Annotated in this window: 44 protein-coding genes, 3 tRNA genes, 1 other RNA gene and 9 pseudogenes (1 of these 57 only partly in view); 31 read left to right on the top strand and 26 right to left on the bottom strand. The window is 50.1% G+C overall.

The features are described from left to right. The first annotated feature begins 648 nt into the window (after positions 1–648). From LU633_RS14300 to LU633_RS25955, 7 genes are all read left to right on the top strand, one after another. Positions 649–1,194: a glutathione peroxidase gene (locus LU633_RS14300; RefSeq protein WP_016169850.1), complete on the top strand. Its 546-nt coding sequence runs from the start codon at positions 649–651 to the stop codon at positions 1,192–1,194. A 100-nt stretch (positions 1,195–1,294) separates the two neighbouring features. Then, positions 1,295–1,669 (top strand): hypothetical protein, encoded by a 375-nt coding sequence (locus LU633_RS14295; RefSeq protein WP_152664165.1) that lies wholly within the window; start codon positions 1,295–1,297, stop codon positions 1,667–1,669. A 223-nt stretch (positions 1,670–1,892) separates the two neighbouring features. Next, entirely contained in the window at positions 1,893–2,351 is a 459-nt protein-coding gene (locus LU633_RS14290) for an NlpC/P60 family protein (RefSeq protein ID WP_016169848.1), read from the top strand. Positions 2,352–2,882: 531 nt separating this feature from the next. Next, complete coding sequence (locus tag LU633_RS14285) at positions 2,883–3,626, top strand: EAL domain-containing protein (protein WP_016169847.1); 744 nt, start codon at positions 2,883–2,885, stop codon at positions 3,624–3,626. 91 nt (positions 3,627–3,717) lie between these two features. Continuing rightward, a complete protein-coding gene (locus tag LU633_RS14280) occupies positions 3,718–5,157 on the top strand; it encodes a protein adenylyltransferase SelO (protein WP_016169846.1) in 1,440 nt (479 codons plus the stop codon). 71 nt (positions 5,158–5,228) lie between these two features. Continuing rightward, positions 5,229–5,474, top strand: a complete 246-nt coding sequence (locus LU633_RS25960; protein ID WP_325175725.1) for a hypothetical protein — start codon at positions 5,229–5,231, stop codon at positions 5,472–5,474. Next, positions 5,468–5,665 (top strand): diguanylate cyclase domain-containing protein, encoded by a 198-nt coding sequence (locus LU633_RS25955; RefSeq protein ID WP_016169844.1) that lies wholly within the window; start codon positions 5,468–5,470, stop codon positions 5,663–5,665. The genes LU633_RS25960 and LU633_RS25955 overlap by 7 nt, the downstream gene beginning before the upstream one ends. 14 nt (positions 5,666–5,679) lie before the next feature. Here LU633_RS25955 and LU633_RS14270 read toward each other — a convergent pair whose 3' ends face one another. Then, the gene (locus LU633_RS14270; RefSeq protein WP_016169843.1) at positions 5,680–7,461 is read right to left on the bottom strand and encodes a bifunctional diguanylate cyclase/phosphodiesterase; all 1,782 of its coding nucleotides are present in this window, start codon (positions 7,459–7,461) and stop codon (positions 5,680–5,682) included. 340 nt (positions 7,462–7,801) lie between these two features. Here LU633_RS14270 and LU633_RS14265 point away from each other — a divergent pair. The 3 genes and pseudogenes from LU633_RS14265 (at position 7,802) to LU633_RS14255 (ending at position 12,970) form a co-directional block, all read left to right on the top strand. Continuing rightward, a pseudogene (locus LU633_RS14265) lies at positions 7,802–9,189 on the top strand (methyl-accepting chemotaxis protein). A gap of 807 nt (positions 9,190–9,996) precedes the next feature. After that, a complete protein-coding gene (locus tag LU633_RS14260) occupies positions 9,997–11,202 on the top strand; it encodes an MFS transporter (RefSeq protein ID WP_016169842.1) in 1,206 nt (401 codons plus the stop codon). A gap of 223 nt (positions 11,203–11,425) precedes the next feature. Beyond that, on the top strand, positions 11,426–12,970 hold the full coding sequence (locus LU633_RS14255; protein ID WP_016169841.1) for a methyl-accepting chemotaxis protein: 1,545 nt from the start codon (positions 11,426–11,428) through the stop codon (positions 12,968–12,970). Positions 12,971–13,033: 63 nt separating this feature from the next. Here the strand turns inward: LU633_RS14255 and LU633_RS14250 are convergent, their stop codons facing one another. From LU633_RS14250 to LU633_RS14240, 3 genes are all read right to left on the bottom strand, one after another. Next, positions 13,034–14,080: a 3-deoxy-7-phosphoheptulonate synthase gene (locus LU633_RS14250; RefSeq protein ID WP_016169840.1), complete on the bottom strand. Its 1,047-nt coding sequence runs from the start codon at positions 14,078–14,080 to the stop codon at positions 13,034–13,036. 152 nt (positions 14,081–14,232) lie between these two features. Next, on the bottom strand, positions 14,233–15,060 hold the full coding sequence (gene ppsR, locus LU633_RS14245) for a posphoenolpyruvate synthetase regulatory kinase/phosphorylase PpsR (protein WP_016169839.1): 828 nt from the start codon (positions 15,058–15,060) through the stop codon (positions 14,233–14,235). A gap of 93 nt (positions 15,061–15,153) precedes the next feature. After that, a protein-coding gene (locus LU633_RS14240) for an IS1 family transposase (protein WP_233481922.1) occupies positions 15,154–15,851 on the bottom strand; the annotation gives its coding sequence in 2 pieces (ribosomal slippage) (positions 15,154–15,602 and positions 15,602–15,851; 699 coding nt in all). A 416-nt stretch (positions 15,852–16,267) separates the two neighbouring features. On the opposite strand from LU633_RS14240, the gene ppsA reads away from it, so the two are divergent. Then, a complete protein-coding gene (gene ppsA / locus LU633_RS14235; RefSeq protein WP_016169838.1) occupies positions 16,268–18,652 on the top strand; it encodes a phosphoenolpyruvate synthase in 2,385 nt (794 codons plus the stop codon). 54 nt (positions 18,653–18,706) lie between these two features. Here ppsA and rprA read toward each other — a convergent pair. Both rprA and ydiK read right to left on the bottom strand, forming a co-directional pair. Further along, an RNA gene (gene rprA / locus LU633_RS14230) (antisense sRNA RprA) lies at positions 18,707–18,815 on the bottom strand. 250 nt (positions 18,816–19,065) lie between these two features. Continuing rightward, positions 19,066–20,181 carry an AI-2E family transporter YdiK gene (gene ydiK / locus LU633_RS14225; RefSeq protein WP_016169837.1) on the bottom strand — a complete coding sequence of 372 codons (1,116 nt, stop codon included), beginning with the start codon at positions 20,179–20,181 and terminating at the stop codon, positions 19,066–19,068. A 220-nt stretch (positions 20,182–20,401) separates the two neighbouring features. On the opposite strand from ydiK, the gene ydiJ reads away from it, so the two are divergent. Together ydiJ and LU633_RS14215 are read left to right on the top strand one after the other, a co-directional pair. Next, on the top strand, positions 20,402–23,461 hold the full coding sequence (gene ydiJ / locus LU633_RS14220) for a D-2-hydroxyglutarate dehydrogenase YdiJ (RefSeq protein WP_016169836.1): 3,060 nt from the start codon (positions 20,402–20,404) through the stop codon (positions 23,459–23,461). Continuing rightward, complete coding sequence (locus LU633_RS14215; RefSeq protein ID WP_016169835.1) at positions 23,461–23,898, top strand: hotdog fold thioesterase; 438 nt, start codon at positions 23,461–23,463, stop codon at positions 23,896–23,898. The genes ydiJ and LU633_RS14215 overlap by 1 nt, the downstream gene beginning before the upstream one ends. Before the next feature lie 27 nt (positions 23,899–23,925). Here LU633_RS14215 and LU633_RS14210 read toward each other — a convergent pair whose 3' ends face one another. Continuing rightward, positions 23,926–24,318, bottom strand: coding sequence for a hypothetical protein (locus LU633_RS14210; RefSeq protein WP_016169834.1), 393 nt, complete (start codon positions 24,316–24,318; stop codon positions 23,926–23,928). A gap of 391 nt (positions 24,319–24,709) precedes the next feature. On the opposite strand from LU633_RS14210, the gene sufA reads away from it, so the two are divergent. The 8 genes and pseudogenes from sufA to tnpC all read left to right on the top strand — a co-directional run bounded on the left by sufA (position 24,710) and on the right by tnpC (position 32,561). Next, positions 24,710–25,084 carry a Fe-S cluster assembly scaffold SufA gene (sufA, locus tag LU633_RS14205; RefSeq protein ID WP_016169833.1) on the top strand — a complete coding sequence of 125 codons (375 nt, stop codon included), beginning with the start codon at positions 24,710–24,712 and terminating at the stop codon, positions 25,082–25,084. A 5-nt stretch (positions 25,085–25,089) separates the two neighbouring features. Continuing rightward, the gene (gene sufB, locus LU633_RS14200; RefSeq protein WP_016169832.1) at positions 25,090–26,583 is read left to right on the top strand and encodes a Fe-S cluster assembly protein SufB; all 1,494 of its coding nucleotides are present in this window, start codon (positions 25,090–25,092) and stop codon (positions 26,581–26,583) included. Between the two features lie 56 nt (positions 26,584–26,639). Continuing rightward, positions 26,640–27,386 carry a Fe-S cluster assembly ATPase SufC gene (gene sufC, locus LU633_RS14195; RefSeq protein ID WP_016169831.1) on the top strand — a complete coding sequence of 249 codons (747 nt, stop codon included), beginning with the start codon at positions 26,640–26,642 and terminating at the stop codon, positions 27,384–27,386. Beyond that, complete coding sequence (gene sufD, locus LU633_RS14190) at positions 27,361–28,644, top strand: Fe-S cluster assembly protein SufD (protein WP_016169830.1); 1,284 nt, start codon at positions 27,361–27,363, stop codon at positions 28,642–28,644. The genes sufC and sufD overlap by 26 nt, the downstream gene beginning before the upstream one ends. Further along, the gene (sufS, locus tag LU633_RS14185) at positions 28,641–29,861 is read left to right on the top strand and encodes a cysteine desulfurase SufS (protein WP_016169829.1); all 1,221 of its coding nucleotides are present in this window, start codon (positions 28,641–28,643) and stop codon (positions 29,859–29,861) included. The genes sufD and sufS overlap by 4 nt, the downstream gene beginning before the upstream one ends. Positions 29,862–29,883: 22 nt before the next feature. Continuing rightward, positions 29,884–30,306 (top strand): cysteine desulfuration protein SufE, encoded by a 423-nt coding sequence (gene sufE / locus LU633_RS14180; RefSeq protein ID WP_016169828.1) that lies wholly within the window; start codon positions 29,884–29,886, stop codon positions 30,304–30,306. Between the two features lie 368 nt (positions 30,307–30,674). Continuing rightward, a complete protein-coding gene (gene tnpB / locus LU633_RS14175) occupies positions 30,675–31,007 on the top strand; it encodes an IS66 family insertion sequence element accessory protein TnpB (protein WP_016169827.1) in 333 nt (110 codons plus the stop codon). A 28-nt stretch (positions 31,008–31,035) separates the two neighbouring features. Next, positions 31,036–32,561: pseudogene (gene tnpC, locus LU633_RS14170) on the top strand (IS66 family transposase). 526 nt (positions 32,562–33,087) lie between these two features. Here tnpC and LU633_RS14165 read toward each other — a convergent pair. From LU633_RS14165 to LU633_RS14150, 4 genes and pseudogenes are all read right to left on the bottom strand, one after another. Next, positions 33,088–33,324 carry a major outer membrane lipoprotein gene (locus LU633_RS14165; protein ID WP_016169824.1) on the bottom strand — a complete coding sequence of 79 codons (237 nt, stop codon included), beginning with the start codon at positions 33,322–33,324 and terminating at the stop codon, positions 33,088–33,090. Between the two features lie 301 nt (positions 33,325–33,625). After that, positions 33,626–34,054 (bottom strand): annotated as a pseudogene (locus LU633_RS14160) (IS481 family transposase); the annotation flags it as partial. Positions 34,055–34,207: 153 nt separating this feature from the next. Next, a complete protein-coding gene (locus LU633_RS14155) occupies positions 34,208–35,422 on the bottom strand; it encodes an IS91 family transposase (RefSeq protein WP_046371879.1) in 1,215 nt (404 codons plus the stop codon). Between the two features lie 8 nt (positions 35,423–35,430). After that, complete coding sequence (locus LU633_RS14150) at positions 35,431–35,766, bottom strand: hypothetical protein (protein WP_052734695.1); 336 nt, start codon at positions 35,764–35,766, stop codon at positions 35,431–35,433. A gap of 211 nt (positions 35,767–35,977) precedes the next feature. On the opposite strand from LU633_RS14150, the gene LU633_RS14145 reads away from it, so the two are divergent. Next, positions 35,978–37,018 (top strand): IS481 family transposase, encoded by a 1,041-nt coding sequence (locus LU633_RS14145; RefSeq protein ID WP_046371791.1) that lies wholly within the window; start codon positions 35,978–35,980, stop codon positions 37,016–37,018. Between the two features lie 147 nt (positions 37,019–37,165). Here the strand turns inward: LU633_RS14145 and LU633_RS14140 are convergent. Further along, positions 37,166–38,303, bottom strand: a pseudogene (locus LU633_RS14140) (IS3 family transposase); the annotation flags it as partial. 366 nt (positions 38,304–38,669) lie between these two features. Here LU633_RS14140 and LU633_RS14135 point away from each other — a divergent pair. Continuing rightward, a pseudogene (locus tag LU633_RS14135) lies at positions 38,670–39,871 on the top strand (IS256 family transposase). Between the two features lie 271 nt (positions 39,872–40,142). Here LU633_RS14135 and tnpA read toward each other — a convergent pair. The 6 genes and pseudogenes from tnpA to LU633_RS14105 all read right to left on the bottom strand — a co-directional run bounded on the left by tnpA (position 40,143) and on the right by LU633_RS14105 (position 44,268). Then, positions 40,143–40,573, bottom strand: a pseudogene (gene tnpA / locus LU633_RS14130) (IS200/IS605 family transposase). Between the two features lie 163 nt (positions 40,574–40,736). Further along, positions 40,737–42,149, bottom strand: coding sequence for a pyruvate kinase PykF (gene pykF, locus LU633_RS14125; protein ID WP_016169818.1), 1,413 nt, complete (start codon positions 42,147–42,149; stop codon positions 40,737–40,739). A 355-nt stretch (positions 42,150–42,504) separates the two neighbouring features. Continuing rightward, a tRNA-Val gene (locus tag LU633_RS14120) sits at positions 42,505–42,581 on the bottom strand. 7 nt (positions 42,582–42,588) lie between these two features. Beyond that, a tRNA-Val gene (locus LU633_RS14115) sits at positions 42,589–42,665 on the bottom strand. A gap of 4 nt (positions 42,666–42,669) precedes the next feature. Continuing rightward, a tRNA-Val gene (locus LU633_RS14110) sits at positions 42,670–42,746 on the bottom strand. Positions 42,747–42,894: 148 nt separating this feature from the next. Continuing rightward, positions 42,895–44,268: an MATE family efflux transporter gene (locus LU633_RS14105; RefSeq protein ID WP_016169817.1), complete on the bottom strand. Its 1,374-nt coding sequence runs from the start codon at positions 44,266–44,268 to the stop codon at positions 42,895–42,897. A gap of 278 nt (positions 44,269–44,546) precedes the next feature. On the opposite strand from LU633_RS14105, the gene LU633_RS14100 reads away from it, so the two are divergent. Then, the gene (locus LU633_RS14100) at positions 44,547–45,200 is read left to right on the top strand and encodes a riboflavin synthase (protein WP_016169816.1); all 654 of its coding nucleotides are present in this window, start codon (positions 44,547–44,549) and stop codon (positions 45,198–45,200) included. A 216-nt stretch (positions 45,201–45,416) separates the two neighbouring features. On the opposite strand, the gene punC is transcribed toward LU633_RS14100, so the two are convergent. After that, entirely contained in the window at positions 45,417–46,598 is a 1,182-nt protein-coding gene (gene punC / locus LU633_RS14095) for a purine nucleoside transporter PunC (RefSeq protein ID WP_016169815.1), read from the bottom strand. Positions 46,599–46,711: 113 nt separating this feature from the next. Between punC and punR the strand changes: the two genes are divergently transcribed. Both punR and LU633_RS14085 read left to right on the top strand, forming a co-directional pair. Beyond that, positions 46,712–47,617, top strand: coding sequence for a DNA-binding transcriptional activator PunR (gene punR / locus LU633_RS14090; RefSeq protein ID WP_016169814.1), 906 nt, complete (start codon positions 46,712–46,714; stop codon positions 47,615–47,617). Positions 47,618–47,851: 234 nt separating this feature from the next. Then, the gene (locus LU633_RS14085) at positions 47,852–48,892 is read left to right on the top strand and encodes an IS481 family transposase (RefSeq protein ID WP_046371813.1); all 1,041 of its coding nucleotides are present in this window, start codon (positions 47,852–47,854) and stop codon (positions 48,890–48,892) included. Positions 48,893–48,952: 60 nt separating this feature from the next. On the opposite strand, the gene purR is transcribed toward LU633_RS14085, so the two are convergent. Beyond that, positions 48,953–49,972 (bottom strand): HTH-type transcriptional repressor PurR, encoded by a 1,020-nt coding sequence (purR, locus tag LU633_RS14080; protein WP_016169813.1) that lies wholly within the window; start codon positions 49,970–49,972, stop codon positions 48,953–48,955. A 271-nt stretch (positions 49,973–50,243) separates the two neighbouring features. On the opposite strand from purR, the gene cydH reads away from it, so the two are divergent. Further along, a complete protein-coding gene (gene cydH, locus LU633_RS26235) occupies positions 50,244–50,333 on the top strand; it encodes a cytochrome bd-I oxidase subunit CydH (protein WP_152664164.1) in 90 nt (29 codons plus the stop codon). Between the two features lie 44 nt (positions 50,334–50,377). Here the strand turns inward: cydH and LU633_RS14075 are convergent, their stop codons facing one another. Then, positions 50,378–51,184 (bottom strand): C40 family peptidase, encoded by an 807-nt coding sequence (locus tag LU633_RS14075; protein WP_040465347.1) that lies wholly within the window; start codon positions 51,182–51,184, stop codon positions 50,378–50,380. A 368-nt stretch (positions 51,185–51,552) separates the two neighbouring features. On the opposite strand from LU633_RS14075, the pseudogene LU633_RS25950 reads away from it, so the two are divergent. Together LU633_RS25950 and LU633_RS14070 are read left to right on the top strand one after the other, a co-directional pair. Further along, positions 51,553–52,147, top strand: a pseudogene (locus LU633_RS25950) (Arm DNA-binding domain-containing protein); the annotation flags it as partial. A 174-nt stretch (positions 52,148–52,321) separates the two neighbouring features. Then, entirely contained in the window at positions 52,322–52,708 is a 387-nt protein-coding gene (locus LU633_RS14070) for a CCDC90 family protein (RefSeq protein WP_233485065.1), read from the top strand. A gap of 34 nt (positions 52,709–52,742) precedes the next feature. On the opposite strand, the gene LU633_RS14065 is transcribed toward LU633_RS14070, so the two are convergent. The 5 genes and pseudogenes from LU633_RS14065 to LU633_RS14045 form a co-directional block, all read right to left on the bottom strand. Beyond that, positions 52,743–53,783: an IS481 family transposase gene (locus LU633_RS14065; protein ID WP_046371797.1), complete on the bottom strand. Its 1,041-nt coding sequence runs from the start codon at positions 53,781–53,783 to the stop codon at positions 52,743–52,745. Positions 53,784–54,245: 462 nt separating this feature from the next. Beyond that, complete coding sequence (locus tag LU633_RS14060) at positions 54,246–54,395, bottom strand: hypothetical protein (RefSeq protein WP_016169809.1); 150 nt, start codon at positions 54,393–54,395, stop codon at positions 54,246–54,248. A 69-nt stretch (positions 54,396–54,464) separates the two neighbouring features. Then, positions 54,465–54,869, bottom strand: a pseudogene (locus LU633_RS14055) (IS4 family transposase); the annotation flags it as partial. Between the two features lie 359 nt (positions 54,870–55,228). Then, positions 55,229–55,411: pseudogene (locus LU633_RS14050) on the bottom strand (DinI-like family protein); the annotation flags it as partial. A 15-nt stretch (positions 55,412–55,426) separates the two neighbouring features. Further along, positions 55,427–56,124, bottom strand: a protein-coding gene (locus tag LU633_RS14045; protein WP_233481921.1) for an IS1 family transposase whose coding sequence is annotated in 2 segments (ribosomal slippage) — positions 55,427–55,875 and positions 55,875–56,124 — 699 coding nt in all. Because the reading frame shifts where the segments join, the coding sequence is not laid out codon by codon here. Between the two features lie 496 nt (positions 56,125–56,620). Here LU633_RS14045 and LU633_RS14040 point away from each other — a divergent pair. After that, on the top strand, positions 56,621–56,962 hold the full coding sequence (locus LU633_RS14040; protein WP_161796966.1) for a Grx4 family monothiol glutaredoxin: 342 nt from the start codon (positions 56,621–56,623) through the stop codon (positions 56,960–56,962). Positions 56,963–57,224: 262 nt separating this feature from the next. Then, positions 57,225–57,671, top strand: the start of a protein-coding gene (locus tag LU633_RS14035) for an IS4 family transposase (RefSeq protein ID WP_046371900.1). The gene runs 876 nt beyond the window's last position; 447 of the gene's 1,323 nt are visible here — the first part of the coding sequence; the start codon lies at positions 57,225–57,227; its stop codon lies beyond the right edge, outside the window.

Here is a 57,671-nt window from a genome sequence, read left to right as displayed (position 1 = left end):
ATGAAAGCCCCGGCGAAAGGGCTTTGTTTCGAAGTGTGGTCATTGAGTGGGTGTAATTAGTAAAATACTTATTACTATCATGGTGTTGTCTGCATCAACTCAGGTGCCTTGCGGCCTTTTTTATGCCTGCTGTGGCAGCTTGCCGCCAGCCTGTTCCCAGCGGAGCGGGGTTTATCAGCCACAGGCGGTTTATGTGTGGACATTATGTGGATGCACAAATTGTATTCATTCCTCCTTTAAGGGGAGCGGTGGAATCAGCACCGTGCGTGTAGCGATCGTTCATACTAAAACCCTGGCATCCTTAGTCTCTTAAGGCTTACCGGCCAGGATTACCCTGTTGGTATGTCACAATCCCCCTGAATGACCGGTTCAATATTAGCAGCGTGCCAGCCGCAATGAGCGCTTTTGGGTGACTCTCCAGCATGTTCTGCGCCTGGATGTCATATGCGCTCACCGCCTGATTTTAAGCGCAGGTGCTTCGGGCGAAGGCTGAGGACAGATAGCCTTGCCAGCGAGTAATGTCTTTAGGGGGCGGCCTATTTGCCAGATGACTGTAACGGTGGGCGTGTCGGTTTGTATCTGATACTCCCGCGCAACCGATCTTAATTGTATAGTGATTTGTCATTCCCAACTTAACAGGAAAAAGTGATGAATATTTTTGATACAAAGCTGGTCACATTGGATGGTGAAGATACCACGCTGGCGAGGTGGCAGGGTGAGGTATTACTGGTCGTTAATGTGGCCTCAAAGTGCGGACTCACGCCGCAATACCAACAGCTGGAAGAACTGCATCGCAGCCTGAATAATCAGGGCTTTTCGGTACTTGGATTTCCTTGTAATGCCTTCCTTGGGCAGGAACCGGGTACTGCTGAAGAAATAAAAACGTTTTGTAGCACTACGTACGGCGTGACATTCCCTATGTTCACCAAAACAGAGGTTAATGGTCCTCACCGTCACCCGCTTTACCAGCAACTGGTGGCTGCGCAGCCGGTCGCAACTGCACCGTTGGCGAGCGGTTTTCTCGCCCGGATGGAAAGCAAAGGGCGGGCACCGAAAGAGTATGGTGATATTTTGTGGAACTTTGAAAAGTTTCTGATTGGCCGGGATGGCCGAGTACTGGCGCGTTTCTCGCCGGATATGAAACCGGAAGATCCGTTGCTGACCAATGCCCTGAACAAGGCGCTGACCCAATAAATATCTGTCAGTTTTGCAACGCTGTTGTGATGCTGGTGCCTTTTACCTGTCAATGCTGAAATGATGTAAGGAAAACTAATTCATCTGCCGGGGCTGAACGTTGCGGGGGAAAAGCATATTGCGGGCCTCGCAACATATCTCCAGTGGTTGGTCTTATCGAGCACAGCTTCAGCGCTGGCGTAGCCTGCTGCTCCGGCAGACGATACCGACGGTGGCATTATCTGAAAGTGTAACGGTGGAGGGAAAGCATCGATGGATGAAAATGGCCATGAGTATTTGCGACGTTTTCAGGCTGCCAGATAAGCCTTTCCGTGAGCGGGAAACCCTTTTAGCAGGTATAGACCGTCGTCATTTTATATCGGCAGCAAAGCCTGATGGCCAACAATTATTGTCGGTTACATCACCAGACAGGATGATTCTGGCATTTGCCTGCTGGCTTAAAATGCTTCATGACGTGGGCTGGAGGCAACGCTGAGTTGCCACGTCCATGATATCCCTGCTTAATAAAGCACTCTCTGCATCACGGGTAAGCTGATGACATTTATAATCGGACAGCCTTGCTGCTTAATGATGCTTCCTTTGGCAAATTGGCGTCAGATGTCCATTTATTCCTGAAAATAATGTCTGATTTTTCCGATAACATTGCCCCTTAACCAGCTTTTTGAGTAAAGTAGTCGCATCTTATATGGGAATATTGTATGCGTTGCTGGCTACTGCTGATCATTATCATTCTCTCAGGTTGCAGCAGCCATGCACCTCCGCCTGATGCGCGCCTGGCCGATTCCATTACTGTTATCGCTCAACTTAAGGATCAGTTAAGTCAATGGCGGGGAACGCCCTATCGCTATGGTGGCATGGGAAGAGGGGGCATAGATTGCTCCGGCTTTGTGTATATTACCTTTCGCGATCGTTTTCAGCTGCTGCTACCGCGAACCACCGTTGCGCAAACCGATGTTGGCACACGTATTTCCCGTAGCGATTTACTTCCTGGCGATCTGGTTTTTTTTAAAACAGGACGAGGGGAAAATGGTTTGCATGTGGGAATTTATGATACCGACAGCCAGTTTATCCATGCTTCAACCAGTCAGGGGGTGATTCGGTCTTCTTTAAATAATGTTTACTGGAAAAAAGTGTTCTGGCAGGCTCGTCGCCTTTAAATATCGGTGCCGGGCGCTGTCTGCCTTTTCTCATCCTGCGGGGTAAAAGAGTGACAGTCGCTCTTTGCGGTATGGAACGATGATCAGGTGTGACAGCGCGAAGTGTTCAACAATGCCAGCTGAGACGGCATTATGGAAGGCTATTTAACGCTTGCATATATTTAGCGAATTAATTATTAGTCAGTGTACATTTGTCGCTCATTTGATTTATGGTTAAATAGTAAATGAAAAATCCTTTTTTGAAGGGTAAAGAGTTATAAAGCTGCCTTTATGCACTCATATGCGAATTTATGACATGGTTTTGTAAGGGGTAATTGAAGTAACGCGATCAGGCAGAATAAATGGCATTATTTTACTTTAACTGTTAAACATATATTATTTCTGAATTGTGATAGCTTAAAGCGTTAATTGGGGCAGTTTCCTGCCTGTTAACGCCTGCTGACAATACAGTTAAAACATTAGACGGTGCTGAAGTTGATTATTCGATCAGCCAGGACTGCATAAAATGCCACTTCAACACGGCGTAATGAAATGAATATCCATCTGGCAGCGGATTATAAAATCCACATCACATTCAACCCGGTCTACAGTTTTGGCGGTAAGCTGATGTCGGTTGGGCTGACGACACATTTTTTGCATGGCAGCGCCAATGTCGCGGCCCCACTGGATTTGCTGTTGCCGCAGTTAGATCAAACGCAACGTATTATCGTTTTACAAGCCCAGATCAATATTGTGGAAAAACATAACGGTTTCTTTCGTTCTAACTGCGTAAAAGTTTCACTAAAAATGGATGAAATGTTGGCGATGGCCGTGATGACAAATGAATTTATCGCGCGAAAACTCGATGCCCTTGAGTTTCTGGAACTGGAAATTAACGAAGTATTTCCTGGTATAAAACACGGGGCAAATGATCCTGCCCTGTTGGCGTTAAGTGAGCGATTTGACCTGAGCCTGGAAAATTATGGATCGGGAAAAGTTTCGTCTAAAGCGGTTTACGACAATATGTTTGCCTCGGTAAAACTGGATAAAGGCTTTGTTCAACACAATATAAAACGGCTGTCATTCAAACCTTTTATCACTGCATTGCTTGAAAACATTAAACCACACTGCCAAAGCATTATTGTACAGGGCGTGGATGATGTATCTGCGCTGAAGAGAGTAAGGTATTTTGATTTTGACGGCGTTCAGAGCCTACTTTTTTCATCGGTGAATGAAGATGCACTCCATTCTCTCATTGAATCCCCTGCAATCCTGCCCGCGATTCATCAACAATAACCCTTCACTAAGTCTGTGTTTTCCTTCTCTGCGGCGGTTTACACTGATTGCCCTGCCAGCCCAGCCTGCACGGTCATTTTGAGGGTTACCTATGCAATTCAACAATACCTGGCATAACGAACTGCCGGGATTCTACACTGCCTTACCGCCAGTTCCGCTCAAAAATCCCCGGTTGCTCTATCACAGCGTCGGGCTGGCAGAAGAGCTATATCTTGAAGAAAGCCTGTTTCGCGAACCGCACTGCGCAATATGGAGTGGTGAAACACTGCTGTCTGGCATGCAGCCGCTTGCTCAGGCCTACAGCGGTCATCAATTTGGCGTCTGGGCGGGGCAACTGGGTGACGGGCGAGGTCTTCTGCTGGGTGAGCAACAGCTGCCTGACGGACGTAAAGTTGACTGGCATTTGAAAGGAGCAGGTCCCACGCCTTATTCGCGCATGGGCGATGGACGTGCAGTACTGCGATCAACCGTACGTGAGTTTCTTGCCTGTGAAGCGATGCATGCATTGGGTATACCCACTTCGCGTGCACTGACTATCGTGACCAGCGATGAGCCGATTAGACGGGAAACGACAGAAAAAGGTGCAATGCTGCTGAGAGTGGCAGAAAGTCATGTTCGCTTTGGGCATTTTGAGCACTATTTTTATGCCCGTCAGCCAGAGAAAGTCCGTGAGCTGGCCGAATATGTTATTCGCCATCACTGGTCGCATTTGCAACAAAATCCGCAGCGCTATCTGCTGTGGTTTAGCGACGTTGTCAGACGCACTGCACGTTTGATCGCTTACTGGCAAAGCATTGGTTTTGCGCACGGTGTGATGAACACCGACAATATGTCAATTTTAGGGCTGACGCTGGATTATGGGCCTTACGGTTTTCTCGATAATTACCAGCCGGACTTTATCTGCAATCATTCTGACTATCAGGGACGCCACAGTTTTGCTAACCAACCTGCAGTCGGGCTGTGGAACCTTAATTGTCTGGCGCACGCGCTTTCTGGTTTGCTTGACAGCAGAGAACTCAGCCAGGCCCTGGCCGAATATGAGGTTGAACTGATGCGTGCCTGGGGGGAGCGAATGAGGGCAAAACTTGGGTTGCTCACTGCAGATGCGCACGATAATGACATTCTGACCGGGTTGTTGACGCTGATGAGCAATGAGAAAAGCGACTATACCCTGACGTTTCGCCAGCTCAGTAATACTGAACAGCATCAATCGTGTTCTCCCCTGCGGGATGAATTTATTGATCGTGATGCTTTTGACGGCTGGTACAAGGTTTATCGCCAGCGCCTGCTGCGGGAGCAAACCAGCGATACGGAGCGTCAGCAGAAAATGAAGCAGGTCAATCCCGCTATTGTACTGCGGAATTATCTGGCGCAGATAGCCATTGAGCATGCTGAACAGGGAGATATTACGTTTTTGCAACGGCTGCATCATGCCCTGAGTAAGCCCTTTGCCGATAAGCCTGAGTACGCTGATTTAATGCGGCGTCCTCCGGACTGGGCAAAAACGCTGGAAATTAGTTGCTCCAGCTGAGGTTCAGGAAGTATCCACAGGGAATGTTCTGTGGTTCATTGTCGCCATTATCACCGTTACGGGCAGTCATTATGGCTTTTCTGACCATCCGTATTGCGTCGCCATTAGAAAAGCTTGCAGGTATGGTCCGCGAAGACGGAAGCGATGTGACGCCGGAATCCCTTGCCTCGTTCAATGCATGGTATTACGAAGCGTATTGGCTGAAAGATGCGGTGCAGGAAAAGCGGCGAGCCGTGGCCAGGGTAGCCGCCCTTAATGATGAAGCGATGACCGTCCTTTCACTGGATTACACAACCGCTGCGGGTTTAACATGCTGACTGCAGATCTTAATGATGATCCTGCACAATCTGTCATCGCCATTGACCATTTTAAAAAGATTAACGACTGGTACGGTCATGAAGGGGGTGACGAGGCGCTTTATGTTGCCAAAGAGGTCGGCCGCAATCGTGTCGTCGTTTATCATTCTGGCCGCCTCGAACCGCACATCGTCAGTGAAAGCCACCTTTGAAAGGTGGCACACAATCAACAGATGCTGCGAAATTTCCATTGAAGCCAGCTGTCCAGTTCTTCCTCGGGCAGCGGCTTTGAATAAAAGAACCCCTGTGCCTGATCGCAGCCATACTCTGTCATCACCGTGACGGCTTCTTCATTTTCCATCCCTTCAGCCAGTATCGTATAGTCGAGCTGTTTCAGCATTGTAATAATACTGCGGGCAATAATGCGCGATGCAACATTCGATGAGAGGCCGCTTATCAGTGAACGGTCCAGCTTGATGATATCCAGTGGCATATGCCGGAGGTAGCTGAAGTTGCTGTATCCGGTGCCAAAGTCATCCAGCGAGATCCCAAAACCCCGCACTTTCAGCTTCTCCATACCGCGCAGGGCGGCAGGGCTTTCAATCAGTCGCTCAGTCTCCAGACATTCGATGCTCAACAGTGAGGTGGGCAGGTGGGCTTTTGTCATTTTTTCTGCCAGCAGCTCGGCAAAATGCTCACGGGCGAAGTCACTACCGCTGACGTTTATGGTTACCGGCAGCTGGATGCAATGGTTGCGCAGGCGTGAAAGACGTTTAATTACGCGGTCGGTTACCCATGATGTTATCGCACCGAGCAGATCGGTCTGTTCTGCCAAAGGGATAAACATTGTGGGTGACAGCTCGCCTCTCTGCGGATGCCGCCAGCGTATCAGTGCTTCAAGGCCAACGGGTCTGCCGTTACCCAGGCAAATTTTGGGTTGATAAGCGAGATAAAGCCCGGTGTCGTCGCGTAACGCCCTGGCAAGATCGTTCATTAACACAAAGCCCAGGGTGCTGTTGGTATCGCTGGCCTGATTAAATTGCCTTGATGGGACGCCAAGCCGGATAGCCTCATGCAGTGCGCTGCCCGCGCGACGCAGTACTTCTTGTGGCGAGGTCTCGCCGGTAATGAAGTTCTCCTCACCGGCATAGGTGGTGAGGGCGACGGTCAGACCATCGCCGAGGTCGGCACTGATTCCTTCCAGCCGGCCCGCCACCCATTCGGCATTGTGCAGGCTTTGCTGACGTGTCAGCAGTGCAAAGCGCCCGGTAGCAACGGTATAGAGAGAATCTTCAGCGGAGGGTTTCAGCCGTAAAGGCAGCATAATAGCCATATCTTTTAGCAGGCTTTCGACCGGCGCAATGCCCATTGCGCGAGCCAGCTCATAAGCGCGTGGCATATCAATACAGTCAATGAGCACCAGACGGCGTGGCGAAGTATCGCTGCTGGCCGCCAGATAGTTTAAGTCGTGGATCAGCCGCTGGTGGTCTGGCAGGCCGGTCACCGGGTCGATAAACCCCGCTGAATACCATGCCTGAAGGAAGGACATCACCAGAGAGGCAAGCAGGTTGAGCGTGGTAAGCTGCCCGGCAGAAAAAGTGTGCGGCAGGGTGTCGATAACGCAAAGCGTGCCAAGGATAATGTTTTCAGCGTTTTTTAGCGGAACGCCAGCGTAAAAGCGAATAAAAGGTTCCCCTATGATAAAGGGGTGAGTGGCAAACCGACTATCCTGTAACGTATCTGGAACCACAACGGCATTTTCGCTGTCAACCACGTAGCGGCAGAGTGAATCGCTGCGGGAAGATTTCTCAAGCGCAAAATTATAACCAGCATGGACATATTGGTATTCATCATCCAGCACGGAAATAAAACTGGCAGGAATACCCAGCGCATGGCTGGCCAGCAGAGTAAATTTCCTGAGTACGTCATCCCTGCTTTCGTCGGAATTGCGCAATATTTGAAGCGCTTGTAAGCGGCGGGCAACATCGCCGGCGAGATGGGTTAGCATGTGTGTCCTCCGCACCAGATTGCGTCCGGGGCGAAACTAAAAAAAATAATATACTGTGGAAGGCCAGGGTAAAAGACGATTTCTAAAACAGGTAAAAACGATTAATGTATTAGTATACCGAACACAGTAGGCTTTTTTGACCTTGTTGTCATATTTATTTCACATCGACCAATTCCTTACGTTCTGTCGATATATTTATTTAATCGTTCTGCGGTTTCTTTTTTTTAATTGCCTGCCAAAATAGTAATCAGAAAATATCGGTTATCTGAAAAAGACTATAAATAGGGAAATGATAATCCGGTTTATTATTTTTCGAAATAACATTCACCAGGAACATATAATGCAATTACTTCGACATTTTACTATTCGCCGGGTTGTACTCTGGATAATGATCATTTCTTTTACCATAGTCGCACTTGCCGGTGGATACAGCTCACTTGTGCTACGCAATATGTATAATCATATTGACCAGACTCAGAAAATTACCCAACAGCTGGCTTTTCTGGCACAGGCCAGCACGATAAAAGGCAATGGCAACCAGGCTGAAATTGCTGCTTTGCAGGCAGCCGTTCCCGCTGATGCGGCGTGGGACAATTATCGTATTGCTCTTACCGCACCGCAAATCATCTATATAAACGCCGTGAAAGAGCGACTGAATTCGTTACAGGAACAGACTGGCCGTGATAATGCCAGCGTAAATGTTGAACGGCATCGTCTTTATTTCATTTTTATTTCAGCGCTGATTGCGGCCGCTATTCTCTTAATTTTCTGCGATCACTATCTGGTTGTGCATCTTGTCAGGCCGGTTGGCAAGATCCGCGCCCATCTTCGCGTTATCACCAGCGGTGATTTGACAAAGGAGCCGGAGGATCTGGGGCGTAACTGCGTGGGGCGACTGGTTCCACTGGTCAGGGAAATGCAGCACAGCCTGCTCGATATCGTTCAGGCGATACGCGATAACGCTACATTACTGAACCGCGAGGCCGGAGGCATCGCTGCAGGTAACGCCGATTTGTCTGAACGCACGGCAACACAGGCTGCAGCACTGGAACAAAGGGCTGCCAGCATGGAAGAACTCACCGTCACCGTGAGCCATAATGCAGGTAATGCGCGCGATGCCCGACAACTTGCCGAGCAAACGGCAGACAGTACCCATAAGGGAGAGCAGCTGGTCAAAACCGTTGGCGATGCAATAGCCGGTATTGCTGAAGGTTCAGAAAAAATCCGTCAGTTCACCTCCACGATTAACGGCATTGCATTCCAAACCAATATTCTGGCGCTGAATGCGGCGGTGGAAGCCGCTCGTGCTGGCGATCAGGGCCGCGGGTTTGCCGTTGTCGCCAGTGAGATTCGTTCACTGGCGCAGCGGCGGCAAAAGAAATTGAGCAACTGATTGCTGATACGGTATCCCGGGTTGATCATGGGCGAAACGCTGCCGGGAACGCCGGGGCGATTATGGATGACGTGCTGCGCGGTGTAAGCGGGGTGAAGGAGCTGATTGGGCAGATAGCGATGGCGTCAGAGGAGCAAAGCAATGGAATTTCCATAGTCACACTGGCCGTGGCAGAACTTGACCGTGTTACCCAGCAAAATGCCGCGCTAGTTCAGGAAGTTTCTGTTTCAGCAGGTAGCCTGAGTGGGCAAACCGAATCACTTGGTAGCGTCATCCGCCGTTTCACTTTACCTGAGAATCATCTGCTGCCGCACAGACCTGCAATGGCCTGCTGATGGCCATTTGTATGGACACGCTGGTGTATTTTAATCGTTTAAAAGCGTCTCTGGCGGACAGAATTGGCCGTGATTAAAAAACAATGATATTCGTTTAAAACGGATATCATTATTTAACTCAAATATTCCTTCTATCGGGCAGTTCAATCTGAATCCTCGACATGACATTGTTCTGATTAAATTAGAATGCTTATCAGTTAAATAAATCCCTGACAATCACACTACGTCTGGAACAGGGGAAAATAATAATTTACCAATAGAAAATCATCGAATATATAAAATAGAAGGTGAGTAATCTGAAAAACAAGACAAATAACCATTTAGCAGACGATACGCAGCGTTGGGGTAATGATGCTATTTCATTGCCATTGAAAGGTGACTGAAGTGATTCAACCGTCAACTTTTTTTTCGATCGGCAATCGCTTTCACATAAATTACCATCGCTGGAAGAAAGGGTTAACTTTATTTAAAGCAATGACAATCAATACTTAAATCAGATTAGTTGATCGGGTAAATTTACCGCCTGATTAAAACCCCGGAAGCATAGCGTTTCTCCCGCGCAGCACACTTAAAACAGAACGCCAGAAATGCCGTTTCTGAATATGGGTACAGAGGCGGGATAAGCCGTGCCAAAGCGTGACAGGCTGCTTGCAGCGAAATGAAAGGGTCTGTATGTGGCATTTCCCTCTTCGTTTATTGCGATGAGGATGAAAGTCCACTCCCGCAGTGGATTTTTACACTACAGGCTCCATAGCCAACGACCGGACGACCACCAGCTATCATAAACTTTACTGCTGAGGAGATAACATGCCGATTCGCTCACTTCAGGCTCTGTGCCTGGTCAACTTTTTTCTGGCTGATGTAAGAGATGGACTGGGGCCGTTTCTGGGAATTTTTCTGACTGAGCATCACTGGAAAGCCGATGATATTGGTTTTGTTATGACGGCTGGTGGATTAGCAGGACTGGCTGCCACGTTGCCTGCCGGGATGCTGACCGATGCAACATCGCGCAAACGTCTGTGGCTGTTTAGTGGATGTATGATGATAACAGGTGCCACACTCCTGCTCTGGTTTTATCCGCAAACGATAACGACAACCCTGTCACAGATTGTCACCGGGATCTCTGCTGCTTGCATTGCGCCTGTTGTTGCGGGGATAACGCTGGGTCTGACCGGGCGGTCGGGGTTTAACCGACAGATGGGCAAAAATGAAGCGTTTAACCATGCAGGAAATCTTAGTGCTGCGGTGATTGCGGGAGTGGCTACCTGGTACTGGGGAACGGGTTCGGTTTTTGTTTTGATGACCTGCATGGCACTTCTGACGGCGTTTAGCGTGTTGTTGGTTCGGCATGATGACATCGACAATCACGCAGCCAGAGGGCTGGATAGCGCAGCGCCTTCTGCACCGATTCTGCCATTAGGGGCGCTGCGGCGTAATACCGCGTTGGTGGTGGTGGGTATCACCCTGTTGCTGTTTCATCTGGCGAATGCGGCTTTACTGCCGTTATTAAGCATGCGTGCAGCAGCACTTGCGCCACTCCAGGGTATTCCCCCCGGCGTTTATGCGGCCGCAACAGTTGTGATTTCACAATGTGTGATGATCCCGGTTGCCTTGTTGACTGCGTCCAACGCCGGTAAATTCGGTTACCGTCGGCTGATTATGCTGGCCTTGATGGTGTTACCGTTACGAGCCGTACTGGCCTCTGGCTCGGCGGCACCGCTGATCCTTCTGCCTGTGCAGGTGCTGGACGGTGTCGCTGCCGGTATTCTGGGCGTGGCTATTCCCGGCTATATCGTCCAGCTCTTAAGTGGGAGCGGGCATACCAATGCTGGACAGGCCTTTGTCATGCTATTACAAGGTGTGGGTGCGGCATTCAGCCCGGCGCTGGCGGGCGTTATCGCCACCCATTATGGCTGGAGCAGGGCATTTATGGTGATGGGTGCGATTGCGCTTGCGGCATTAGTTTTATGGTGGTGTGCCAGTAAAAAACAGGTTCCGGCATCCAGCGGCTGACCGATGCGGTACGTCAAGCCGTGCGTATCTGCGACAGGGTGTTTCATTGCCGGAGGGTATCTTAAGGATGTCGGCACGGCATGTTACTCTCTCAAATTGTTGCGAACAATTGGGTGAGCAAACTCACCGTTTTGCAAATCGCTCACTGCACGCCAATTATTCCTTATCTGTTTTCATCTTCTGCCGATAACTTCTCATTCACACACATTTACAGGGACCACCAATGAAAATATCAACACGTCTGACGATCGGTTTCGGCCTGCTTATTATGCTGTTTATTATCTGCACTCTGGTTGCACTAACAGCATTCACCGATGCCCGCAAGGGAATGGATGATGCGCTGAACGTAAAAATGAGGAAATACCAGCTGGTACTGAACATGCGAGGCGGACTGAGAGATATGTCCGTTGTGGTGAGAAACATTATACTGATTACCGATCCGCACAGAATGCAGCAGGAATGGCAGCGTCTGACCGCAATGAAAGCACAGTATATCAGCAACCGTGAATCACTGGCTGAAATGGTGCAGAAAGAGCCGGATGGCGCTGGTCGTGTAACTTTTGCTAAAGTCATTGAAAACGAGTCAAAAGTGTTGGGCGTGATGGAGCAGGCTGGCCAGCTAGGCTTACAAAATCGCCAGAAAGAGGCGACGGACTTTTTATTGACGACGGTCCGAACGGTACAATTTGCCCTGCTGGACGCAATTGATGAGATGACCAATATGCTGATGCAAAACAGTCAGGAGGCCCTGGAAAACAACAGTCGCTCAATTGGCCGTTCTTCGATCATTCTGATTATTCTGGCTGCCACGTCGATACTACTTTCCGTGGCAACCGGTGTGCTGATTGTGCGGTTGCTGATGCGTCAGCTTGGTGGGGAGCCTGCTCAGGCGCAGGCACTGGCGGCGGCTATTGCAGAGGGTGATCTGAACTCGCCATTAACACTGCGAAAAAATGACCGGGACAGCCTGTTGGCGTCGCTGGGGGTTATGCAGTCCAGACTGCGTGAACTGGTTTCCCAGATTAAAGATACTTCATCTAACGTAGCGTTGGCCGCGGACGAAATTGCGCAGGGTAATACCGAATTATCGTCGCGTACCGAACAGCAGGCTGCAGCGCTGCAGGAAACCGCTGCCAGCATGGAGCAGCTTACTGCAACCGTGAAAAGTAATACTGCGGGTGCCCATGAGACAGCCAGAACGGCGCGTGAGACGGCGGCGTTGGCACAGGCGGGCGAGGCTGACGTGCACCGGATGTCAGACACCATGCATGATATTTCGCACAGTGCTAAAAAAATCCGCGATATTACTGGTGTGATTGAAAGCATTGCCTTTCAGACGAATATCCTGGCCCTCAATGCGGCGGTGGAAGCCGCGCGTGCGGGTGAGGGCGGTCGTGGCTTCGCGGTCGTTGCTGGCGAGGTCAGAACGCTGGCCCAGCGTAGCGCCACGGCGGCAAAAGAAATCAAGGCATTGATTGAACAGACGGTCGACCAGGTGGGTAATGGCGTGACGGTGGCGAGTGGAACCTGTCAAAGTATTCTCACCGTGGTAGGTATGGTTGGGGAGCTGGCGGACGCCATGGATAATATTTCACTGGCTTCTTCCGAGCAGATGCAGGGTATTTCCCAGGTCAGTATTGCGGTCAGTCAGATGGATGGTGTGACACAAAACAACGCTGCACTGGTTGAAGAATCGTCTTCCGCATCACAATCGCTATCGGAACAGGCACATGCGCTTCGCAGCGTGGTAGCAACATTCAGGGTTTGATCACCCTGTCACCTGACCGGTCTGGCTATAGCGGCCTGACCGGTAAATGCATGAACGCAGTCGTCAGCCCCTGACTTTCACTGAGTCAGCCAGCAGCGAGATAACTTCTTCACTATCTTCCCAGCCCAGACAGGGATCGGTGATTGACTGACCATAAACCAGTGGCTTGCCCGCTTCAACTTTCTGCGTTCCTTCCTGCAAAAAGCTTTCAATCATTACGCCTGCAATAGCCTGAGAACCGCCGCGAATTTGTGCCGCAACGGATTGCGCCACGTCCTTTTGCCGGTGATACTGTTTTAGACAGTTACCATGACTGAAGTCGATCACCAGTCTTTCCGGTAGTCTGAACTGCCGCAGGCATGCGGCGGCGGCGGCAATATCATCGGGGTGATAATTAGGCTGTTTGCCTCCACGCATAATCACATGGCCTGATGGATTGCCGCTGGTCTGATAAATGGTCATCTGCCCGTGCTTATCCGGCGAGAGAAACAGATGGCTGGCGCGGGCAGCACGTATGGCATCAACGGCGATCTGCACATTACCATCCGTGCCGTTCTTGAAGCCCACCGGACAGGAAAGTGCGGAAGCCATTTCCCGGTGGATCTGACTTTCAGTAGTGCGCGCGCCAATCGCCCCCCAGCCGATCAGGTCGGCAATAAACTGTCCAACTACCATGTCGAGAAACTCTGTCGCGGTGGGCATACCGAGCGCATTGATATCCAACAGCAGTTTACGGGCAGTGGCCAGTCCCTGGTTTATCCGACAGGTGCCGTTCAGATCCGGATCGGAGATAAGCCCCTTCCAGCCGACAACAGTGCGGGGTTTCTCAAAGTAGGCACGCATTACAATTTCCAGCTGCGCCCGATGTTTTTGCCGCAGGTGGCTTAGTTTACGTGCATATTCAATGGCTGCCTGTGGACAGTGCAGTGAGCACGGACCTGCAATAACCAGCAGGCGGCGATCTTCACCCGAAAGAATACGGGCAATTCTCTGACGGGATTCGGTCACGCCTGAGGCGATTTCCGGGGTAATGGGGTAGCGCTGTGCCAGCTCATCGGGCGTAATCAGGCTGGCGATGCGCGCGGTCCGCAGTTCATCTGTTTTATGCATGGTTCACTCTGAAAGGGTTTCTTCCAAGCGGCAGGAGTGCCGGGAAGTGATGGCGACAACAATAAACCAATCAGCACTGATTTCAAACGTAAAGCACCTTCACCCAGTCGCAGGAAAAAAGCGACCGGCTCTGAAGCACTGTGCGCCTCTGTTTAGTACATCCGGCGGCTCAGGTTCATGATGTCGAGAATTTTAGTGGCAATTTCTTCCACTGAGTAATTGGTGCTGTTCAGATAACGGATCTGGTGGGTGCGAAACAGGGCTTCCACTTCACCCACTTCAAGGCGACACTGGCGGAGCGAGGCATAGCGGGTGTTTTCTGCGCGTTCCTGTCTGATCGCTGCCAGACGTTCCGGGTCGATGGTCAGCCCGAACAATTTGTGCTGGAAGGGTTTCAGAGCTGGCGGCAATTTCAGGTTATCCATGTCATCGGCAATGAAAGGATAGTTTGCCGTGCGGATGCCAAACTGCATGGCCAGGTAAAGGCTGGTGGGGGTTTTTCCACAGCGGGATACGCCAAGAAGAATGACCTGCGACTCTTCCAGTCCGCGTAATGAAATACCATCGTCGTGGGCCAGCGTATAATCGATCGCGGCAATACGCGCATCGTATTTGCCGAGATTACCGGCGGTCAGTCCGTGGGTGCGATTAGCGACCGGCGCGGGTTCGATGCCCAGCTCCTGCTGCAGGGGAGCCACCAGTGACTGCACGATATCCTGACAAAAGCCCTCGCTTTGCAGGATGATGTCGCGTATTTCCGGCACGACAATAGAGAAAAACACCAGCGGGCGTACCCTACTTTGTTGATACAGGGTGTTAATTTGGGCTTTGACACCCTGTGCCCGCGGGATATTTTCCACAAAAGGGAGTGTGACGCTGTTCACGTTGACCGGAAACTGTGAGAGAACGGCATGCCCCAGCACTTCTGCAGTGATTGCAGTACCGTCTGAAATATAAAAAACGCTTCTTTCGCTGTTCACGGATAAGGTTCTCCAGACAAGAGATGACAGCAGACTAAATGACTTTGTGCTGACAAAGCAAATATTCAGCCAGTAGTTGGTCGTGACGCAGATTTATTGATAATGATGAAGAGTAAGATACCAACCGATGATCTTATCGTGCATTTCCTCTGACTTAGAAAAGCAAATTGTTCTGCGGGTCAGTCGTTTGATATGTGTGCGAAGATTAAGATTATGTCGTTCTGTCCGTTGGGTATATTTCTTGCTCACCACGTGGCCTGTTGCATTTAACCGAACTTTATAAACCGGCCAGGCATCTGTCATATAAAAGGCAATGTTAAATTTGCTTAACAGAGCCAGCAATCGTCGCAGGGTCGGGGCATTTCTCGGGCCGAAGACGTGGGCCAGAGCACGTTTGCGGATACGGTCATAAGCATAGAACAACCACCGGGGATTGCTTTTACACCGCACGTAAGACCATTGTTCACCGGCTTTACAGCAGATAACAACCTCCGTTTCGGGGTCGATATTCTCAGCTACCTGCTTTGGCGAAATTTTTTTACGTGCCGCAGAACCGTATTGAGGCTGATACCGAGAACCCGTGCGGTATCGCGACATCCGTAACCATTCATGGCCATATTAACAATGGTCTGGTGTGTGTCTGGTTTGGCACCGGAGTAGCTAAAGTTGAGCAGAAAGGTCTTTGAACAATGCTTGCAGATGTAACGTTGGGCACCGGATGCTGAATGTCCGTTACATCGTACAGCATGAGTTTCATTGCACTGAGGGCAGACGACATCAACTTTAGCCATATATTACATCCAAAGCGCAAAGCATACGTTATCAGCAAGTCTGCGTCACGACCCAGTAGTTCAGGAATAATAACGCTGTCGCTGTAATTAATTTTTTAAACATGCAGACAAATGTCTTCGGGAAAGAAATGAAATAATGTTTTTATTATTTATTCATAAAAACATCCCTAATTAAGAATACCATTCTGATAATGCATTTTACGGAAAGGTTGTCGAAATTTAAATTATTATATAAAACAATAATTTATATATTTAATTTATTGTAATGTAAACTTTGAGGGCGCGAAGTTTTCTTAAAATGTTTTTTTGCCGTGCTTGAACGATTCAACAGTTTCTGTCATTCACCGGATGTGCCAGGCTCAGTGAGCGTTACTCTGTCCTCATCTTGTTAATTACATCTTAAAAGGATTGAATCAATGTCCAGTAAAGGCGACCTGCCGCTTGTGCTCTGGTATAACCAGCTTGGCATGAATGATGTTGATCGGGTGGGAGGTAAAAATGCTTCTCTTGGTGAAATGATCACAAATATGTCTTCGTTGGGGGTGACTGTACCTAACGGCTTCGCCACCACGTCAGAGGCATTTAACCAGTTTCTCGATCAAAGCGGTGTAAATCGGCGCATTCATGCGCTGCTTGATACCACCAATATTGATGATGTTGATCAGCTGGCAAAAGCCGGTAAACAGATTCGCCAGTGGATTGTGGATACACCATTTCAGCCTGAGCTGGAGCGGGCAATTCGTGATGCCTGTCAACAGCTTTCGGCCGATGATGCAGAAGCATCCTTTGCCGTACGTTCCTCCGCTACTGCGGAAGATATGCCTGATGCTTCTTTTGCCGGACAGCAGGAAACCTTTTTGAACGTGCAGGGCTTTGAAGCCGTGCTGGTGGCGGTTAAACATGTTTTTGCCTCTTTGTTTAATGACCGGGCAATTTCGTACCGCGTGCATCAGGGCTATGACCACCGCGGCGTGGCGTTATCAGCCGGCGTTCAGCGTATGGTGCGTTCGGACGTGGGGGCAGCCGGGGTAATGTTCACCATTGATACCGAATCGGGTTTTGATCAGGTGGTGTTTATTACAGCGGCTTATGGCCTGGGTGAAATGGTGGTACAGGGGGCGGTTAACCCGGACGAGTTCTATGTGCACAAACCTACCCTCGCGGCGAGCAGACCGGCCATCGTCCGGCGTAACATGGGATCGAAAAAAATCCGCATGGTTTATGGCGATTCACAGCAGCATGGTGAGCAGGTAAGAACAGAAGAGGTGCCGGATGCCGATCGTGATCACTTCTGTTTGAGCGATAAAGAAGTGGAAGCGCTGGCGGCACAGGCTATACAGATTGAAAAACATTACCAGCGCCCGATGGATATTGAATGGGCAAAAGACGGGCACACCGGAAAATTGTTTATCGTGCAGGCCCGCCCGGAAACGGTGCGGTCCAATGGCCAGGTGATGGAGCGTTATACATTACAGGGACAGGGAAAAGTGGTGGTGGAAGGTCGTGCTATCGGCCATCGCATCGGCTCTGGCACAGTCAAAGTCATTCACGATATCAGCGAAATGAATCGCATTGAAAAAGGGGATGTGCTGGTCACCGATATGACCGACCCTGACTGGGAGCCGATCATGAAGAAGGCGGCGGCTATCGTAACCAACCGTGGGGGACGAACCTGCCATGCAGCGATTATCGCTCGCGAACTGGGCATACCTGCGGTCGTTGGCTGTGGTGATGCTATCGCGAAGATTCGGGAAGGACATAAAGTGACTGTTTCTTGTGCGGAGGGGGATACCGGCTATGTGTATGACGATTTGCTGGATTTTGAGGTGAAAAGTTCACAGGTCGATGAGATGCCGTCCCTGCCGCTCAAAATCATGATGAACGTCGGTAATCCTGATCGGGCATTTGATTTCGCCTGTTTGCCTAACGAGGGCGTGGGGCTGGCGCGTCTGGAGTTTATCATTAACCGAATGATAGGTGTTCATCCTAAAGCCCTTCTTGAATTTAACAGCCAGACACCGGAATTACAGCAGACCATCCGTTCAATGATGAAAGGGTTTGACGACCCGGTCGAATTCTATGTCGCCCGTCTGACCGAAGGGATTGCGACGTTAGGGGCGGCATTTGCACCGAAGCGAGTGATTGTCCGTCTCTCCGATTTCAAAACGAATGAGTATGCCAATCTGGTTGGGGGCGATCGTTACGAACCGGAAGAAGAAAACCCCATGCTGGGCTTTCGTGGTGCCGGGCGCTACGTTGCGGAAAGCTTCCGTGATTGCTTTGCGCTGGAGTGCGCTGCAGTAAAGCGCGTGCGTAATGAGATGGGGCTGACTAACGTTGAAATCATGGTGCCATTTGTACGTACGGTGGCACAGGCTAAAGCCGTAGTGGATGAACTGGCGCAACAAGGATTGAGGCGCGGTGAGAACGATCTGAAGTTAATTATGATGTGTGAAATCCCCTCGAATGCGCTGCTGGCTGAACAGTTCCTGCAGTACTTTGACGGCTTCTCAATTGGTTCAAATGACATGACCCAGCTGACACTGGGGTTGGATCGCGATTCTGGTGTGGTTTCCGAGCTGTTTGATGAGCGTAACGATGCGGTCAAAGCTCTGTTATCTATGGCGATCAAGGCAGCGAAAAAACAGGGTAAATATGTCGGCATTTGTGGTCAGGGACCGTCAGATCACGAGGACTTTGCCGCATGGTTAATGGAAGAGGGTATTGACAGCCTTTCGCTCAATCCGGATACCGTTGTGCAAACTTGGCTCAGTCTTGCGCAGCTACTCGCGAACGGATGATTGAGTAATTATCGAAAAGGTCAGCAGTACTGCTGACCTTTTTACTGTTTTTCAGCAAAAAAAAGCCCATCACATGGGATGGGCAAAGACTACACACAGCAATTCTTTACTTTGACCAAGGAAATCAGTGTTTGCTTTGCAAACAATCTGAATATAAAACAGTGGGTTCATACTATTCGGGGAGAGAGAGGGAGTCTTTAAGAATCCTCTCATTAGTTCAATCTGGATAATATTTTGTGATGTAAACATCGCTTTGTATGCATTATTTTTGTGCAATAAGCAGTCATTTTTTGCGTTAAAAACTAACTTAATGCAAATATTTCCTATCTTCATATAAAAAAACTTAACAAAAACAGGAAAAACCTCACGCAGACTGGTGCGGCCAGTATACTGACCGCATTCTCAGCGGGTGATTATCTCTGGTTTTCTCGTTCAAGTTCTGCCAGTTCTTCGACCACCTCATGAGGGTCTTCATCGGGCGGGGGGGTCTCGTGGATCCAGACGGCAATAAGCCGGTAAGAAACTGCCAGCACCACCGGTCCAATAAACAGCCCGATCATGCCGAAAGCGACAAGGCCACCAATTACTCCGGAAAGGATCAGAATTAATGGCAGGTCCGCTCCCATACGAATCAGCATCGGACGCAGCACATTATCCAACGTGCCCACCACGCAACTCCATACCACCAGTACTGTTCCCCAGGTAGTGTCTCCGCTCCAGTACAGCCAGATAATTGCCGGAATCAGTACAACCAGAGGGCCAAGCTGAACCAGACAGGAAAATATCATTACCACCGTCAGTACCGCCGCGTAAGGAATGCCACAAATAGCAAGTCCGATGCCACCCAGAACCCCCTGTACCAGCGCTGTCACTACCACCCCTAATGCCACTGCGCGAATGGCCTGTCCAGCCAGCAGAACCGCCGCATCACCCCGGCGTGAAGCCAGACGGTAGGCGAAGTGACGGATGCCCTGTCCTACCTGTTCGCCGCGCCAGAAAAGCAGCACGCTGAACAATAACATCAAAGCCAGATGCATCATGAAGCGCCCGAAGTGCCCTGCCTGAGCGAAAAGAAAGCCGCTGGTTCTGCCAAGATAGGGCTGGATGCTGGTCAGCAGTGCACTGCCACCACCCTGAACCAGCTTATGATAGCCAGAAGACAACTTTTTACCGATAAGCGGAATGCTTCTCAGCCATTCCAACTCGGGCAGCTGCAGATGTTTGGATGTCAGCCATGCCACCACGGGCCCACTGTTTTCAATGAGGCTTTTTACCAGGATAGAAATGGGAATAATAAATAGCAGTAGCAGGATCAGTGTCATGGCAATCACGGCCAGTGAACGCTTTCCCCACAGCCATTCCTGAATTTTTAGCATCAGTGGCCATGTGGCGATCACCACCATACAGGCCCAGGCAAAGCCCAGCACAAAAGGCTGGACGACCCAGAAACTGGCGACGATCAGCAGTGTGATAAAAAGCAGGGAAAAGACAATTTGTAGCAGGTCCCATCCGTTGTGAACATTTTTCATGTATCGATAATTACCTCAGATAAACACGTTATGCGGGGTGATGCCCGAAAACAGCCGTTTGTTACCCGGCCATCAGACAGGCCTCATTAGACGCATTTTCCATAAAAACGGCACGCGATTCTTTTTGCATAATTCTTGAAATCGCGACAGCGCATAAAAAAATATGATAAAACTTTTTCCAGACAGTCATCGTTATACACAACATTTTGGTCACCCGAAAATGATCCCACAGATTTCTCAGACACCAGGACTTGTTCAACTGGTGTTGGATTTTTTGCAGGCGCTGCAGCAGCAAGGTTTTACCGGCGATACCGCCACCAGCTATGCTGACCGTCTCACCATGTCCACCGACAACAGTATTTATCAGCTTCTGCCGGATGCCGTACTGTTTCCCCGCTCCTCCGCCGATGTAATGTTGATTGCCCGACTGGCTGGAGAAGGACGCTTTCAGACTCTGGTCTTCACACCGCGTGGCGGTGGTACGGGCACGAACGGGCAGTCTTTGAATCAGGGCATCGTGGTGGATATGTCGCGCCACATGAAACGCATTATTGATATTAACGTCGAGCAGGGATGGGTAAAGGTTGAGGCCGGGGTAATCAAGGATCAGCTCAACGCATTTCTTAAACCATACGGCTTTTTTTTCTCACCGGAGTTGTCCACCAGTAACCGTGCCACGCTCGGTGGCATGATCAACACTGATGCGTCAGGGCAGGGTTCGCTGTTCTATGGTAAAACCTCCGATCATGTCCTTGGACTGCGAGCGGTACTGCCCGGTGGCGATATGCTGGATACGCGGCCTGTACCCATGATGCTGGCAGAGCAGCTGGCTAATGAGCAGAATCAGGAAGGCCATATTTATCGCACCGTTCTTGAACGTTGCCGCGATCGTCGCCAGCTGATAATGGATAAATTCCCCAAACTCAATCGTTTTCTGACAGGTTACGATTTGCGCCATGTCATCAGTGATGATTTACAGCAGGTGGATCTGAGTCGTCTGCTGTGCGGCTCGGAAGGAACACTGGCCTTTATCACCGAAGCGAAGCTTAATATCACGCCAATTCCCAGGGTACGTCGACTGGTTAACATCAAATACGATTCATTTGATTCAGCGCTGCGTAGCGCGCCGTTTCTGGTTGAAGCAAGGGCGCTGTCGGTTGAAACGGTAGATTCTAAGGTGCTCAATCTCGCGCGGGAAGATATTGTCTGGCACTCGGTGAGTGAACTGATTGTTGATGTGCCCGGTCAGGACATGCTGGGACTGAATATCGTTGAATTTGCCGGAGATGACCGAGCGCTGATCGACAGTCAGGTAGCCTCACTGTGTGGACAAATTGATGCGCTGATGGCGTCAAAAGCAGCGGGGATGATTGGCTATCAGCTTTGTGATGACGTAAGCGGAATTGAACGGATTTACACCATGCGTAAGAAAGCGGTTGGCCTGCTCGGTAATGCAAAGGGGCGAGCCAAACCAATCCCGTTTGTTGAGGATACCTGCGTTCCGCCTGAACATCTGGCCGATTACATTGTTGAGTTCCGTGCGCTACTCGACAGACATAACCTGAGTTACGGAATGTTTGGTCACGTTGATGCCGGTGTATTACATGTGCGTCCGGCGCTGGATATGTGTGATCCCCAGCAGGAGATTTTGGTGAAACGAATTTCCGATGAGGTGGTGGCATTGACCGAGCGCTATGGGGGATTGTTGTGGGGCGAACATGGTAAAGGCTTTCGTGCGGAATACAGCCCGTCTTTTTTCGGTGAAGAATTGTACAACGACCTTCGCCTGATTAAAGCGGCGTTCGATCCGCAAAATCGACTGAATCCCGGAAAGATTTGTGCACCATTTGGGCTTGATGCGCCGGTGATGCGCGTAGATGCTCCCAGGCGCAGCAGCTGGGATCGCCAGATTCCGGTTAATGTTCGGACCAACTGGCGCGGTGCGATGGAATGTAATGGTAACGGCTTATGTTTCAATTTTGATGTGCGCAGCCCGATGTGTCCTTCAATGAAAATTAGCGGTAATCGCATTCATTCACCAAAAGGCCGCGCAACCCTGACCCGGGAATGGCTGCGGCTGCTGGCAGAGCAGGGCGTTGACCCACTTGAACTGGAAAAACGGCTACCGGAAAAAAAACTGAGCCTGCGCACGCTGGTTGAGCGTATGCGCAACAGCTGGTATGCCCGCCGTGGAGAATATGATTTCTCTCATGAAGTCAAAGAAGCGATGTCTGGCTGTCTGGCTTGTAAAGCCTGTTCAACACAATGTCCAATTAAAATCGACGTTCCCGGATTCCGCGCACGTTTTCTGCAGCTTTATCACACGCGCTATCTTCGTCCATTGAGCGATCATCTGGTCGCCTCGGTGGAGAGTTATGCACCCGTCATGGCACGCGCTCCTCGATTCTTTAACTTTTTTATGCGACAACCGCTGGTGAGTCGGTTAAGTAAACAGCACGTCGGGATGGTTGATTTACCGCTGCTGTCGTCGCCCGGCCTTCGTCAGCAGCTGGCTGGAAAACCGGCGATAACCACCACATTGGAACAACTCGAACATCTTAGCGTAAGCCATCGCCGGGATTATGTTTTGGTAGTGCAGGACCCATTTACCAGCTATTACGACGCGCAGCTGGTGGCTGATTTTGTCAGGCTGATTGAGAAGCTGGGGTATCAGCCGCTGGTGCTGCCTTTTTCACCGAACGGCAAGCCGCAACATATCAAAGGCTTTTTGCAGCGTTTCGCCCGTACGGCTCAAAAGACAGCAGATTTTCTTAACCGCGTAGCCGCGTTGGGTCTGCCGATGGTTGGTGTTGACCCATCCCTGGTGCTTTGCTATCGCCACGAATACCAAGAGGTTCTTGCCGATCGGCGTGGCGATTTCCATGTTCAGCTGGTACATGAATGGTTGCAGCAGGTGCTGCCTGAAACGACAGTGAACAGTTGTGAGCAAAGTGGCGAAGCCTGGTATCTCTTCGGGCATTGTACCGAGACCACGGCACTCCCTGCTTCGGGTCAACAATGGCAGGCTATTTTTGCGCGATTTGGTGCAAAACTGGAAAATATCAGCGTGGGCTGTTGCGGGATGGCGGGAACCTATGGCCACGAAGCAAAAAATTTGTCCAACTCGTTGGGGATTTATGAACTGTCGTGGCATCAGGCATTGCAAAAACTGCCGCGACGCCGCTGTCTTGCCACGGGCTATTCCTGCCGCAGCCAGGTAAAACGCGTTGAAGGCAATGGTATGCGACACCCCTTACAGGCTTTACTGGAGCTGGTGTAATGGCAATTTGGCGGCGTGAAACGTCTTTGCAACAGTTAAACCAGAGCGGAGAGGGAAATATCCTGTCAGTGCTTGGAATACGCTTTATCGCCATCAATGATGAAAGCCTTGAAGCAACCATGCCGGTGGATAACCGTACCCGACAGCCTTTCGGCCTGCTGCATGGTGGTGCATCGGTGGTTCTGGCGGAAACGCTGGGGTCAGTCGCAGGCTGGCTGTGTACTTCAGGAGAAGATTACATTGTGGGTCTGGAGGTGAACGCCAACCATGTCAGAGCGGTCAGTGAAGGGTGGGTACGGGGCGTATGCCGTTCACAACACCTTGGACGTAGGCATCAGGTCTGGCAAATCGATATCTTAGACCCAACGCAGCGACTCTGCTGTTCTTCTCGCCTGACTACGGCTGTGATAGTGGCTGAGTCAATTACACCGTGCTGATAAACTTGCCGATGGTTACATAATCCACTAAGCATGTTTGACAAAATCGCTTTGTAGCGCAGTGGCTTTTTCCCATTCACAGCTCATCGCCAGCTGGTGGCAGAGGCGGGTCAGTGAATTTCGGGCAAGCTGCCATGCCTGCATGCGAAAAAGACGGTCCCTGTCGGTATTACCCAATTCCTGAAGCAGGCGATGATGTAATTTACCAAGCACATGCAGATAGCTATGGTCGTCGCCGTTCATCTGGCAGAGTTCAGCCATATCCAGGCAGGTGTTGTTAAAGTTGCGCAGCTGTTCCGGCGTGCAGTCTGGCTTATTAAGTTTTGCCTGAGCCATATAAAAGTCGACGGCAATATCACGGATGGAGAACTTATATTCATCAATCTTGTGCTGTAGCCAGGCGCTCATGGAGAGATTCATTGGCAGACCTATACGTATTAATGATAATCATTATCATATATTAGCCAGTGCAATATTCAATCTCAGAAAATAAAAATTTACCGATTTATGCTTCCTTTCAGATAAATTGGTAATAACGATACGTGACGTTGTCTGATAAGTTAAAATAAGTATTATTTCCGATTAGCGTTGCTTGCGTAAAATTTATTTACTATTTTTCAGTGTGTTATAATTCCATATATTTTATATGCCTTGAATACCTCAGCCTTTTTAACGGGTTCAGCGCGACATTAAAAGGCCTTAAAATCACCTTCTTCCGCTAATCCCTGCAAAACAAGAGGTTGAAGAGACAATCAATATCACTAACATAGGGGCATTAGCCCGCAGGGCTATCGACTCGCGAGGTAATATTATGTCATCAGCAACGACAGATTCTTTTTCTCCTGATGATTTCATCTGGAAAGGTCTTACGATTACTGACAGCGCAGCAAGGCAAATTATTTCCCTGGCTGGAAGCGATCCAGAAATAAAGGGACTTAAACTGGGCGTGAAAACATCGGGTTGTGCCGGGTTCGGCTACACCATGGATCTAATTAAAAATCCTGCAGATGACGATCTGGTGTATACCCATCAGGGAGCAACACTGTATGTGCCTTTGCAGGCTATGCCGTTCATAGACGGAACGGAAGTTGATTTCGTTCGTGAAGGCCTCAATCAGATTTTCAAATTTAATAATCCTAAAGCTCAACACGCCTGTGGCTGTGGTGAGAGCTTTGGCGTTGAGTAAAATTTATGTCCCGAAACACTGAAACATCAGACGACGTGCAGGTCTGGGAAGGAAACCACCAGAAATACAAAGAGGGTTTCTTCACTCAGCTGCAGACTGAAGAGTTTGAACATGGCATCAGCGAAGACGTTGTGCGTGCAATTTCTGCAAAGCGCAACGAGCCGGAGTGGATGCTGGATTTCCGCCTGAGAGCCTTTGCGGCCTGGCTGGAAATGGAAGAGCCGCACTGGTTAAAAGCCAACTACACATCACTGAACTACCAGGACTACAGTTATTATTCCGCGCCGTCCTGTGGAAACTGTGATGACAGTTGTGCTTCAGAACCGGGCGCTCAACAAACCTCTGGTGTTCAGACTCCTAACTACCTCACCGAAGAAGTGGAAAACGCCTTTAAGCAATTGGGTGTTCCGGTTCGTGAAGGCCAGGAAGTTGCGGTCGATGCAATTTTCGACTCCGTTTCTGTTTCGACAACTTACCGCAGTAAGCTGGCCGAGCAGGGCATTATTTTTTGCTCATTTGGCGAAGCCATTCACGATCACCCTGAGCTGGTTAAACAGTATCTCGGCACCGTGGTGCCCGCTAACGATAACTTTTTTGCTGCACTCAACTCCGCGGTAGCCTCGGACGGCACGTTCGTTTACATTCCAAAGGGCGTGCGCTGCCCAATGGAACTCTCCACCTATTTCCGTATTAATGCGGCGAAAACGGGTCAGTTTGAGCGCACTATTTTAATCGCCGATGAAGGTAGCTACGTCAGTTACATCGAAGGCTGCTCTGCGCCTGTGCGCGACAGCTATCAGCTTCACGCGGCGGTGGTTGAAGTTATTATTCACAAAGATGCAGAAGTGAAATATTCAACCGTACAGAACTGGTTCTCCGGTGGTGAATCTGAAGGCGGTATCCTGAACTTCGTTACCAAGCGTGCGCTGTGCGAAGGCGAGAACAGCAAGATGTCGTGGACGCAGTCGGAAACCGGATCTGCGATTACCTGGAAATACCCAAGCGTTATCCTGCGCGGTGATAATTCGATTGGCGAGTTTTTCTCGGTGGCGCTGACCAGCGGTCATCAGCAGGCGGATACCGGCACCAAGATGATTCACATCGGCAAAAATACCAAATCAACCATTATCTCTAAAGGCATCTCAGCCGGGAAAAGCCAGAATACCTATCGTGGCCTGGTAAAAATTATGCCCACCGCGACAAATGCGCGCAATTTTACCCAGTGTGACTCCATGCTGATTGGTGCTGAATGTGGTGCGCACACGTTCCCTTACGTGGAGGCGCGCAACAATACGGCGCAGCTTGAACATGAAGCAACCACATCACGGATCGGTGAAGACCAGTTATTTTATTGTCTGCAACGCGGTATCAGTGAAGACGACGCCATTTCAATGATTGTGAATGGTTTCTGTAAGGACGTTTTTTCTGAACTCCCGCTGGAATTCGCCGTTGAGGCACAAAAATTGCTGGCAATCAGTCTCGAACACAGCGTGGGTTAACCGCCACGCATATGATCATTCAGTGCAATGCTGCAACGTATTGCTCAGGAAACACTATGTTAAGTATTAAAGATCTACAGGTAAGTATTGAAGATAAAGCGATCCTGTGCGGACTGAATCTTGAGGTTAAGCCGGGCGAGGTTCATGCGATTATGGGACCAAATGGTTCGGGTAAAAGCACCCTCTCAGCCACGTTAGCGGGACGTGAAGAGTATGAAATCACTGGTGGTTCGGTGCATTTCAAAGGGAAAGATTTGCTGGAGCTTTCCCCGGAAGATCGTGCCGGTGAGGGTATTTTCATGGCCTTCCAGTATCCGGTCGAAATCCCCGGCGTGAGCAATCAGTTTTTCCTGCAAACGGCAGTCAACGCCGTACGCAAATATCGCAACAGTGAAGCGCTTGATCGTTTCGATTTCCAGGATTTTATCGAGGATAAAATCCAGCTGCTGAAAATGCCTGAGGATTTGCTGACGCGTTCCGTCAACGTTGGTTTCTCCGGTGGTGAGAAAAAACGCAACGATATTTTGCAGATGGCGGCGCTGGAGCCTGAACTTTGTATTCTTGATGAAACTGACTCCGGTCTGGATATCGACGCCCTGAAAATCGTTGCGGGTGGCGTAAATACCCTGCGTGACGGTAAGCGCTCATTTATCATTGTTACGCATTACCAGCGCATTCTTGATTACATCAAACCTGACTTCGTCCACGTGTTATATCAGGGAAAAATCGTGAAGTCGGGCGACTTTACGTTGGTGAAACAACTGGAGGAGCAAGGCTATGGCTGGCTTACCGACCAGGAGTAATGAAAATGCTCTGCAGGAGTGGCATCACCTGTTTGAGAGCAGCAGAGAGCATCGCTCAATGCAGGCCCAACAGCACTGGCAGCAGGTGTTGCGCTTAGGCTTGCCGACGCGAAAGCATGAAAACTGGAAATATACGCCGCTTGATGGCCTGCTGGCGCAGCACTTTGTTTTGCCCGCTGCGTCAGGCCTTAGCGCAAGTGATGTTGCCGGGCTGGTGCTCAATATTGACGCGGTAAAGTTGGTGTTTGTTGATGGACGTTTCAATGCGGAATTAAGCGATAAAACCCTCGATCTTTTTAATATCCAGGTTTCTCGCACGTCTGACCGGCGCGAGCTGAGTACGCCGGTGCAGCCTGAAGTTTTCTTGCACCTGACGGAAAGCCTGGCAGACGAGGTGACCACCATTCATCTGCCGCGTGGAAAGACAGCAGCGCGGGCGCTGTATCTTTTGCATATCAGCAGCGGTAGCGCTCCGTCACAGATGAACACGTCACATTATCGTCACCATTTGCAGCTGGGTGAGGCAGCCAGTGCCACGGTAATTGAGCACTATGTCAGCCTCGACGAAGCCTCGCATTTCACTGGTGCGCGTTTTACCGCAGCCGTGGGTAATAACGCCGTTTTGAATCACTACAAACTGGCTTTTGAACATACCAGCAGCTATCACTTCTCGCATAACGATCTGGTTATTGGTCGTGATGCGCGAGTGCAAAGCGATACTTTCCTGCTTGGTAGCGGTTTGGCTCGTCATAACACCAGCGTGCAGCTTAACGGTGAGGGCAGCGAGCTGGGCATTAATAGCCTGATGCTGCCCGTGGAAAAAGAGGTGTGTGACAGCCGCACCTATCTTGAACATAATAAGGGCCACTGCCTGAGCCGTCAGATGCATAAGACCATCGTGCGTGATAAAGCGCGAGCTGTGTTCAATGGACATATTAAAGTGGCGAAATATGCGCTGAAAACGGATGGGCAGATGACTAACAACAACCTGTTGTTAGGACGGCTCGCTGAAGTGGATACCAAACCCCAGCTGGAAATCTACGCTGACGATGTGAAATGTAGCCACGGAGCGACTATTGGTCGTATTGACGACGAGCAGATGTTTTATCTGCGTGCTCGCGGTATCAGCGAAGCATCTGCCCAACGCATGATCATTTATGCGTTCGCCGCAGAGCTAACGGAAGCCATTACCGATGAAGTGCTGAAGAACGCCGTGATGCAGCGCATCGCGCATCGCTTCCCCGGAGGCATTAAATGAGTTTTGACCTGGCGCGCATCAGGGATGATTTTCCCGTACTGGCAAGGGAAGTCAATGGTCAGCCTCTGGCTTATCTGGACAGTGCCGCCAGCGCCCAGAAACCGTTAGCGGTTATCGAGGCAGAAAGCCATTTCTATCAGCACGGGTACGCTGCGGTTCATCGGGGTATTCATACGTTAAGTGGCGAAGCTACAACTGAGATGGAAAATGTGCGTGTGCAGGCGGCTGCTTTTCTTAATGCCGCCTCAGCGGAAGAGATCGTTTTCGCCAAAGGCACTACTGAAGCGATTAACCTTGTTGCTTCAAGCTGGGGGGGAAGTCAGCTGCAGCCGGGAGATAATATTCTTATCACTGCCATGGAGCATCACGCTAATATCGTTCCCTGGCAGATGGTCGCCCAACGAATCGGTGCGGAAGTCCGTTTTATCCCCCTTAGCGAAACGGGTGAACTGGATCTGTCATCCTTGCCATCCCTTATCGACAGTCGCACGCGCATGCTTGCGGTAACGCATGTTTCAAACGTGTTGGGAACGGTTAACCCGGTGAAAGAGCTGATAGCCTGTGCAAAAGCGGCGGGCATCGTCACCCTAATTGATGGTGCTCAGGCGGTGATGCATGAACAGGTTGATGTGCAGTCGCTGGGCTGCGATTTTTATGTCTTTTCAGGACATAAAATTTATGGTCCGTCTGGCATTGGCATTTTGTACGGACGTAAAGCGTTATTGGATCAGATGCCACCCTGGGAAGGAGGTGGATCAATGATTGCTTGCGTTAGCCTGACAGAAGGAACCACCTATGCAGCAGCCCCCTGGCGTTTTGAAGCAGGTTCACCAAATACCGGAGGCATTATCGGACTGGGTGCGGCGCTCCGCTGGGTCAGTGAACTCGGCCTTGATGTCATCCAGCAGCGCGAACAGGTATTAATGCGTTATGCCATGGATAAGCTCTCCCGGGTGCCAGATTTGCAGATTTATGGGCCACGTGAACGGGCCGGGGTGATTGCATTCAATCTGGGCCAGCACCACGCCTATGATGTTGGCAGCTTCCTGGATCGCTATGGTATTGCCATTCGTACCGGGCACCATTGCGCCATGCCGTTGATGAACCACTATGGCGTGTCGACAATGTGTCGGGCCTCGTTTGTTTTGTATAATAGCGAGGAAGAGGTCGACCGCCTGGTGGCTGGTCTGACACGTATACATCGCCTGCTGGGCTGAACTCAGCAGCAAGGGAGAAAGTATGGCAAGCCTGCCAGATAGAGAAAAACTGGTACGCAACTTTGGCCGTTGCGCTGACTGGGAAGAAAAGTATCTGTATGTGATTGAACTGGGTGCACTCTTACCCGAACTGCCTGAATGGGCACACACCGATGAAAACATCATTTCTGGTTGCCAGAGCCAGGTCTGGATCCTGATGACCATCGATGAGAATCATCGGGTGATACTTAATGGTGACAGCGATGCTGCTATCGTTAAGGGCCTTATTGCCGTTGTTTTTGTCTTATACCAACAGATGACCGCGGACGAAATTCTTACTTTTGATGTTCGCCCGTGGTTTGAACAACTGGCCCTGGTTCAGCATCTGACACCGTCACGTTCACAGGGACTTGAAGCGATGATACGCGCCATTCGCCAGAAAGCGCAGGCCGTCATCGAAAACTAAATTACTCCACTTCCTGCCCTGTGGGTGAGAAGTGGCTGCACTTTTTGCGTATCCTTCATCCTCATATCCTTTTCCTCACTGAATATTCCTTCACGGTTATAAAAAAGTGTCGGTTTTCAGCCGCCCGGTGCATTCTGGCCGACAATATCAAGAATTCCTGCCGTATCAATACTGGTGGTGGCGCACGCGGAGAAAGAACAACCGGGATGTGTCAAAAACGTCGACAACTTTTCCGTGTTCAAATAAATGCACAGTGTGGTCATGAGCCAGAGGCCATAGCGCGAAGAAGCAGGGCATCAATGACTGGCCCTGAGTACATCGGGTGGTCATCGATATTAATGGTTTAACAGGCGAATGTTCCTTCTGATATGCGTATCTGGCTGGTCGCTGGTGTAACCGATATGCGACGAAGCTTCAATGGCCCTGGTGAACAGATACAAAGTGTTCTGGATGAAAATCCTCACTCAGGTCACATCTTCATCTTCCGGGGGCGTAAAGGCGATATGGTGAAAGTGCTCTGGGCCGACCACGACGGGATGAACCTGTATACCAAACGCCTGGAAGAGGGTCACTTTGTCTGGACTTCAGCTCAGGACGGAAAAATATCACTTACCCGCAGCCAGCTGGCTCTTCTGCCTGAGCGGTTCGACTGGCGACAACCCGTTCGTCAGAAACGCACTAACCTGCTGAACATGTTGTAAAAAAGATACCCATATTATAAATATGAGTATGCATCAGGATCCTCTAATCCATATTGCCGAGCTGGAAGCACTTATCAGGCAACAGAATATCCAGCTCAGCCTCAACAGCAAAACAGAGGCTGAGCTACGCTACGCCCTGAAACAGGCAGAAAACAAAGCGACAGAGCACGAGCAGGAGGCGGAAGAACTTCGCTCACAGCTGGATAAACTCAGCCGGATGTTGTTCGGAAGCCGGTCAGAGAAGCTACAGCAACAGAAAACCGATCTTGAAAGTAAGCTGGATTCTCTGGTGCAGAAAAATGATGAACAGGTGGAGCGAGAGAATGATCCACGACTCCCCGTCAGCTCAGACCGTTCCCGGAGCATCTTACCCGTGAAATAAAAAGGTTGTCCTCACCGGATGAATGTTGCCCTGAGTGTGGCGGGCGTCTTGCCTGTCTGGGAGAAGACAGTGCAGAGCAACTGGAAATGCTGAGTGCCGCACTGAAAGTTATCCGTACGATCCGCGAAAAATATGTCTGTATGAAGTGTGACTGTATCGTGCAGGCAGCGGCACCATCACACCCCATCGAGCGCGGATCGCCGGGAAAGGCCTGCTGGCCTGGATGTTAATCTCAAAATACTGTGATCATCTGCCACTGAACTGGCTGTCAGAGATGTTAGCCCGCCAGGGGAGCCAGCTCAGCCGCTCACTCCTCTCTGGCTGGGTTGAAGCCAGCTGTCGTCTGCCCGAACCGCTGGATGAAGCGTTATACAACTATATTATGGGGGCCTGGTCGCTTCATGCAGACGAAATGCCGGTACAGGTACAGTCACCCGGAAAAACAAAAACAGAAAGGAGCCACATCTGGGCGTATGTCAGGGATGAACGCCTCTTCGGAACTCACTCACCATCGGCGGTCTGGTTCGCCTGGAGTGTAGGGCGTAACGGCAAATACGCTGAAGAGCATCTCGCCGGGTTCGGGGGGAAGGTGCTCCAGGTTGATGGATATGCGGCATACAACAGTCAGTTCACCACGCAAAGAGAAAATGGCCCGCCTCTGAAAAGAGCGGGTTGCATGGCCCCATGCCCGTAGAAAGATCTATGACATCTGGATAAATGCCCGGAAAAACCTGACGCTGATACAGGCTCTGGCGCTAATCAGAGCGCTGTATGCAACAGAAGCAGAAATACGCGGACAAAGAGCAGAATGGCGGAAGGCAGTCAGACAGGAGAAAAACCTGCCGCTAATGATGTCGCTGAAAGCGCTGATAGATGAAAAACAAAAGACGCTGTCGAAAAAATCACGGTTGAGCAAAGCGTTCGCGTATATAGAAAACCACTGGGATGCGTTGTGTTGCTACTGCCACGACGGACATGTGGAAATAGACAATAATGCTGCAGAGCGTGCCATCAGAGCCGTCGCGGTTGGCAGAAAAAACTGGATGTTCTTCGGTTCGGCGCGAGGTGGTGAACGAGGAGCCATGCTGTACAGTCTGCTGGGTACCTGCAAGCTGAATGGCGTAGATCCTGAAGCCTGGTTGCGTCATGTACTGGGTGTGTTACCAGACTAGCCATCTAACCGTGTTGAAGAACTTCTCCCATGGAATGTTGATCTGACATCAGCATAAACATCAATACGGTACGAGCTGACCGCTTACTTATGTGATCGACTTTCAGTGTGTTTTAGCAACAGTTCAATGCTTTCCGCGTGGCGGTTCCCACAAGCGTTTTAAATACGAGGTCGCCGGGAAATGACTGAACGAGTACAGCAGGGCAAGTGCGAATGACTCCTGAGCATGCAGAGCTCGAAAGTGAACGTTCAGCCGAAGTATCAATACTTGAGTGGTACTAAAATGGGTATTTCAGTGGCACGGGGTAAGTAATTCATCTTTATCGTTTCTGTTTACCCGCAGGCGGCCTTAAGTGCTTTATCACAGTCATCTTTGCTAATGTGATAACAGTTAAAAATGGTCTGGAGAGTTCTGATACGTAGCGGAGAGGCTGAGTAAGGCTGGCAAAGGGGCATGTGCAGAGAGAACTGAGGGAACAGGAGTAAAAAATGGCGCACAATGCGCGCCATTTTCAGTATCAGAGCTCTTACTTACGGTAAGAGTGAGCCTGGTTGTCCAGACGCTGGTTAGCACGAGCTGCGTCATCTTTAGCAGCCTGAACGTCAGAACGGATTGCGTTCACATCGTTGCTCAGCTGGTCAACTTTCGCGTTCAGAGTCTGAACGTCGGTAGACAGCTGGTCGATTTTAGCATTGCTTGAGCAACCAGCCAGCAGAGTTGAACCCAGTATCACTGCGCCCAGTACCAGTTTAGTACGATTCATTATTTATACCCTCTAGATTGAGTTAATCTCCATGTAGCGTTACAAGTATTACACAAAGTTTTTTCTAAAGAGAATAAAATTTAGTTATAATCTCGTTAAATTTGTTCGTTCGCTCAAAGAAGCATCGTCTTTAACCATTCTGGCAAAAATTTTAGCGAAAACAGGTTATTTAAATTGAGTTTAGTTGCCGATGACTGTGAGTTGAGCGCCTGATTTCTGCTGGTAAATGGAGTTTTTATTACGTGTACTAGCTCAGACCTGATCTGACAGTTACCGGTTATTTATACAGGTATCTGTCAGATTACATCTGGCTTAAATTCTTCTCAGCCCGGATGCGCTTTCCATCAAGTAATGTTTCCATTGGCGTTCGCCCACAGCACATTTTCCCCTGATGGGGTCGCTCATTATTATAGTGAGCCAACCATTCATCAAGACCTGATTGTAGTGCGTCGAGAGCGCCATACAGTTTTTTGCGGAACGTCACCTGATAAAACGCCTGCAATATCGTCCGGTGGAACCGCTCGCAGGTACCGTTGGTCTGCGGTGACATCGCTTTGGTTTTCGTGTGGTCGATATCATTTATTGCCAGATAAAGCGGGTAGTCATGCTGCTCCACTTTGCCACAGTACTCTGTGCCTCTGTCAGTGAGTATCCTCGGCATCGGCAAACCATGAAACTCATAAAACGGCAACACACGGTCATTCAGTAGATCCGCCGCCGTAATCGGCGTTCATGGTTAGGAAACTGAATCATCGTTTTAAAAATTTCCTGACCATGAGCAGCAGTGTCTGTAATGCAGTAATGATGTGCCATCGGGAACGTTATGGTCATAAAATGGCATTTGCGGCGCGTTTTTAACCTGAAAGCTGTTTTTCAGACGCACTTATCCCGCAGTCTGTGCCAGAAGCCATCGTTTCCGGTCGATGTTATGCAGTCTTTCTGCCACCAACTCCGACGCGTGCCTCCCGGCCTGCGCACTGCTGAAGCGCAGTCGGTTGCCGCACAGAATGCATTTGTACGGATCCGTGCGCAGAAATTCTTTCATCAGCGCGGCGAAGCCGGGCTTCTCCGGTTTTTTCCGCGCTTCCATCTCCAGGGCTTCATACACCTTCGGCAGCAGGCTACCCCGTTTACGGTTTGATAAAAAACCGTAATAACGCACCATCTTAAAATGCTTCGCCGGGATATGGCTGATATAACGTCCGATCATATCTTCCTGCGTCAGCGTCTGCTGCCGGTACTGCTGCGTACGGTGGTCGTAATAGTGGTGCACCACCGCGCCGCCGCTGTAGTGCCTCAGCTTCGCCGCCGACACGGGGGGCCGTTTCAGGTACCGGCCCAGATATTTGACGCTCCGCCAGGCCCCCCGGGTCTTCTTCGCGAAGTGGACCTTCCAGCGGCGCCCGTACTGCGCCTGCAGATAGCGCAGCCACTGTTTTTTGTCGTGGATATGCCCCAGCCCCGGCAGCCTGCCGGGGTTAATCAGGTCATAGCTGTGGCGCAGCAGCCGGATGACGGCTCCGCGCCAGATTTCCTCCACGGCATGCTTTTTAAAGAAGAGGTCGCGCCATACGCCGTGTTTAATATCAAGCCCGCCGCGGGTGACGGAGAGATGAATGTGGGGATGCTGGTTGAGCTGGCGACCGTAGGTGTGCAGGGCGCAGAAGATACCGACTTCCACACCCTGTTTTCTGGCCCAGCGGAGCATGGCGCGGGTGGCTGCGCGGAACAGGGCATTGAGCAGAGGCCAGTTATTGTTGAAAAAGGGCCACAGCAGATGGGGCATGGTGAAGGTGATATGCTGCCAGTCGCAGTCGGGCAGAATTTGCTGTTGCTCTGTAATCCACTGCTCCGTGGCCTTATGTCCGCAGGAGCTGCAGCCTTTTGATTTACAGGTCTGGCAGAAGAAGCGGGTGTGGGTGCAGTCCGGGGAGGCGCAGCAGTATCGCTTCACCCCCATGGCAGCAGTGCCGCAGGCGAGCATGCGCTCGACGCAGAGTACGGTCCAGGGGCTGAGGGTGTCCCCGTGTTTATCCATATACCGGTTCCAGGCGTCATCAGTGGTGAACAGCAGTTTTGCCGGGCGCGGGATATACATGCGGCGGATTATCGCTCTGCAGTGGCACCGGTATTATAGTGCCAGTCGTCACAGTCATCGGCCCAGTTGTCGGTGTGTTTATCCCAGGGAGCGAAGGTCACCGGCAGCATGCCGGATTCTGTGGCGATAATAAACACATCGGCTGGCATGGACTCAAGGACGACATCGCCGTCGGGTGAGTCAGGCGGCTCAAAGCCGCGGATGATGCAGACGAGAGGCGGGTCGAAGTGTGTATCGAGGAAAAACTGTGGCCCCAGGTGGACACAGTGACGAATGGCATCCTGCGGAGTGTCGTAAAAAAACTCGTCGGGGTCGTCATAATCGCTCCGGGGCGGAATGGACACCAGAAAACGCTTAGGATATCCGGGTATAGCGCGTCGGGACGAGGGCGTGGGTTTACGCTTTCTGGGGGCTTTGCTACGGGCAATGTGAATGATTTCCTGAGAAATTAACTGTATTAGTCGCGACTTGATCTGACACTGGACCTTGAAAGGTTGAGAGTTACCGGTTTTGATATGGGTGTCTAATCCTTAAACAAAACGCGAGGTAACTCTCATGATTCATACTAACAATCCCATCATCAAACACAAAGCCGGCCTGCTCAATCTCGCCGAAGAACTCGGTAACGTATCAAAAGCCTGCAAGATCATGGGCGTGTCACGCGACACGTTTTACCGTTATCAGGAACTGGCTGCTGAAGGCGGCATCGATGCGCTGATTAACCAGAACCGCCGCGTCCCCAACCTGAAGAACCGCGCCGACGAAGCCACTGAACGCGCTGTTGTTGAATATGCCGTTGAGTTCCCGGCCCACGGGCAACACCGGACCAGTAATGAGCTGCGTAAAAAAGGCGTGTTTATCTCCGGTAGCGGCGTGCGCTCCATCTGGCAACGGCACGACCTGGAGAACTTCCGTAAACGCCTGAAGGCACTTGAGGAAAAGGTCGCCAGAGAAGGCATCGTGCTTACCGACGCTCAAATCGCAGCGCTGGAGAAGAAGGCCCACGATGACGAGGCCAGCGGAGAAATCGAAACTGCTCACCCGGGTTATCTCGGGTCGCAGGACACCTTCTACGTGGGCAATCTGAAAGGTGTGGGTCGTATCTACCAGCAGACGTTCGTGGATACGTACTCGAAAGTGGCACACTGCAAGCTGTATACGAGTAAAACGCCGATCACCGCCGCAGACCTGCTCAATGATCGCGTACTGCCGTTCTACGAGGCTCAGGGACTGCCGATGCTGAGGATCCTGACCGACAGGGGAACGGAGTACTGTGGTAAGGTGGAGCAGCATGATTACCAGCTGTATCTGGCCATCAACGATATCGACCATACAAAAACGAAGGCGATGTCTCCGCAGACGAACGGCATCTGCGAGCGCTTCCATAAAACTATTTTGCAGGATTTTTATCAGGTTACGTTCCGTAAGAAGTTATACGAAGACCTGGAGAGCCTGCAAACGGATCTGGACAACGGGTTGTGGCATTACAATAATGAGCGAACTCATCAGGGAAAAATGTGCTGCGGGCGTACGCCAATGGCCACGTTACTTGATGGTAAACGAGTCTGGGCAGAAAAAAATCTGAACCAGATGTAATCTGACAGACACCTGTATAAATAACCGGTAACTGTCAGATCAGGTCTGAGCTAGTACAAATTAACATACCGCAGAGTATAAAGCCGCGTGACGGCCATGAACACTATCGGAACGGCAAAGCCGTGACGCTCGCCCTGTAAGGGCGCTACGTTCGTGGAACAGCCGCTCTGATTCATTTGGCGTTAAGCCGCCGTTATTCCAGTGAGGCCTGAGAGCACTGTAGTACCCCGTGATATATCGGATTATCGATAACCGTGCTTCCCCTAAGCTTTCGTAGCCCGTCGTTGGTACCCATTCACTCTTCAGTCTACGGAAGAACCGCTCCATCGGACTGTTATCCCGGCAGTTTCCCCGGCGACTCATGCTCTGTGTGCTCCGGTAGCCCCACAGCATCTGTCGGTACTGACGACTGGTATAATGACTCCCCTGAACACTGTGGAACATCACGCCTGATGGCCGCCCCCGTAGCTCCCATGCCATCTGAAGTGCTTTTATAGTGAGGTCTGAGTCTGGTGAGTACGACAGCGCCCAGCCCACCGGTTTACGGGCAAACAGAGCCAGCACCACGGCCAGATAAGCCCACCGTTTGCCCGTCCAGATGTAGGTCACATCACCGCACCAGACCTGATTCGGTTCTGTCACTGCAAACTGCCGGGCAAGAAGATTCGGGATTTCAACATGCTCATTGCCCCCACGTTTGTATTTATGCCCCGGTATCTGACAACTGGTGATACCCAGCTCTTTCATCAGTCGACCAGCCAGCCATCGACCGAGTTGTACGCCCTTTGTCGTGACCATCGTGGCGATACTTCTGGCACAGGCGGAACCCCCACTGGCGTTCCAGACCTCGCTGACCAGACGGCGTTTAACGGCACGGTCAGCATCAGGCTCAGTACTGTTTTTACGTGTGTAGCGATAACTGCTGCGGTGAACACCGAACAGTCGGCACAATGAGGCAACCGGGTAATGCGCCCTCAGACTGTCGATTATCGAGAACTGTTGAGGGAGTCCGACATCAAGAGCGCTGTAGCCTTTTTTAGGATTTCGTTTTCCATTTCAAGGCGCTGTATACGTTTTCTCATTTCCCTGAGTTCAGTTTGCTCAGGAGTGACAGGCAGCCCCGATGTTTTTTTCCCTGACGCTGCAGACGTAACGATTTTACCCACCGGTTGATGGCAGAAAGACTGACATTCATCGCCTTAGCAGCTTCACCGTGTGTGTAGTGCTGGTCGAGGCCCCGCTTTGCCGCTTCAAGTTTAAATTCAGCAGTAAATACCTTGCTCATTGGTTCACCTGTGAAATTTTGAGGTGAGCATATCACCTCAACTCAGGTGGCCAAATTCAGTGTGTCACTACAGATGAAAGGCCAGGAACTTAGCCAGAAGACGTCGAATGCCCTTCTTAGGGATTTACTGTAAAGCTGATTTCCCGAAAGGTAGTGATGACTTTACCTCATGAGGATGCGTCAACAGCCTCAGAAGAAGTCACCCTCTGTAGTGTAAGACTCAAAATCAGTAACAAGGAGGCAGAGCTGAACCTGATGGCAGTGCCTCAGGAGAGGGTTAAAATTTGGCAGTAAGAGCCAGTACATAGATTTGTGTAATTGCCTGATTTTGATATGTTCAATCCAGCATCAAAAGCAGGTTAATTTATGGACGAAAAACAGTCGCAGGCCCTGGCTAACGAACTGGCCAAAAATCTCAAAACTCCTGACGATCTCAGTCAGTTTGAGCGCCTGCTGAAAAAAATCAGTGTCGGGGCGGCGCTCAACGCCGAAATGACCCGTCCCCCCGGCGACGATAAAAATCAGCCCAGACCGGCGACCAACGCCTGCAACGTCCACACCCAAAAGACGGTTATCACCGGCGATGGCTCGCCGGAGCTGCGTATACCGCGCGATCGTGATGGCTCCTTTGAACCGCAACGGGTGAAGAAAAACCAGACCCGGAGCACCGGGATGGATAACCCGATCTTATCGTTGTACGCCAAAGGGATGACCACCGGCGAGATAGCGGCCGCATTCAAAGAGCCGTATGACGCCGATGTCTCGCCAGCGCGGGTCTCAAAGGTAACTGATGCCGTCATGGTGCAGGTCACCGGATGGCAAAACCGGCCACTGGATGACGTTTGTCCCATCGTTTACCCTGACTGCATCGTCCTGAAAGTCCGGCAGGACAGTCGCGTCATCAATAAATCCGTGTTCCTTGCCCCGGGTATCAACATCGAAGGCCAGAAAGAACTGCCGGGTATGTGGCTGGCTGAAAATGAAGGCGCGGAGTTCTGGTTGAACGTGCTGGCGGGGCTGAAAAACCGTGGCCTGAACGATATCCTCATCGCCTGTGTTGATGGTCTGAAGGGCTTCCCGGACGCTATCAACGCGGTGTATCCGCAGGCCCGCGTCCAGCTGTGCGTCGTGCATATGGTGTGCAACAGTCTGCGGTTCGTCTCCTGGGAGGGCTACAAAGCCGTCACCCGTGACCTGAAAGCCATCTGTCAGGCCCCCACGGAAGAAGCAGGGCGCGGGAAGCGTTCGCCGGCACCCGGGACAGCCGCTACCCGCAGATAAGCCGGAGCTGGCAGGCAAACCGGGCCAGCCTGTTGACGTTCTTCGCTTACCCGGCAGACATCCGCAAGACGCTCGACACGACCAGCGCCATCGAGCCGCTGAACAGCGTGATCCGGGATGCCATCAAGAAACGGAAGGTGTTCCCGACTGACGACGCAGTGAAAAAGGAGGTGTGGCTGGCAATCCAGGCCGCATCACAGAAATGGACGATGCCACGGAGGGACTGGCGTATGGCGATGAGCCGTTTTATTATCGGGTTCGGTGACCGCCCGGACGGCCACTACTGAGAAAAGGCATTTACATAGAATCATGTAGAGGGTCTGGATACACGCTTTCTCTGAAATGTTTTCCATTGACTGCGTTGTCCCCGATGGAAACAGTGCTGTTTGTTAGACGCCTGAGTAACCCGCAAGGCCATTCTGTTGCTGATTTTCTGCTGTTCATGTGGCACTGCTTTTCAGGCAGGGATACGTAAAAAACCACCTGCATAGCAGGTGGCATTGATTTCGCCCCACAGGGGCGCGCTAAGTCCAGACTCAGAGAGCCTTCCCTTCACACTTATTTCAGTGGAAGCTGGCTATCTTCAACTTCATGTTTTTCCTGATACTTCACGTACTTTCTTATCATTTCTTCGTTTGTACCTACGGTATCGACACAATAACCTCTTGCCCAAAAATCATTCCCCACTGCTTGTTCTTACGCAGGCAGGGAAATTTACTGAACAATCGAAGGGCTGTTTTACCCTTTAAGTCGCCTGTTACATGGGAAATCGAAAGCCGTGGAGGCACTTTTACCCGCAAATGGACATGGTCTGTCTGGACATTCAGCTCCACTACTTCTATCCCGGGCTGCTCACCTGAGATCCTTATCTGCCCACAGACCTCTTTACCAACATTGTTACTAAGGATGCGAAACCGGTACCTGGGTGTCCATACGATATGATATTGACAACACCAGAACACATGAGATGCTTTCTGGAATCTACTCATGGTTAAATCCCTGACAGTTATAGGGATAACAGATTCGGATTTTCCCATGAGTAGCATGACTGGCAGAGTCAACTTATTGCTGACCACCTCCACAGGAGGTGGTGTTCATGCAGGGATAAAAAAGCGCCCGTAAGGGCGCTTGAAAGAGAGGCACATAATCTGACTAGAGCAGATGTACTGACGCAGTGTTAGTGGTCCCGCTCGGTACCAGAGCACCAGAAACCATCACAACCACATCTCCTTTCTGAGCAAATCCGCTGGCAATAGCCGCTTCTTTACCAAGGCGATAAAAATCGTCCGTGGAGGCGATTTCTTTCACTACGGTGGCGACAATACCTTTGCTAAGGATAAGTTGACGTGCGGTCAGTTCATTGGTGGTGAGCGCAAGTATTGTGGCGTTGGGGAAGTATTTACGCACAGACTTGGCTGACTTTCCACCTTCAGTGGCAACGACAATTAACGGAGCCTCAAGATTTTCTGCCGTTTCGACAGCACCACGGCACACTGCTTCGGTAATGCGCATTTTACGGTTGTCGTGCTGAGAATCGATTCGACTTTTCATCACGCGGTCGGTTCGTTCGCAGATGGTCGCCATGATAGTGACCGATTCAAGTGGATATTTCCCCTTGGCGCTTTCGCCTGAAAGCATAACCGCATCAGTACCGTCCAGGATGGCGTTGGCTACGTCGCCGGCTTCCGCACGCGTAGGACGCGGATTTTTAATCATGGAATCCAGCATCTGAGTCGCGGTGATAACGACTTTGCGGGCGCGGTTACATTTTTTAATCATCATTTTCTGCGCGAAAATGACTTCTTCAACCGGAATTTCAACGCCCAGATCACCGCGAGCTACCATGATCCCGTCAGATGCGTCCAGAATCTCGTCAAAGTTGTTCAGACCTTCTTGGTTTTCAATTTTGGAAATAATCTGAATATGTTCACCGCCATGCTGCTTGAGATGCTCACGAATCTCAAGCACGTCAGAGCGTTTACGAATAAACGAAGCCGCAACAAAATCAACACCTTGTTCACAGCCAAAAATCAAATCACGCTTATCTTTTTCAGCCAGAGCAGGAAGCTGGATTGAAACACCTGGCAGGTTTACACCTTTGTTTTCACCCAGGTCGCCGTTATTTAACACCTTGCAGACAACGGTGTTTTCAGTGACGTCAATCACTTCCATACCAATCAGTCCATCGTCGACCAGCACGGTATTACCAATCTTGAGGTCGTAAGCAAAACCTGGATAGGTAACAGCAACGCGTTCGTGGTTGCCCATAACCGATTGATCGGTGGTAAAGGTAAAGGTCTGACCTGCTTTCAGCGCAGCATCAACGCCACCTTCAAGCTTCATGGTGCGTATTTCCGGGCCTTTAGTGTCCAGCAAAACAGCGGCCTGGTAATTTGTTTTAGCCATCACTGCACGCAGATTAGTGATGCGTTTGCCATGTTCTTCGTAATCTCCGTGGGAGAAATTCAGACGCATAACGTTCATACCTGCGTCAAGCAGATTGGTCAGCGTTTCTTCAGATTCGGTTTTGGGCCCGATGGTACAAACAATCTTGGTCTTTTTCATGACGAGTTATCTGTTAAGTTGTGATGGATGAGAAAAATGGGGCTCCGGTGCCGGATGTACGCCGGGAGAGATTTTTTGCCTTAGCGGCGAACTTCGATACAGAATGGATAACAATTGATAAGTGTGTGGGAAAGGTTTTAACGGGAACACAATATGGTCTTGCACAACCCACTATCGTTTTTTTGAGAGGATAAATCATCCGCTGGAACCATTCAGATGAAACAACGTTTCGCATTATAGTCGCTAAAAATGCTAAAACCAATTAAAAAGGTTACTCATGGAAATGGTAAAGTTTGTTTCAGATCAGATTGTTGCATAAAACTAAAGGGCAGGGGACCACAGCGATGATCAGGTCTGGTGTGTTCTGGAGAACTCGGACCTCCTATCCCCACCATGTTAAGGTGATGCTCTAACCAACTGAGCTAAGAACACAAAAACTTGGTGCGTCCGAGTGGACTCGAACCACCGACCCCCACCATGTCAAGGTGGTGCTCTAACCAACTGAGCTACGGACGCACTATGGTGCGTTCTAGAGGACTCGAACCTCCGACCCCCACCATGTCAAGGTGGTGCTCTAACCAACTGAGCTAAGAACGCACTCTGACTGTCCTGATGACAGCGGGGAAGAATATTAACGACAGCCTTGACGGCTGGCAAGCAGAAATCCGCTTTTTTCACGGTGACTGCCGATCAACTGTGCGAAGTGCGGCAATTTTGAACACAGCGCGGTTGAACTGGTCAAAAATCAGTGTTCTGCTCGCTGCAAAATCTGTTCAGCGGGTAACCGTTGAATGTGCTTAATACGCCACACCATCATCAGCGCGGAAGAGGTCAGTCCGATGATAAAACCAATCCAGAAGCCAGCCGGCCCCATGGCAGGAACAATCCAGTCGGTCTTTGCCAAAAGATATCCTGTGGGTAAGCCAAGCAGCCAGTAAGCGATGAAGGTAATAAAAAAAATAGAATGGGTTTCTCTGTAACCACGCAAAATACCGCTCCCAATAACCTGGACAGAGTCAGAAAATTGGTAAAGGGCGGCAAGCAGCATCAGCTGTGCTGCCAGCGTAATCACCGCGGGATCATTGTTATAAAGAAGTGCAATGGGCTCACGAAAAATAATCGTCAACAATGCCGTCAGCAACGCCACGGCCATGCCAACGCCCTGCGCGGACCATGCGGCGACCCGCGCACCGTCAACCGATCCCTCGCCTAATCTGAAACCGATTCGTATGGTGGTGGCAACGCCCAGCGAAAGAGGCAGAACAAAGACCAGTGAGCTAAAGTTCAATGCTATCTGGTGGCCGGCAACCTCCACAATGCCCATTGGGGAGACCAGCAACGCAACGACCGCAAACAGCGTGACCTCAAAAAACCAGGCAAGGGCAACAGGCAGGCCAAGCTGTAAAAGCCGCCATAATACCTTGCCGTCAGGAAGACTAAAACGATTGGTTAAGCGGATATCGCGCATCGAGGCAGCGCGGCTTACCCAGTATTTCATCACGATAAACATGATCCAATAGACCGATGCGGTAGCCACGCCACAGCCGACGCCGCCCAGGGCGGGCATACCAAAATGACCATAAATAAAAATGTAATTCACGGGAATATTGACCAGCAGGCCAATGAATCCCATTACCATTCCCGGCCTTGTTTTAGACAGCCCGTCACACTGGCATCGGACAACCTGAAAGCAAAGATAGCCTGGCGCTCCCCACAGCAACGCGCGCAAATAGCCGACGGCTTTGTCGGCAAGACGTGGGTCAATATTGTGCATGGCGCGAATAATAAACCCGGCATTGTAAAGCACGATCATAATCAGTAACGCGCTGAATAAGGCCAGCCAGTAGGCCTGACGGATCCGGTAAGCGATGTGATCGCGGCGACCAGAACCGTTGTATTGTGCAATTACTGGCGTGAGTGCAATCAACAGTCCATGACCAAGTAAAATAGCTGGCAACCAGATCGAGGTGCCCACAGCAACCGCGGCCATGTCGGTGGCGCTCACTGCCCCTGCCATTACCGTATCGACAAATCCCATTGCGGTCTGAGCAACCTGGGCGAGGATTATCGGTATAGCCAGCGCTAAGAGCTGACGTGCTTCTGTAAGATACTTCTGCACAAATACACCTTATTTTTATCAAGAAAGAGGAGATCCAAATTACGGCAGGCACCATTATCATTTTATAAACGGGCTGGCTGATATTATCCGCAAGAAAGTACGTGCTGCTATTTCTGCCCCAGACAGATTGCAAAATAAATCATCTCCAGAACAGGGGCGTAGTGTAATGTCGAGCAGATAAATAACCAACCGACTGCATCATCAGAAAACCGACATTTGGTTTTATTTAACAGCCAGGGCAAACTGACTGGCGGAATAATACAACTGAGGCCTTAACTATGTTTACCGGTATTGTGCAGGGCACCGCAGAGGTGCTGGCAATTGAGGATAAACCCAATTTTCGGACACACCTTGTTCGCCTTCCCACTGAAATGTTACCGGGACTGGAGCTGGGCGCATCTGTTTCTCACAATGGCTGCTGTTTAACGGTAACGGAAGTGGATGGCGATCGTGTCAGTTTCGATCTGATTAAAGAGACATTGCGTATTACTAATCTCGGTGATTTACAGCCGGGCGATAAAATCAATGTTGAACGCGCCGCAAAATTCAGTGATGAGATCGGTGGCCATCTTATGTCCGGCCATATCATGACTACGGCGGAAATCAGTAAAATTCTTATCTCAGAAAACAACCGTGAGCTGTGGTTCAAACCTCAGGACGCGGAGCAAATGAAATATATCCTTCACAAGGGGTATGTTGGCATTGATGGCATCAGCCTGACCGTAGGGGATGTAACTGCGACGAAATTTTGCGTGCATCTTATCCCGGAAACGTTGGCGAGAACCACACTCGGCAGTAAGCGTCTGGGAGACAGGGTAAACATTGAAATCGACCCTCATACTCAGACCATTGTTGATACGGTTGAGCGAGTGCTGGCACAGCGTGAAGCGGCAGCGATTGCAGCAGGAGTTGAAAGATCGCTGCAGGTGTAAGACCATCCTGGCCGACGGTCAACTAAGTCGGCCTGTACATTCACGTTCACCCAGAACAGGAAAATATATCTGCATCGCAGGTTATGACAGCTTCCGTGCTGATGTTGAAATAATGCATCCGGGCATCGGGACGGAAATAACGTTGTCCGCACCGTAACAGGTTGTCAGCGCCTTTAATGCGCCGTCGTTTGTGGACTGAATATTGCCTCAGCATGCTCACTTCACCTCTGCAGGAAATCTTTTATCATCTGCCCCTGCCCATTGCAGAAAATAACCGGGAATAACAAGAAACACGGTTGTTAACATGACAAGTGAGGTTGTCAGAAGTGGTGTACTGATAAATCTTGATGTCATCAGACTGGCGAGAAAACATAATCCAAGTTGCAGAGTATTTTGCAGTGCAGCCGCTTTGCCGCTAGCCTGAGGAAAAGGCAGTAATGCGTTCGCGACTACCAACGGATAAATTGCACCGTTTGCCAGCGCCATCAGACAAAAAGGAGTCAACAAACCCGTTAACGATGGCGCATCCCTCCTTGCAGCTATGAAAAAACACAGGATACTGAGCGCGTAAATCGCCAGAAGCCAGGGAAGAAGTGTGCCGCTTTCAATATATCTGAGCAAGGTACGGCAGCCGTATCCCCCAATTAAAAAGGCCAGCGTTTGTGGCAGGTAGCTCAGGCCAATATCCGCTGCTGTCATTCCCAGTTCGTTCAGAATAAAAGGTGATGCCGTTAGCCAGGTAAAAAAGCTGGCTGAACAGGCAGCATAAATCAACACGTTGCCGCTATAAATCGGCGATCTCAGTAACGTGCTGAAGCGAACGGTTTCACCGGCAGAAACCTGCCTGCGGGCTGGAGTGGTGATGCGCATTGAACAAATCAGCAGGCAAAGAGCAATCAGCAATAACACAATAAAAATGGCTCGCCAGTTGAAATGATTGAGCAGCCATGCACCGAGTAAAGGAGCAAGCGCCGGAGACAACGCAACCAGCGGCATGATAGTGGCAAAAATCCGCTTTGCCTGCGCGGCAGGATAACGGTCAATCACTAATGCCTGCCAGCTTACTGCGGCTGCACAAATGCCTAGCGCCTGCAAAAAACGCCACGCCAGCAACGCTGTCGCTGATTCTACCCACCACATAGCCGCGCAGCTTACCGCAAACACGCTGAGTCCCATCAGCAGCACGGGCTTACGGCCTGCCCTGTCGGAAAGTGCTCCCCAAAACAGCTGTCCAGCGGCAAAGCCAGCGAGAAACAGGCTGAGACTGGCACCAATCATTCCGGGTGCAGTACCCAATTCGTGTTGCATTGCACCAAATGCGGGGAGGTACATATCGGTGGCAAGAAAACCAATAATACTCAGCAGTGCCAGATAAACGGTAAATCTTTTTGATGGCATTTTTGTGGCTCTATTATTAATAAAAATAAAGGTTACGGAGTTTACCGAACTGGCAAAATGCTTGTGAAACGGTAATATTTGCTTTCTCCATTCAAAAATATTGCAGGCGTAATATGTGGTCGGAACACTCTTTGGAAGTGATTGATACGGTGGCCCGAACAGGGAGCTTCACTGCAGCCGCGAGCGAGCTGCACCGCGTTCCCTCTGCTATCAGCTACACGGTGCGTCAGCTCGAAGAGTGGCTGACTGTACCATTGTTTATAAGGCGTCATCGGGATGTTGCGCTAACAGAAGCCGGTAAGCATTTTGTTCAGGAGGGTCGTGCTCTTATCAAAAAAATGCTCGTTACCAGAAGGCAGTGTCAGCAGTTGGCCCATGGCTGGCGTGGGCAAATCAATATTGCCGTTGACTGCATTGTAAAACCAGCCCGAACTCGTCAGTTAGTTGTGGATTTCTATCGACACTTTCCCGATATGGAATTACATCTTTTCGCGGAGGTGTTCAACGGCGTATGGGATGCGCTCGCAGATGATCGGGTTGAGGTCGCCATTGGTGCGACACGGGCTATTCCGGTTGGCGGTCGCTTTGCTTTTCGGGATATGGGCATGCTCAGTTGGCGTTGCGTGGTAAAGGCAGGACATCCACTGGCGGAACTGCGCGGTGTGGTTGACGAAGAGGCAATAAGGGCGTGGCCTTCTCTCGTGCTGGAAGATACTTCCCGCGCTCTGACTAAAAGAACCACCTGGACACTGGATAATCAACGTCGAATGGTGGTGCCCAACTGGGAAAGCGGTATTGACTGCCTGTTAGCCGGAATTTGTGTTGGCATGATACCCGCGCATCTGGCAGAAACCTATATCGAAAGCGGGGCACTGAAGGAACTGCAGCTGGCGGTGATGTTTCCGCAAAGTCCCTGTTGCGTTAGCTGGGCAGAGCAGCTCACTTCACCCGCACTAAACTGGCTGCTTGAATATCTGGGGGACACGACGACGCTGAACAGTGAGTGGCTGCATAGTTAAGCCGTCAGCCTGGGTGGCAACATGGTCATCGCCAGTCACTGGCGTGTTTCCTTCCTGTCCCATCAACGACCAGACTCCGCAGTATTTCAACGGGGTCTGGTGTGGCTGAATGGATGAAATATCAGCATCATCTGTATTAGTCGCGACTTGATCTGACACTGGACCTTGAAAGGTTGAGAGTTACCGGTTTTGATATGGGTGTCTAATCCTTAAACAAAACGCGAGGTAACTCTCATGATTCATACTAACAATCCCATCATCAAACACAAAGCCGGCCTGCTCAATCTCGCCGAAGAACTCGGTAACGTATCAAAAGCCTGCAAGATCATGGGCGTGTCACGCGACACGTTTTACCGTTATCAGGAACTGGCTGCTGAAGGCGGCATCGATGCGCTGATTAACCAGAACCGCCGCGTCCCCAACCTGAAGAACCGCGCCGACGAAGCCACTGAACGCGCTGTTGTTGAATATGCCGTTGAGTTCCCGGCCCACGGGCAACACCGGACCAGTAATGAGCTGCGTAAAAAAGGCGTGTTTATCTCCGGTAGCGGCGTGCGCTCCATCTGGCAACGGCACGACCTGGAGAACTTCCGTAAACGCCTGAAGGCACTTGAGGAAAAGGTCGCCAGAGAAGGCATCGTGCTTACCGACGCTCAAATCGCAGCGCTGGAGAAGAAGGCCCACGATGACGAGGCCAGCGGAGAAATCGAAACTGCTCACCCGGGTTATCTCGGGTCGCAGGACACCTTCTACGTGGGCAATCTGAAAGGTGTGGGTCGTATCTACCAGCAGACGTTCGTGGATACGTACTCGAAAGTGGCACACTGCAAGCTGTATACGAGTAAAACGCCGATCACCGCCGCAGACCTGCTCAATGATCGCGTACTGCCGTTCTACGAGGCTCAGGGACTGCCGATGCTGAGGATCCTGACCGACAGGGGAACGGAGTACTGTGGTAAGGTGGAGCAGCATGATTACCAGCTGTATCTGGCCATCAACGATATCGACCATACAAAAACGAAGGCGATGTCTCCGCAGACGAACGGCATCTGCGAGCGCTTCCATAAAACTATTTTGCAGGATTTTTATCAGGTTACGTTCCGTAAGAAGTTATACGAAGACCTGGAGAGCCTGCAAACGGATCTGGACAACTGGTTGTGGCATTACAATAATGAGCGAACTCATCAGGGAAAAATGTGCTGCGGGCGTACGCCAATGGCCACGTTACTTGATGGTAAACGAGTCTGGGCAGAAAAAAATCTGAACCAGATGTAATCTGACAGACACCTGTATAAATAACCGGTAACTGTCAGATCAGGTCTGAGCTAGTACACATCATCTATTGATAAACGGCCCGTCCGCTACTGAACGGCGTTCAATGAGGCTGGGGTAAACTTCAATAGTCTGAGACTCTTCACGCTTACTGGTAATACGGTCCAGCAACATGCTGAATGCTGTTTGCCCCAGCTGCTCTTTAGGCTGATGAATGGTGGTTAGCGAAGGGGTAAAGTAGCGTGCGTTTCGCACATTATCATACCCGATCACCGAAATATCCTGTGGTACGCGCAACCCCATTTCATCTGCTGCACAGATAGCGCCCATCGCCATCACATCACCACCACAGAAGACGGCGGTTGGTCGCTCATTTTGTGAAAGAATCTTTTGCATAGCCTGATAACCAGATTCTGGTTCGAAATCTCCCTGAACCAGCCACTCCTGGCTCAGTGGAATATTCGCTTCGGCAAGGGCTTTCAGAAACCCGGCATGACGGCCACCGCCCGTATTTCGTTCCATCTGACCAGGTATTACGCCAATATCCCGGTGACCACGTTCGATTAAATAGCGCCCGGCAAGATAACCCCCTTCGAACGCGTTATCCAGAACGGTGTCAGTAAAATCGCCACGTGGTTCACCCCAGTCCATTACCACCATCGGGATATTGCGGTTGTCTTCCAGCATAGCGATAAGTGTATCGGGATATTCGGAACACATGACTAACAGCCCATCCACACGCTTTTGCGCCATCATTGACAGGTAAGCCTGTTGCTTTTGCAGGTTGTTGTGAGCATTGCCTAAAATCAGGGTGTAGCCTTTGTCAAAACAGCAGTTTTCGACGGCTTCAATAATTTCTGCAAAGTAGGGCGCTTCGCTGGAGGTGGCGAGCAGACCAATAGTTTTAGTATTATTTACCTTCAGGCTACGTGCAACGGCGCTGGGAGAATAATGTAATGCTTTAATGGCGGCCCATACGGCATTCTTTGTCTCTTCTGCGACAAAGCGGGTTTTATTGATGACGTGGGATACGGTGGTGGTGGATACCCCCGCGTGCTTTGCCACATCTTTTATCGTTGCCATACTGACTGCTCCTGAGTGTCTCGTAACATCTTAATAAATAAATGGTTAAACGATTGCCTGAAAAGATAAAAATCAGTCCGTTGCGCGTCATTCAGGCTGCATGGCGCAGGAATTAAAAAAGGGAAAAGGGTATCGTGTTGAGTGTTGCACATGGGTGAAACGTTGTCCGTCGTTTCCGGCGGCAAATTCTAGCAAGCCAGCCAGGATAAGACGAGATTTTTACGGGTAATTATGGGAAAATCCGCAATTCACTGAGAGGGAGAAAGCGTTAATGGACACCGACCTGAAATTTGCCTTATTCACATCCGCATGTGCTTTATTAATCATAACAGCATTCGGTTTGACCGCAGTTATGCATTAGCGTTGCCAGGGCCGCATTTTTTAATGCGGCCCTGTGTTTTCACGTTATCGAATTGTCTTTAGCGTTATCATACGACGTGCGCCAATGTAGTGGCGCTGCCAGTAGTCCTCGCTTAACGCACTGACCTGAATATCTTTGCCTGTTCGTAGTGACTGAATGAATTTACCGTTACCAAGATAAACACCTACGTGGTCGGCTGTGCCGCGGCCATTTATGCGGAAGAAGACCAGATCACCTTTTTCAAGGTCATCACGTTTAATCGAGGCAGCATCGCGCAGGTGATACATTTCATTTGCCGTACGTGGGATTTTAAACTTAACCAGGCCTTTGTATGCATACCAGACAAGGCCACTGCAATCAAAGCCTGTTTTGGGGGAAGTGCCGCCCCACTGATAAGGTTTACCCAGCTGCCCCATCAGCTTGTTCATCGCTGTCTCGTGTGCCTTCTGATAGCGAATACGATGAGCTTCACTCAGTTTCAACGGTGCCTCACCGGAAGTCTGCTCATCTGATTCATTAAGATGGCCGCCCCGATGATGCCCATATCGTCTTTTGTATACCGTTAACGAATTTTTTCCGGAGGGGGGCTGTGCCGTCTCTTTGGCGGGTTTGCGTTTTTTTATTTTAAATTTTTGGGCAGTAGCGGGATGTGATTTTTTGCTGCCGGAATCTTTCACTTTGCCTGAACTGGTTTTAACCGGACGGCGTTTGCGACGCTGATCTTCACGGGCAGAAGCATTATTATCGACTTTATGGTGACTGGCATTAACAGGGCTATGAGGCGATGCGTGCGCCATGTTCAGAAACAGCTGCGCCATCGCCAGCGTGATAAGCGTGATAAGTAAACGCATCGTTACCATTTAACTGTTCGTGCTCCCGCCAGGGCCAGAGCGTGGTTTAATTTAAATGTCTCTCAGGGTCATTGGTCGATTCTAATCGAACTCTTCGACCAAAGTTAAGGCATTTTTTGTTTCAAGAATACATAATGAAGAAAATCGTCAAATACGAATGTAATCAGAGAGGAGGAATGTTGGCTGTACGGGCTTGTCTTTCACTGTATTTAATTGCCCACGATAGTTAAATTATGTTATTGTTTTTTTGATGGATTTTTCTGTTTTTTGTCTTCTTTTTGATATTATTGTACAAGCATGATTATTGATGTATTCGTTAGTACATGGCGCATTGAGTACATAAAATCAGGTGAGTACAAAATATTATTATGGCTATCAGCGACACCAGGCTAAGTTCCATCTATGGTAAACCATATTCTGGCGCACCGGAAATAACAGATTCAGACGGTCCGGGAGCAAGGATTACGCCACGAGGTGTGATTAACTTTCAGTTCCGGTACAGATGGCAGGGAAAGCAACACCGTATCGGAATTGGCAAATATTCTGGCATATCTTAAGATATGCCAGAAACACAGTGGCTGATTTGCGGGAGAGCCTGGACAGAGGAATTGACCCTAAGGCCATAGTTCAGGGAAACAACGCCAGTACCAAACCATCAATTGCTGATTGTATTGGCAACAAACGTATGTTGATGTAAGCCTCAGAGAGAAAACTAAAGCGCTTTATGAATCTACTGTCATAAAGCACATGGCTGACGTGTTTCCAGGATTACCAGCAGAAGAAATACCGGTCAGTAACTGGGTTGAACTTTTTACACAAGAAGAAAAAATTAACCCACGACGTGCCAGACAACTGCTTGTACAGATGCGTTCTGCAATCAACTGGTGTATCAGGTGTCAGTGCATATCTGATTGCAGCCTGATGAAAATAAGCTCAAAGGATATTGGTGTTAAGCCATCAGTGGAGGGAATCTATGGACGTAAAAGAACCGCAAGACTGTCGTGTGCGGAGATCCGCTCGTAGAAGGTGTCTCGTAGAAGGTGTATTGAGCACCTGCCCGCGTTCTACCGCAACCGTACACTGGCGTCAATCCCCAACCCGGGTTAGAATCCCGCCCATCATCAGGAGGATTTATTTATGGCACAGGTTGCATTTGACACACTGAAATTCGTTGAAACCCTCGAAGGCGCTGGTCTGCCTAAGGAGCAGGCTAAGGCTATTTCACTGGCTGTGCGTGATTCTCACGAGGCAGTTGATGTTGCGACCCGGCGCGATCTTGACGATGCTAAAAAAGAGCTTTCATCCGAAGTTACAGTCGTTAAGCGCGACCTTGAAGATGTTCGCAAAGAGCTGAAGTCTGATATTGCTCTGGTGCGTACTGAAATCACCGATGTCCGCAAGGACCTTGAAGCAAAAATCGATAAGTTAAGCCTCCAGCTTACTGTCAGACTCGGCGGTATGCTTGTCGCCGCCATTGGCGTGCTCGCTGCACTCATCAAATGTACTAGCTCAGACCTGATCTGACAGTTACCGGTTATTTATACAGGTGTCTGTCAGATTACATCTGGTTCAGATTTTTTTCTGCCCAGACTCGTTTACCATCAAGTAACGTGGCCATTGGCGTACGCCCGCAGCACATTTTTCCCTGATGAGTTCGCTCATTATTGTAATGCCACAACCAGTTGTCCAGATCCGTTTGCAGGCTCTCCAGGTCTTCGTATAACTTCTTACGGAACGTAACCTGATAAAAATCCTGCAAAATAGTTTTATGGAAGCGCTCGCAGATGCCGTTCGTCTGCGGAGACATCGCCTTCGTTTTTGTATGGTCGATATCGTTGATGGCCAGATACAGCTGGTAATCATGCTGCTCCACCTTACCACAGTACTCCGTTCCCCTGTCGGTCAGGATCCTCAGCATCGGCAGTCCCTGAGCCTCGTAGAACGGCAGTACGCGATCATTGAGCAGGTCTGCGGCGGTGATCGGCGTTTTACTCGTATACAGCTTGCAGTGTGCCACTTTCGAGTACGTATCCACGAACGTCTGCTGGTAGATACGACCCACACCTTTCAGATTGCCCACGTAGAAGGTGTCCTGCGACCCGAGATAACCCGGGTGAGCAGTTTCGATTTCTCCGCTGGCCTCGTCATCGTGGGCCTTCTTCTCCAGCGCTGCGATTTGAGCGTCGGTAAGCACGATGCCTTCTCTGGCGACCTTTTCCTCAAGTGCCTTCAGGCGTTTACGGAAGTTCTCCAGGTCGTGCCGTTGCCAGATGGAGCGCACGCCGCTACCGGAGATAAACACGCCTTTTTTACGCAGCTCATTACTGGTCCGGTGTTGCCCGTGGGCCGGGAACTCAACGGCATATTCAACAACAGCGCGTTCAGTGGCTTCGTCGGCGCGGTTCTTCAGGTTGGGGACGCGGCGGTTCTGGTTAATCAGCGCATCGATGCCGCCTTCAGCAGCCAGTTCCTGATAACGGTAAAACGTGTCGCGTGACACGCCCATGATCTTGCAGGCTTTTGATACGTTACCGAGTTCTTCGGCGAGATTGAGCAGGCCGGCTTTGTGTTTGATGATGGGATTGTTAGTATGAAGCATGAGAGTTACCTCGCGTTTTGTTTAAGGATTAGACACCCATATCAAAACCGGTAACTCTCAACCTTTCAAGGTCCAGTGTCAGATCAAGTCGCGACTAATACACATCAAACTCCCTTTCTGACGCACCCGTACTTTCCGTCAACCATCGGTGAGCAACATCGTCATGCCGTCAAAGTGGCGGCATTGGGTTGTTACTCAGAGCAAATAATTTTTATCGACTCAATACTTATATCCCCTCCTGATATTAAGGCGTAAAAAAGCCGCTATTCTGCGGCTTTATCAATATATTCTTTGCTGGTTAACCAGTCCGGCCTCTTACCCCTGCCAGGGTTGAAGTCAATAATATCCAGCGGGCGTGGATAAAACTTCAAAGCTTTTCGTCCATCTATTTCTGCTATTTGGCGTTGACTGAAATTGTGCCATTTCTCAACCGTGTGATTCTGACACCCAGCTTTTACATATTCACCATTGGTTATTTGCATGGCCCATTAAAACAAAAGTACGATCTGGCAGGGTGGCATCGATCAGGTCAGCCCTTGCCCCTTTCCCTTGCCTCGACTCAATCCATATTTTGTGCTCTGTCAGTATTTCATTTAAATCTGTCATGTTCATTTATTTATTCCTGATATTAAGGCGTAAAAAAAGCCGCTTATGCGCTGAGGGATCCCCACTAAATCAGCGCTAATAAATCAACACCATATTTCGGTAGGTTTTGGCGAGGTGACACAGAACTGCATCCAGTGCCGCTCGTTTTAATATCAGCGGAGAGTGTCGTAAGACATTCTCCGCTAACGTCAGGAACGGGATGACCCGCCTCGATATCAGGCTGTTCGCCTGATATCTCAGATGTAATCCTTTAATTTCAGCGTAATACCCCAGTAGACACATCACCGTGGTGGCCAGTGTTGCCAGCAGACTCAACACCAGCATTCGTCCCTCTGTACCGCTATTACTGGCACGAAGACCGAAGCCGAAGCGCTCACTTTTTTCGTTCCGAAAGTTTTGTTCAGTCTGCATTCTTCTGCTGTATAACCTCATTATTTCCCGTGGCTTATAGATATCCGTGCTGCTGAAGATTAGCCCGGGGTCCTTCTCTGCTTCACGTCCATCACACTCCTGTGAGTAGCGAGCTATCTCCCTGAATTGGTTGCACAATCAGTAGATCATACTTTCTATGCCCGATCTAATTTACCCGCCCATTACTGGGGGTTCCTCAGCGCTTATGCGGCCTGTTGAATTAGTGCCGGGATGTTTAGCCACGCCCGGCGCGTGTTTTCCCTGCTTTCCACAGTCAAAATAAGGAATGTTTTATGTCTGAGATTGTTAACCCCGGAAATTCAGCCCGTGCAGCTGCACAGCAGCATGGTGGCGGATACTTACAGGGTCATTGTTATGCCCGGTTAGCAGGACTCTGGCAAAAAAACCTGGCCAGCAACCGGGTCTTATTACTGCCTGCACAGCGAAGATAACTTATAAAACCTCTCATCCGTAGATTCCCAAGTCTGTTGGAGCACTTCCTGCACATATGCCTTATCACTATCCTTGTCCTGCGAGCGGAGCACAGACAGTCCGTCATTGCTGACGCCCTTAACTATCACCTGTATGTCAGGATATTTCGGGCTGATTCGGGTCTTGACGCAGATTTATTGATAATGATGAAGAGTAAGATACCAACCGATGATCTTATCGTGCATTTCCTCTGACTTCGAAAAGCAAATTGTTCTGCGGGTCAGTCGTTTGATATGTGTGCGAAGATTAAGATTATGTCGTTCTGTCCGTTGGGTATATTTCTTGCTCACCACGTGGCCTGTTGCACTTAACAGAACTTTATAAACCGGCCACGCATCTGTCATATAAAAGGCAATGTTAAATTTGCTTAACAGGGCCAGCAATCGTCGCAGGGTCGGGGCATTTCTCGGGCCGAAGACGTGGGCCAGAGCACGTTTGCGGATACGGTCATAAGCATAGAACAACCACCGGGGATTGCTTTTACACCGCACGTAAGACCATTGTTCACCGGCTTCACAGCAGATAACAATCTCCGTTTCGGGGTCGATATTCTCAGCTACCTGCTTTGGCGAAATTTTTTTACGTGCCGCAGAACCGTATTGAGGCTGATACCGAGAACCCGTGCGGTATCGCGACATCCGTAACCATTCATGGCCATATTAACAATGGTCTGGTGTGTGTCTGGTTTGGCACCGGAGTAGCTAAAGTTGAGCTGAAAGGTCTTTGAACAATGCTTGCAGATGTAACGTTGGGCACCGGATGCTGAATGTCCGTTACATCGTACAGCATGAGTTTCATTGCACTGAGGGCAGACGACATCAACTTTAGCCATATGTTACATCCAAAGCGCAAAGCATACGTGATCAGCAAGTCTGCGTCACGACCGCTGATTCGATTAGTCAGCTCTGCCCGAAGTGCATCAAAAGATTCCTTTTGGCATAGCTTTAACTTTTTCTTTAGCAATTGTGATTTCAATAATTATACTTCACTCCTGATTTAAACTGGTTTTATATACAGTGTTGTGCAGGGGGAGGTTAGAAGTCAAACTGGATATTACATGGGCAAGCACATAAATAATATTTTCACTATTATTTTATAATAAAAATCAGAATGTTGATTTTATTTGCTCATAATCAGAGAGATTAGCGGACGGCTGACGTATTAATGTTGTACAACCGCCAGATAAATTGAAACCTGCGGAAATTTTTGGAACTGTCGGATTAAAAGCAATATCTTCCCTGCATGTTAACCCCGCTGAAAATGTCGTTTTACCCGCGGTGCAGAATCGCTACAATAACCAGACACGAAGTATCCCTTTGAGGAAGTGATTGATGAGTACTGTTGAAAAAATTGAGCGCCAGATAGCAGAAAACCCTATCCTGCTGTACATGAAAGGCTCGCCAAAATTGCCAAGCTGTGGTTTCTCGGCTCAGGCCGTGCAGGCGCTTTCGGCCTGCGGAGAGCGTTTTGCTTATGTTGATATCTTGCAAAACCCGGACATCCGCGCGGAATTGCCTAAATATGCCAACTGGCCGACATTTCCTCAACTATGGGTTGATGGTGAGTTAGTTGGGGGGTGCGACATTATTATCGAAATGTATCAGCGTGGTGAATTGCAACCGCTTATTAAAGAGACGGCGCAAAAATATCCTTCTGACGCAGCTGAATAAGTTATTTCGGCTTTTAGCAAGGCAGGTAATGAAAGTTACCTGCCTTTTTTGTCGGGCAAATTCCCAACTTCTGCTGACCAGAGATGTCCTAAAGCGGCAAGCCGCGTTGTATAGCCTGTTTGATCTGTTAAAAGACGCCCACTGCGCGAGTCAAACAAAAATCAGCAGGGGTAGGTCCTAATGCCGATCATTTAAGGATCGGTTGACCGATCCGGTTTATGCGGTAAAAAGGGTTCTATGTTCATCATGGAACCCTTTTTAAATGGAACTTTCCCAGGCCCTCGGCATCATCAATGCCGCCACTCCTGAGCGCGCCCGTAGTCTCGCCGACCTTATTCCTCCCGAGCTTATTCAGCAGGCGCTCACCCTGACCGATACCGTTACTTTGCGTAAACGTAAACTTTCCCTCGAATCCATGATTTGGCTTGTCGTTGGGATGTCCATTTTTTGCGATCGTCCGATGACCGAAATCGTCAATCTGATGGATATTACTGACCGGACCGGAGCTCCTTTTACCGCACGCAGCGCTGTCATTCAGCGCCGTAAGACTCTGGGTGAAAATGCAGTGCGGGAGCTTTTTGATATCACACAGCAGCACTGGAATCAGCAGGCTGCACATCCAAAATGGCACGGTCTGAATCTGTTTGCTGTCGACGGCGTGGTCTGGCGTACCGCCGATACGCCGGAAAACAGAGCCGTCTTCAGTAAA

This window comes from Erwinia tracheiphila (assembly GCF_021365465.1).
GTDB classification, from domain to species: domain Bacteria; phylum Pseudomonadota; class Gammaproteobacteria; order Enterobacterales; family Enterobacteriaceae; genus Erwinia; species Erwinia tracheiphila.
Note: the sequence above shows the minus strand (reverse complement) of the source record. Positions and strands in the feature narration are given on the sequence as shown.

Bases quoted from the DNA above. Each gene is read 5' to 3' on its own strand.
- LU633_RS14300 (WP_016169850.1), top strand. From the start codon at position 649: ATGAATATTTTTGATACAAAGCTGGTCACATTGGATGGTGAAGATACC.
- LU633_RS14290 (WP_016169848.1), top strand. From the start codon at position 1,893: ATGCGTTGCTGGCTACTGCTGATCATTATCATTCTCTCAGGTTGCAGC.
- LU633_RS14285 (WP_016169847.1), top strand. From the start codon at position 2,883: ATGAATATCCATCTGGCAGCGGATTATAAAATCCACATCACATTCAAC.
- LU633_RS14280 (WP_016169846.1), top strand. From the start codon at position 3,718: ATGCAATTCAACAATACCTGGCATAACGAACTGCCGGGATTCTACACT.
- LU633_RS25960 (WP_325175725.1), top strand. From the start codon at position 5,229: ATGGCTTTTCTGACCATCCGTATTGCGTCGCCATTAGAAAAGCTTGCA.
- LU633_RS25955 (WP_016169844.1), top strand. From the start codon at position 5,468: ATGCTGACTGCAGATCTTAATGATGATCCTGCACAATCTGTCATCGCC.
- LU633_RS14270 (WP_016169843.1), bottom strand. From the start codon at position 7,461: ATGCTAACCCATCTCGCCGGCGATGTTGCCCGCCGCTTACAAGCGCTT.
- LU633_RS14260 (WP_016169842.1), top strand. From the start codon at position 9,997: ATGCCGATTCGCTCACTTCAGGCTCTGTGCCTGGTCAACTTTTTTCTG.
- LU633_RS14255 (WP_016169841.1), top strand. From the start codon at position 11,426: ATGAAAATATCAACACGTCTGACGATCGGTTTCGGCCTGCTTATTATG.
- LU633_RS14250 (WP_016169840.1), bottom strand. From the start codon at position 14,080: ATGCATAAAACAGATGAACTGCGGACCGCGCGCATCGCCAGCCTGATT.
- ppsA (WP_016169838.1), top strand. From the start codon at position 16,268: ATGTCCAGTAAAGGCGACCTGCCGCTTGTGCTCTGGTATAACCAGCTT.
- ydiK (WP_016169837.1), bottom strand. From the start codon at position 20,181: ATGAAAAATGTTCACAACGGATGGGACCTGCTACAAATTGTCTTTTCC.
- ydiJ (WP_016169836.1), top strand. From the start codon at position 20,402: ATGATCCCACAGATTTCTCAGACACCAGGACTTGTTCAACTGGTGTTG.
- LU633_RS14215 (WP_016169835.1), top strand. From the start codon at position 23,461: ATGGCAATTTGGCGGCGTGAAACGTCTTTGCAACAGTTAAACCAGAGC.
- LU633_RS14210 (WP_016169834.1), bottom strand. From the start codon at position 24,318: ATGAATCTCTCCATGAGCGCCTGGCTACAGCACAAGATTGATGAATAT.
- sufA (WP_016169833.1), top strand. From the start codon at position 24,710: ATGTCATCAGCAACGACAGATTCTTTTTCTCCTGATGATTTCATCTGG.
- sufB (WP_016169832.1), top strand. From the start codon at position 25,090: ATGTCCCGAAACACTGAAACATCAGACGACGTGCAGGTCTGGGAAGGA.
- sufC (WP_016169831.1), top strand. From the start codon at position 26,640: ATGTTAAGTATTAAAGATCTACAGGTAAGTATTGAAGATAAAGCGATC.
- sufD (WP_016169830.1), top strand. From the start codon at position 27,361: ATGGCTGGCTTACCGACCAGGAGTAATGAAAATGCTCTGCAGGAGTGG.
- sufS (WP_016169829.1), top strand. From the start codon at position 28,641: ATGAGTTTTGACCTGGCGCGCATCAGGGATGATTTTCCCGTACTGGCA.
- sufE (WP_016169828.1), top strand. From the start codon at position 29,884: ATGGCAAGCCTGCCAGATAGAGAAAAACTGGTACGCAACTTTGGCCGT.
- tnpB (WP_016169827.1), top strand. From the start codon at position 30,675: ATGCGTATCTGGCTGGTCGCTGGTGTAACCGATATGCGACGAAGCTTC.
- LU633_RS14165 (WP_016169824.1), bottom strand. From the start codon at position 33,324: ATGAATCGTACTAAACTGGTACTGGGCGCAGTGATACTGGGTTCAACT.
- LU633_RS14155 (WP_046371879.1), bottom strand. From the start codon at position 35,422: ATGTATATCCCGCGCCCGGCAAAACTGCTGTTCACCACTGATGACGCC.
- LU633_RS14145 (WP_046371791.1), top strand. From the start codon at position 35,978: ATGATTCATACTAACAATCCCATCATCAAACACAAAGCCGGCCTGCTC.
- pykF (WP_016169818.1), bottom strand. From the start codon at position 42,149: ATGAAAAAGACCAAGATTGTTTGTACCATCGGGCCCAAAACCGAATCT.
- LU633_RS14100 (WP_016169816.1), top strand. From the start codon at position 44,547: ATGTTTACCGGTATTGTGCAGGGCACCGCAGAGGTGCTGGCAATTGAG.
- punC (WP_016169815.1), bottom strand. From the start codon at position 46,598: ATGCCATCAAAAAGATTTACCGTTTATCTGGCACTGCTGAGTATTATT.
- punR (WP_016169814.1), top strand. From the start codon at position 46,712: ATGTGGTCGGAACACTCTTTGGAAGTGATTGATACGGTGGCCCGAACA.
- LU633_RS14085 (WP_046371813.1), top strand. From the start codon at position 47,852: ATGATTCATACTAACAATCCCATCATCAAACACAAAGCCGGCCTGCTC.
- purR (WP_016169813.1), bottom strand. From the start codon at position 49,972: ATGGCAACGATAAAAGATGTGGCAAAGCACGCGGGGGTATCCACCACC.
- cydH (WP_152664164.1), top strand. From the start codon at position 50,244: ATGGACACCGACCTGAAATTTGCCTTATTCACATCCGCATGTGCTTTA.
- LU633_RS14075 (WP_040465347.1), bottom strand. From the start codon at position 51,184: ATGCGTTTACTTATCACGCTTATCACGCTGGCGATGGCGCAGCTGTTT.
- LU633_RS14070 (WP_233485065.1), top strand. From the start codon at position 52,322: ATGGCACAGGTTGCATTTGACACACTGAAATTCGTTGAAACCCTCGAA.
- LU633_RS14065 (WP_046371797.1), bottom strand. From the start codon at position 53,783: ATGCTTCATACTAACAATCCCATCATCAAACACAAAGCCGGCCTGCTC.
- LU633_RS14060 (WP_016169809.1), bottom strand. From the start codon at position 54,395: ATGAACATGACAGATTTAAATGAAATACTGACAGAGCACAAAATATGG.